Here is a 57,671-nt window from a genome sequence, read left to right as displayed (position 1 = left end):
ATGGTGGGTGGCACCGAGTGTGACAAGGCTGTCGACCTTGTCCGCGCCACCGTTGAACTTGAGGTACTGCCGCGCCATCAGGCCGCCCTGTGAATGGCCGACGATGTTGACCTTTTCCGCGCCGGTCGAGGTGAGCACGCGATCGACGAAGGTGGCGAGTTGACCGGCCGACTGGCTGATATCGCCGTTGCCGTTGGCGCCGGGAACGACGTTCCCGAGTCCACCGCCCTCCTGAATCGGCAACTTGCCGTAGTTCAACGCGTACACGCACAATCCCGCCGCCTTCAGTGCCGGGGACATGAAAGCCCAATTGTCATAGGCGTTTTCCCACGTGCCGTGGACGAGGACAACGGGCTCTTGACCGTCCTTGGGTGCGCAATTCCAGTCGTTCGCGCCGGGAGGTGCCACGTCCGGATTGAACAGTCCGTACGCGAACGCAGGCAAGAAAGAGTTACTGCTCGGACCGTTGCCAACAGGTGTCGACCACGTGCTGGTCCCGTTGAGGATGACGTCGCTCGCCGGTTGTTTGAGCCCGGACTCGATGACGTTGGCAAGATCCTGAGTCGTTGCCGCCGTTGAGGTACCGGCGCCACAGACTCCGATGGTGAGGGTCGCCGCAAGGGCGGCTGCGGTCATTCCGATCCGGGCGATTCGTGAGTTCGATGAAGTCTCCATGCTCGTTCCCCCAACTGGCCGTCGACAGTGCTTCGATCACATGCAAGGCTAGGACGAAATTTCGAACGCGCACCACAAAAAACCAAATTCAAGCGTTGGTCGCGGGGGGTCGGTCAGGTGAAAAGGCTCGATGGCCACCTTGCTCGACGTTTCGGCGTCCGGTTACTGCAAGCACGTGAAGTCAACGGTGACAACCTTATTGAACTCCCAGCGGCAGCACTACGTGTCCGTTATGTCGTGAAAGCCGGGAGGATCCGGGTATCTGGATCCCCAACTGGTCGGGGTTGGTGATGTCGGGTGGCAACGGTCGTCTGCTATTGCGGATCTCATGATATATGTTGGGGTGCAGTAGGTTTCGATCGCGTAGACGACAAAGACGTGGAGGAACTGGGCAGATGGGAGTATTTCTCCCACGGCCGCTGCGTCGGCTCGTTCGCACCCGTTTGGAGCTAAACGACTCGGAGCCCTGTACTGCCGTGGTTTACTGCAATTACGGACCCTGGATCACCGCTTCACCCAGGTGCCCACCTCAGAAGTATCGACGATCACTGCCCAGGTGTGATCGACCGGCAACGCTAAGAGGTTGTGATTGGCATGAATTACTGGATGAGTGTCGTCTTCCGTGCGATCCCGTTGGCCATGGCGGGGGTGTGTATTGGCTACGGCATCTTTATCTGGATGGACGGGGACGCGCCGGGGAACTTCGTCGCCGGCCGCGTGGTCACTTTCCTCGCTGCGATCTGCATCTGCCTCTTTTGTACCGCCGGGACGATCATCAGGCAGCTGATCGGCCGTTTCACCATCGTCGACAAGATCTTCTATCCGACGCTCGGATTCCTTGTGGCGATCGGGACGTCCGTCTACGGCATCATCCTCTTTGCCGGGGCGGAAGGGCAGGGCAAGGAGTATATCGCCGGACACGTCGTCTTCGGCCTCGGGCTGATCAGTGGATGTGTCGCGACTGTCGCGACCGCATCCACCAAATTCTCGCTCATCCCGCAGAATTCGAGTCAACCGGAGAATGACAAGCACCCGCCCGCCGCTGCGTTTGGAGGGGGGTCGGTGCTGGTGTTGTCGGTGATCCCGGTGGCGTTGGCCATCACCGCGTGGGTGTTTGCGATCATCGCCCTGTCGCAGACCGTCACCCCGGGCCGATTCACGGTCGGTCACGTCGTCTCCGGCCTGGCGATGATCTGCACGAGCCTGATCGGCTTGGTACTCAGCATCGTTCGGCAGGTACAGAACACCTATCAGCCAAAGGAACGGATCGTCTGGCCGTGGCTGGTGATCGCCATGGGGTCGCTGGGTGTCGTCTGGGGAATTGTTGTCCTCGGCATGAACAGCAAGGAGTACTACCTGACGCCCGGTTTCTTGCTGATCGGGCTGGGACTCGTCTGCTTCAGCATCCTCAGCAAGGTCGCCCTGTTGGCCCTGGTGTGGCGGCGGACGTTCAGCCTCGCCAACCGCGTTCCCCTCATTCCCGTCCTCACCGCCCTGTGCTGCTTGTTCCTCGCCTCCTTCGTCTTCCAAGGAGCGGTGGGCAACTCGAACCTGTTCATCGCCCCTCGTGTGCTTACCGGGTTGGGTGCGATCTGCTTTTCGCTCTACTCCATCGTGAGCATCCTGGAGAGCGGCACCTCGTCCGACGACGAGTAGCCCCGAACTGCTCAGAGATCGCCCTACCTGTGCCCCAGTGGGATTCGAACCCCCATCCCATGGAGGTAGAGATCCTTGCCCCTCGGCGCAAGATCAACCGTCATCGGTGAACACATTCCGGACACACTGTCTGCGTATGCCGATCATGGGAGAAACAGTCGAACGAGAACGAAGACAATGATCGAGCTCATGGCTTGCCGATGTCGCAAGTGACTCTCAGCGGCAGAGAGATCCAGAAGCTCGCGATGGACACGGCATTTTCGTTGGCGGGAGTCACCGACGGATACCCGTTCACCGAAACCCTGCGTGTCTTCAAGGTGGGTGGGCGCGTATTTCTTGTTGTCACCGAAGACCCGAGCGAGCAGATCGTCACCGTCAAGGTCGAGCCGCTGCGTGCTAGCGCTTTGATCCGCGAGCACGAGAGCATTCGGCAGGGCCGCTATTTCGACAAACGCCACTGGATCTCGGTCGGACCAGGCCCCTCGTTGACAGCACCTGTGATCGAAGACCTTGTCGAAGACTCCTACGACTTGGTTGTCGATCGCCTCCCCGCCCATCAGCGAGACCGGTTGCGCGGAAATGGCAACGGCAGACAATGAGGCACTGTCAAGTTGTTTGGGATGCAGCAGTTTCGGTTTCAGCAGTGAATCCATGGTCCGGAGTTCAGCTGCCGGGGTTAGCTCGGCGATCTGATTCCACACCTGAAATCGGGTGCACCCTCATGTCCCACGGCGTGCCCCTCGGGGCTTTGCGGTGGACAACCTTGACCCCTAATGTGCTGGTCAGTGGTGCCCCCAGTGGGATTCGAACCCACACTTGACGGATTTTAAGTCCGTTGCCTCTGCCAGTTGGGCTATAGGGGCGTGCTGTGAAGCCTGATCAGAATCTCATGGACGGCCGGGGCCCATGTGACAAGGGCTCCCCGTTGGGGCGAGTTCGGTAGGAGTGGCGCAAGTTGAGAAGGTCGATGCCGAGACCTAGGGACTTTGTACCCAGGTGGCAAAATGCGAGCTATGTCTGAACTTTCCGCGCGCCGCAGCCGCGGGCGACCACCGGGACCCGGTGTTGACCTCGACTCCCGTCGTGAAGAACTGCTCGACGCTGCCGAGTTGGAGATTGCTGGGCAAGGCTCGGACTTCGGACTGGCCGGTGTGGCAAAGCGGGCGGGATTGACCCGATCAGCGGTGTATGCGGCATTTGCCGATCGGGATGACCTGTTGACTGCGCTCACTCGCCGTCACGCAGGTCGGATCACCGCCGACATGGCCGCGGTGCTCAACGAGGTCAAGGAACCGCGGGTGCAGACCCGGGCGACGGTCGACGTGCTCGCGCGTTGGATGGAAGACAACCCGGAGTTGTCTGCCGTACTTGCCCCGAGGATGCAGGCCGGCGTAGGGGATTCGCAGGTCGCCGGATTCCTGGAGCATGTCCTCGACATCGGATTCACCCAGATCGACGGGAACCGCCGAGCGGCCGCCCCGTGGGCACGCGCCGTCATCGGCGCCATCTGGACGGCAGTGCAGTGGTGGAGTGAAACGCGCACGATGGATCGCACCGAACTCGTCGATCACGTGACGGACCTGATCTGGGAGGGCTTCTCGGGCATCGGCGGCGCGGCGGTATCGCTGCCTGACGTACATGCCCCGAAACGTGACCAAGCGGGTTCTTGACGACCTCCACATACAAAGATCACGATGTTCTTTATGAGGGCATCAGAGATCACCGGTGCGGCCAACTGGGATTCTGTCCGGTCTCGCCACCCCGAACTGGTTGACCAACTCGACCACGGCCTGCGTGAAGGAGATCCACTCGCGCAGGCGGTCATCGGTGAGATGCACGAGCTGACCGACTACGGCTGGGCGGAGATCCAGGCCATCCTCGACGATCCCGTCGTCCGGCGGGCGGATGCCCCACCGCACTTGCGTGCTTTGCTCGATACGGCTTCGGAACTGCCGCCGTGGTTCGACCCGGCGCTCGCGCACGCCGGTGCGCGCGCCTGGTGGAAGTTCGGAACCCTGCAGTCGAGCACGCTCTACCAGTCCCTGATTTACGGCTATCAGGCTCCCGGCTTTGTCCGCCCATTGGTCGCCACCGGGCAGCTGGCCGAGAACACCTACGACCGGGTGCTCAGCACCGGTCGGTGGGTCGCGCTGGCGACTGCGCCCGGGCAGATGGTGCCGGGCAACGAAGGCTGGTCGAAGACATTGCGCATCCGTCTGATTCACGCGATGGTGCGGGACCGCATCGCATCATCGGGGGAGTGGGATGAGATCAGTTGGGGCGTGCCGATCAATCAGACGTACACCGCGTTGACGATCGGTGCGGGCTTTCTCGCGCTGCCGATGACGATCGCCGGCGACTTCGGTATCCAGTATTCGGCCGCCGAGCATGAGGCGATAACGCACCTGTGGCGGTGGATCGGCCACATCATCGGCGTGGACGAGGCGCTGTTGCCCACGAATTTCGCTGCAGCCCAAGACATGTTTGCGGTCGGTGCCGAGTTTGATCTCGAACCCGACGAATGGTCGAAGACCTTGACCCGGGCTTTGCTGCGCGAGGGATATCGCCTCGATCTCCCGTTTGTTCCTGGGATGGTCACTACGATGATGACCGTGATGCTGCGGCCCATGTTGTCGATGTCGTTCTCGTCCATCTCGACTCGGTGGGTGGATAAGCCAGTGGCCGGCAAGATGGGATTGCGGCGCACGCCGCTACATCATCTTGTCGAGCTGGTCCGTCCTGCCGTCCGCCTACGCGAAGTCATCCGGGTGATCGGATTCCTGGGCAATGAAGAGCAGGTGGTGAATCGCGAGATGCGCACTGTCATGCGAAGTCTGGGTATGAGCGCCGACGAGATTCGGATGATCGGATCAGCGGCCTGAGCCGTCCGCTGGAATCGCAGACCTGGCTCGACGTGATGGGTATGCAACGCGGCAGCGAGTTCTGCCAGATGGTTTGCAAGGCTAGAAACCATTGACCTCTTTAAGATAGGGCTGTTAACTTAACGACGATCACTTGAGAATCCCCGAAAGGATGTCCCGGTGTTGTCGTCACTCGCTCGCGGCGTTATTGGCGCCCCGAAACGTGTCCTGGGTGGCGCGCTGCTCATCTTGATCATCTGCGGGGTCCTCGGATCGTCCGTTGCCGGGGAACTCGCGGCCGGTGGATTTCAGGATCCGAGTTCGGAATCCGCCAAGGCGATTTCGGTACTGGAGGAGGAGTTCGGCCGCGGCGGACTGCAGATGGTGGTACGTCTACACGACTCTGACACCACGAACATCGCGGACAGTGAGGACGCGAGGGCAGCAGCCGCCGCGATCATCGCCGAGATGGAGGAAATGGACTTCGTTCAGCGCCCGATCATTTCGGCCTGGACGAACCCGGAGGCGGCCACGGCACTGATTTCAGCCGACCGGACCTCGGGACTCATCGTCAGCACGGTGTCCGGTGGCGACCGCGATGCTGCGGCCAACGGGCAGAAGATCGACGACCGATTCGCCGGCACCGCGTTCGCCGAACAGTTCCCGGGTATCGACGTACTCGTCGGTGGTCAGGCGCTGGTGTATTCGCAGGTCAACGAGCAGACCAGTCGCGACCTGTTCATTGCTGAAGCCGTGGCGATCCCGATCAGCTTCGTCCTGCTCATCTGGGTGTTCGGTGGACTCGTCGCGGCGGTATTGCCCTTGGCCATCGGCCTTTTCGCGATCATCGGAACGACCTCGGTACTCCGCGGGTTCACGCTGTTCGCCGATGTGTCGGTCTTTGCGCTCAACCTCACCACCGCGCTGGGACTGGCGCTGGCCATCGACTACACCTTGCTGATCATCAATCGGTATCGCGAAGAAGTGCATGCCGGCCGCGAACGCGATGAGGCGTTGGCGATCACGGTGAAGACGGCCGGGCGTACCGTGCTGTTCTCAGCGGTGACCGTTGCCCTGTCATTGGCCGCGATGGGCATCTTCCCGATGTACTTCCTGAGATCGTTCGCCTATGCGGGTCTGGCCGTTGTCGCTCTTGCGGCTGCAGCCGCACTCATCGTGGCACCGGCGCTGATTGCGTTGCTTGGCGACCGAATTGACTCTCTCGATGTGCGTAAACCGATCCGCCGAATGCTCCGCAGGCCCGAGCCCCGGGTTCTCGAACCCGAGGAATCGATGTGGTATCGCAGTACACAATTCGTGCTGCGCCATGCGATTCCGGTGGGGCTGGCGGTGGTCGCGCTGCTGTTGGTCCTGGGTGCACCGTTCCTCGGTATCAAGTTCGGATACCCCGACGATCGGGTGCTGCCGAGCTCGGCATCGTCCCGGATGCTGGGCGATGAACTCCGAAACGACTACTCGCAGAATGCATCTGCAGCGGTGAACATCGTCATCCCGGATGCAGCCCAGATGGGTGATGAAGAAGTGGCCGACTACGGCCAAGAGCTCTCCCGGGTTACTGATGTCACCGCGGTGCTCACCCCGGTCGGCACGTTTGTCGACGGGCAACGTGCGGGTCCAGGGAACACGGATATGGCGGCCGGAGATGATGCTTTTGTCACCGTCTCGTCGACGGTCGATCCGTTCTCGACCCAGGGAGCCGATCAGCTCGACGCACTGAGAGCGGTGCCGACGCCCGAGGGGATTGACCCGCTGTTCAGCGGACTGGCCCAGTCGAACCGCGACAACGTCGACAGCATCATCGATCACCTGCCAGAAGTGTTCGCCGTCATCGTCGTCACCACGTTTGTGCTGCTGTTCATGCTGACCGGATCAGTGCTTCTCCCGCTGAAGGCGTTGGTGCTCAACGTGTTCTCGCTGACCGCCACATTCGGTGCCATGGTCTGGATCTTCCAGGAGGGCAATCTCGGCGGCCTGGGAACCACCACCACCGGAACCCTGATCGCCAACATGCCGGTGTTGATGTTCTGCATCGCCTTCGGGTTGTCGATGGACTACGAGGTTTTCCTGCTGTCGCGGATACGGGAGGAATGGCTCAAGTCGGGCAAAACGCGGGCCGACAGCGATCGTGCAGTTGCGCTCGGAATCGCCCGCACCGGCCGCGTGGTGACGGCCGCGGCATTGCTGATGGCCGTGGTCTTTGCCGGCATCGCGTTCTCGCAGGTCTCGTTCATGCGGATGTTCGGTGTTGGGCTGGCCTTGGCGGTGCTGATGGATGCCACGTTGATCCGGATGTTCTTGGTTCCTGCCTTCATGAAGGTCGCCGGTCGGGCAAACTGGTGGGCGCCTGCACCCCTACGCAAATTCCATGACCGATTCGGTCTGAGTGAGGAAGGTGGCCATGACAACCGAGCGACTTCGGAGGCAGAGGTCTCCGCGCGGCTCGGGGGAACAGTTGCGAGCGGAGATTCTCGCAGCGGCAACTGACCTGCTGTTGGAGACCGGGGATGAATCGGCGGTATCCATCAGGGCGGTGTCCAATCGGGTGGGGGTCTCACCGCCGTCGATCTACATCCACTTCGCAGATAAAGACGCGTTGATCAGCGAGGTGGTGGCGCAATACTTCACCAGGCTCGACGAGGTCATGCGCCTGGCCGGTGCCCACTACGAGGACAGCTGGCAGGCCGCACACGCGCAGGGGCTGGCGTACGTGCGCTTTGCGGTGGAGAACGCCGAGCTCTACCGCGTCGCAACGATGAAGCAGTGTCCCGAGGGAACCGATACGGACACCGTGCTGGGCGACTCGGCATTTGTGCACTTCTCCGAGACCGTCGAGCGGTTGATGGACGAAGGGATCATCGACAAAGGTGATCCGACACCGGTGGTGCTCGAATTCTGGACCGCCGCACACGGTGTCGCCGCGTTGATGATCGCCAAGCCGTATCTGTTCGTCGACGACAACTTCGACCTGGCCGAGCGGGTACTGACCGCGGTGTCCCTCGGGCGCGTCACCAAGGACCTGATCGGTGACGACGTCGGACCGGAGGCAATCCGAAAATTCGTTGCCGAACAACGCGCGATGAGGACCAACAGATGACAACCACATACTGCTGCTGGACGTCAGCGTGGCGGCCGTGATCACGGCCGGCCGGGCACCGAGTGTCTGCGCGCCGTGACCGTGCGCGCCTTCCAGATGCTCCGACCGTGGTTTCTCGGTTATGCGCTGGTCGGCGTCGTCGTGAGCGGTATCGTCCCCATCCTGCTTCCGCTCAGTGCCGACCCCCACGGGCCTTTTGTGGTCGGACTCGTCGTCGCCTCGTTCTATCTGGGAATGCTGACCGCCCCGATCTCGGGGTCCGTCGCCGACCGGACGAACACCGAGCGCGTGGTTTTCCTCGCGAGCTTCCCGCTGATGGCGATCAGCGCCATCACATTCGGTCTCGTCGACAACGTCGCGGTGTGGTCGGTGTGCATGCTGGTCGCCGGAGGTGCCGCCGGCGCTGCGCAGACCATGGCAAGCGTGTTCATCGTCGAAGGCCGTCCGAGATCGGAGTGGAACGATCGAATCGGTTGGATGCGTCTGGCTTTCGGCTCGGGTCAAGTTCTCGGACTCGGAGTCGCCACTTGGTTCACCCATCGCATCGACACCGGCTGGATCGTGACCGGAGCGGTCGTCTTGGCCGGAACCGCGCTCGGGGCCCTGCGCCTGCCGCATATTGCGCCGCACCCACCCGATACCGCCGATACCGCCGATGCCGACGGTGCCCGGGCGAAAGGAAAAGTAGCCGAAGTCGCAGCGATTCTCAGAAGCCGATTCGGGATCTTCCTCGGGTGCTGGCTCTTCGCCATGATCGGCCTGATGACGTTCTACAACGTCGTCCCGTTGGTGCTGCGCGATGCCTTCGGGATCGAACCGTCCACGACGTCAGCGGTGTTCATGGCCGGCTCGGCGATCGGGGCGGTTCTCTATCCGGTGTCTGGAAAGCTCGCCGATTGGTGGGGGCCGGGGATGGTCTTGGCCATCGGAATCGCGGTCACCCTCATCGTATTCGTCGTCATGTCGGTCGCGGCTCTGACCAAGCCTTCGTTCGGTGCCATCGTCGGCGGCGTGGGCCTGGTGATCATCGCCAGCGCGTACCCACTTCAGTACATCGGGGCGACCATCCTCGCCGCGGACCTGACGATCGAGAGCGAGGGATCGGCAATGGGTCTGTTCAACGCCGGTGTCGCTGCCGGCGCGATCGTCGGCGCACTGATTCCATCGCTCTTGGCAAACGCACTCGGATATGACTCCCTGTTGGTGTTCTCGACGGGAGCATTGGTGGTGGCGGTTGCCTTCGGACTTCTCCTCTACCGGCGCTCCGAACCGAAAGACAGGTCGCGCCGGACCCGCGTTGCCGAATGACGATCAATCCCGGGTGAACGTGTTCTAGTTTCGCTAGTGTCGCGGCATGGGAGTTCTGGACGGCAAAGTGGCATTGATCACCGGTGGCGGCAAGGGCGTGGGGCTGGGTATCGCGTCAGCTCTTAGTAAGGAAGGTGCCGACATCTTCATCTGCGGGCGGCATCGGCGGCCGTTGGCCGAGGCGACCGAAAAGCTCGCAGGCAATGGTGTGCGCGCGGAGTACCTGGTCGGGAATGTCAGCGAAGCGGCCGACTGCGCCGCGATCGTCGAAGCCTGTGCCGATCGGCTCGGCGGTGTCGACATCCTGGTCAACAACGCCAACGACGCGATGCCGATCCCATTGCTCGATGTGACAGATGAGGACTTCACCCGCTTCTTTCAGACCGGCCCGCTGGCCGTGCTGCGACTGATGAAGGCATGCCATCCGCTGATGACAGCGCGGGGCGGAGGATCGGTGATCAATCTCGTGACCTCGGCGGCCGTGCGCTGGGATATGGCGACGTACGGTCCGTATGCCGCGGTGAAGGAAGCGACGCGGTCGCTGACCCGTGCGGCCGGGTGTGAATGGGGCAAGGACAACATCCGCGTGAATGCGATTGCGCCGCATGCGATGACACCGTCGCTGCAGTGGTGGACGGAAACGTATCCCGAAGAGGCCGACGCGTTTGTGAAGAGCATTCCGCTTGGACGGATCGGCGACGCCGAGGCCGACATCGGCCGGATCGCGGTGTTCCTCGCCAGTCAAGATGCGCGTTACCTCAGCGGGGTCACGATCCCGGCCGATGGTGGACACAGTCGTTGGGGCTGAACGCCTGACATTTACCGGTCGGTCAGACACGCACCCCATTTGAGAAGACAGCTGCCTGCGCGCAAGTTCAAGAGAAGGTAAAGTCGGAACTCGAACGTCACTTTGCTCGTTGAGTGGACATCAGCTTTGCAATGAGAAGGGACCATAACGGTGCGTGAAAGCAGCAATCCGGTGATGCGCGGAGTCGTGCGCAGCAACCAAGGCCCAGGCGGATATGCCGGCTTTGGCGCTGGTGCGCCCGGCGCCGGCCAGGCCGCAACTTGGAATCAGCAAGGGGGAGCGCCATCGGCCGACCCGTATGCGCGGCCGGGACAGCAGGTCGGTGCCCGGAACCTGACCATCGACGATGTGGTGACCAAGACGGCCGCCACGTTGGGCGTGCTGATCCTGTCGGCCGCCCTCTCGTATTTCTTCACCAGCCAGAACGAAGCCCTCGCGACACCGCTGATGCTGGTCGGCGCGCTGGGTGGCCTGGCGCTGGTGCTCGTCGCGACCTTTGGGCGCAAGCAGGACAACCCGGCCATCGTGCTCGCCTATGCGGTGCTCGAAGGCCTGTTCGTCGGCACGATCTCGTACGTCTTCGCCAATTGGGTCGTCGCTGACGATGTCAGCGCGGGCGCACTGATCGGACAAGCCGTACTCGGAACATTCGGTGTGTTCGCCGGCATGCTCATCGTCTACAAGACGGGTGCCATCCGCGTCACCCCGCGTTTCACCCGCATGATCTTCGCCGGCCTCGTCGGTGTGCTGGTGCTGATCCTGGGCAACCTGATCATCGGATTCTTCAACGGTGGTTCGGGCCTGGGCCTGCGTGACGGCGGACCGATCGCCATCATCTTCTCGCTCGTCTGCATCGCGCTCGCAGCGTTCAGCTTCCTGATCGACTTCGACGCCGCCGATCAGCTGATCCGTTCGGGTGCTCCGTCGAAGGCCGCCTGGGGCATCGCACTGGGTCTGACCGTCACCCTGGTCTGGCTGTACGTCGAGATCCTGCGACTGCTGAGTTACTTCAACTCGGATTAGATTTTCGAACAAGTCTGTTCCAACAAGCGAAGCCCGCGACCGAATCCGGTCGCGGGCTTTGCTTTGCCTTCAGAGGTGGTCGGAGCGGCTCAGCTGAGGCGCTCGAGCACCATCGCCATGCCTTGTCCGCCGCCGACACACATGGTCTCGACGCCGAAGCTCTTGTCGTAGGTCTTGAGGTTGTTGATCAGCGTGGTGGTGATCCGGGCACCGGTCATGCCGAATGGGTGGCCCAGTGCGATCGCGCCGCCGGAGACGTTGAGCTTGTCGTGATCGATGCCGAGTTCCTTGGCTGATCCCAGGACCTGCACCGCGAAGGCTTCATTGATCTCGAACAGGTCGATGTCGCCGATGCCCATACCGGCGAAGCGCAGTGCCTTGCGGACCGCTTCGATCGGGCCCAGGCCCATGATCTCGGGGGACAGGCCGGTGGCCGCGGTCGCGACGATCCGGGCCAACGGCGTCAGTCCGAGAGCCTTGGCCTTGGTGTCGCTCATGATGACCAGTGCGGCGGCGCCGTCGTTGAGGGGGCAGGCGTTGCCTGCGGTGACAGTGCCGTCAGGACGGAAGACCGGCTTGAGCTGGCTGATCTTCTCGTAAGTCGTACCCGCACGAGGGCCGTCGTCGGTGGTGACGAGTGTGCCGTCGGCCAGGGTGATCGGGTCGATCTCGCGGGCGAAGAACCCGGAGTTGATGGCTTCTTCGGCGCGGTTCTGGCTGCGCACACCCCAATGGTCTTGATCCTCGCGAGAAATGCCGGTGAACGAGGCGACATTTTCAGCGGTCTCGCCCATGGGGATGTAGATGTCGGGGAGAAGGCCCTGGGAGCGAGGATCGCTCCAAGCCGGCCCACCGCCCTGCGCTGCCTTGGCGGTGCGCTCCATCGCCACGGCGAACTCGGGGTTCTTGGTGTCAGGCCAGCCATCGGCGTTGCCCGTGCCGAAGCTCGAGACGCTCTCGACGCCGCCGGAGATGAAGACATCGCCTTCGCCTGCACGGATCGCGTGCAGGGCCATGCGGGTGGTCTGCAAGGACGAGGAGCAGTAGCGGTTGACGGTGACGCCGGGGACCTGGTCCAGTCCGGCCAGGACGGCCACGACGCGGGCCATGTTGAAGCCGGCTTTGCCTGCGGGTTGTCCGGATCCCAGGTGCAGGTCGTCGATGTCGGCGCGGTCGAGTTCGGGGACCTTGTTCAGGACGGTTTCGACCATCTGGCGGGCCAGTTCGTCGGGGCGGACGTCTTTGAGTGAACCTTTGACGGCCCGGCCGATCGGTGAACGGGCGGTGGCGACGATAACTGCTTCTGGCATGAGAACTCCCTATGATGCATGTGTTTCGCAGGTCAGTGTGATGCTGATCAAGTGCTGACGTTACGCGTGGTCAACCCGACCATCGCTGGGCGGTCCGGTGCATCACAGCGCGGGCGCGGGTCGACCATTTGTTGTCTTCCGCGACGGCCGACACAGCGGGTGGATCGGGCAACGGGCCGGTGCCCCATTCGCCCAATCGGGCCAGGACCTCAGGCAACAGGATATTGGCGGCAAGTTCGTAGCCGGCCGCAGACGGGTGATAGTTGTCGGCCGAGAGCATTCGTTCCGGTGCCGCCAGGAACTCACGGACCAACAGGTCTGCCAACGGCACTGCGGTGCCACCGGCGGAGCGGGTCTCCGCCGCCTGAGCTGCCGCCAGTCGCAGACCCCACTGCCGGATGACCATCCGCAGCGGCTGCGGGATGGCGGCGACAACGCCGAGGTCCGGGCAAGTACCGACCACCACACGAGCCCCGGAATCCTCCAACCGTCGGACGGCAGCGCCCAGTCGCTTGGCCGACGCGCGGATCCCGCTGGAACTCGTCACGTCGTTGGCGCCGATGAAGATGATCGCGACGTCGGGTGGGGGACCGGCGATCAGCATCGCGTCCACCTGACCGGTCAGGCTTCGAGACGTCGCACCGACGATCGCCTTGGTACTCAAGCGGATTCGGTGGCCGGTCTCGTTCGCCAGTTTCCGGGTGAGCTGCACGCCGGGTGTTTCGTCGGCGGTCTCGGCGCCCAGACCGGCAGCGGTGGAGTCACCGAACACCATCAGATGCAGATCGAAGTCGTCGCCGCGGCGATACCGGACCGGCCCGAGGTCGTCCGGCCCGTAGATCCCGTCGCCGTCGGGCGGGTTGTCGGTGCGATGGGGGATGACGGTGCGGGCGTGCGCGGCCTGTCCGTTGAGGAAGGTGATTGCCCACCATCCGGCACCTGCTGTACCTGCGGTGGCGACGGTGGCAGCAGCGAGATCACGGGCCACTCGGCGCCTGGATGCGGACACAGCTCCAACATAATCGAAGCGGTCTGGGACGATAGAGACATGCGCATCGCAAGTCACGTCACCGACCTCATCGGCAACACCCCGCTAGTCCAGCTCAACTCGGTTGTCCCGGCAGGGTCGGGCCTGGTGGCGGCGAAGGTGGAATACCTCAATCCCGGCGGTAGCTCCAAGGACCGCATCGCCATCAAGATGATCGATGCGGCCGAGGCATCCGGCGAACTCAAGCCCGGCGGCACGATCGTCGAACCGACATCGGGTAACACCGGCATCGGTCTGGCACTGGTCGCCCAGCAGCGCGGTTACAAGTGTGTTTTTGTGGTCCCCGACAAGGTCGGCGAGGACAAGCGGAACGTCCTGAAGGCCTACGGCGCCGAGGTTGTGGTGTGCCCCACGGCAGTGGCACCGGAGCATCCCGACAGCTATTACAACGTCTCTGATCGGTTGACCCGCGAGATCGAGGGCGCCTGGAAGCCCAACCAGTACGCGAACCCGGCCGGCCCCGAGTCCCACTACGAGACCACCGGACCCGAGATCTGGAACGACACCGACGGCAAGATCACCCACTTCGTCGCGGGTGTCGGCACCGGCGGCACCATCACCGGCACCGGCCGCTACCTCAAGGAGGTCTCAGGCGGCAAGGTGAAGGTCGTGGGCGCCGATCCAGAGGGTTCGGTGTACTCCGGCGGCACCGGGCGCCCTTACCTGGTCGAAGGTGTGGGCGAAGACTTCTGGCCCAGCGCGTACGACCCGTCCATCCCGGACGAGATCATCGCGGTCTCGGATGCCGATTCGTTCGAGATGACCCGCCGCCTGGCCCGTGAAGAGGGCCTGCTCGTCGGTGGTTCCTGCGGTATGGCGGTTGTGGCAGCACTGCGGGTGGCCGAACGTGAGGGTCCGGATGCGCTGGTGGTGGTGTTGCTGCCCGACGGTGGCCGCGGCTACATGGGCAAGATCTTCAACGACAAGTGGATGAGCAGCTACGGATTCCTGCGCACCCCGCTCGACGGCAAGGGCCAGTCCGAGCCGCTGGTCGGCGACGTACTGCGCGGCAAGTCGGGCGCGCTGCCCGATCTGGTGCACACCCATCCGCAGGAAACCCTGCGCGATGCGATCGAGATCCTGCGTGAGTACGAGGTGTCGCAGATGCCCGTGGTCGGCGCCGAGCCGCCCATCATGGCCGGTGAGGTCGCCGGTGCCGTGAGCGAACGTGAACTGCTCAGCGCGGTGTTCGAGGGCCGGGCCAGCCTGGCCGACCCGGTCAGTGCGCACATGGGAAAGCCCTTCCCGTTGATCGGCTCCGGCGAGCCGGTGTCGACGGCGACCAAGGCACTCGGCGACACCGACGCGCTGATGGTGGTCGAGGACGGCAAACCGATCGGCGTCATCACCCGCCACGATCTGCTGGCATTTGTCAGCGCGGTCGGTGCACCGGCCATCGGCTGACCGTCAGGGCGATCGGGGCGACGATTTTCGGGGCACTAGGCTGGTTGCCATGAGTGAGCAGCGCAGTAAGTCCGACTCGCACAAGTGGCAGGGATTTGCCACCAAGGCGATTCATGCCGGATACGAACCGGATCCGCTGACCGGTGCGGTCAACGTGCCGATCTACGCGAGTTCCACCTTCGCCCAGGACGGCGTCGGCGGAATGCGCGGCGGATTCGAGTACGCCCGTACCGGAAACCCGACCCGTCAGGCGCTCGAGGCCAACCTCGCGGCCCTCGAAGACGGAAGTTTCGGTCGGGCTTTCGCATCCGGCATGGCTGCTACCGATGCGCTGCTGCGGGCCACCCTGCGGCCGGGCGACCACCTGGTGATCCCCAACGACGCCTACGGCGGCACGTTCCGGTTGATCGACAAGGTCTTCTCGCAGTGGGGGATCGAGTACTCGGTGGCACCTGTCACCGACGTCGACGCGGTGCGGGCGGCCATTCGCCCCAACACGAAGCTGGTCTGGATCGAGACCCCGACCAACCCGTTGCTCAACATCGGCGACATCGAGGCACTTGCCGGTGTTGCGCACGAGGCCGGCACAAAGCTTGTGGTGGACAACACCTTTGCCTCGCCGTACCTGCAGCGCCCACTGACCCTCGGTGCCGATGTGGTGCTGCATTCGACCACCAAGTACCTCGGTGGTCACTCGGATGTCGTCGGTGGCGCACTGATCACCGACAATGAGCAGCTCGACACCGATCTGGCGTTCCTGCAGAACGGTGCCGGTGCGGTGCCCGGACCGTTCGACGCCTACCTGACCATGCGCGGCATCAAGACGCTCGCCGTCCGGATGGACCGGCACAGCGACAACGCCGAGCGGATCGTCGACTTCCTGCTCTCGCACCCGAAGATCGACTCGGTGCTCTACCCGGGACTGGCGAACCACCCGGGCCACGCCGCAGCGGCAAAGCAGATGAGTCGCTTCGGCGGCATGATCTCTGTGCGTGTGTCCGGCGGACTCGAAGCCGCTCAACAGTTCTGCGACCGCACCGAGGTGTTCACCCTGGCCGAGTCGCTCGGCGGTATCGAATCGCTGATCGAACATCCCGCCGCGATGACCCACGCGTCGACCGCAGGGTCGCTGCTGGAGGTCCCCGATGACCTGGTCCGGCTGTCCGTCGGCATCGAAGACATCGGCGACCTGCTCGGGGATATCGAAAACGCCCTGGGCTGATACCGATCACCCTTCGAATTCGCGCCGCTTACCTGCGTTCGCACCGGTTGCAACCGGCGCACACGCAGGTAAGCGGCGCGAATTTTGCGTTGTGGGTGGCAAGGTGACCCTGTGAGCATTGATCAGGCGTCCATCGATCGAGCGGTGCAGCTGCTGGCACCACCGGTGATGCGTCGGACGCCGGTGGTGGCGTCGCGGGCGTTGTCGGAGCGCTGTGGCCACGACGTGTGGCTCAAGTGCGAAAACCTGCAGCGCACAGGGTCTTTCAAACCGCGGGGAGCCTATCTGCGCATCGCCGGTCTGAGTGCCGAGGAGCGAGCGCGCGGTGTGGTCGCGGCCAGTGCGGGCAACCACGCGCAGGGTGTGGCCTGGTCGGCCGGGACGCTGGGCATCGCGTCGCGGGTATACATGCCCACCAGTGCGTCTCTGCCCAAGATCGCCGCGACCCGTTCCTACGGCGCCGAGGTGATCCTCGAAGGCGAGACCGTCGACGAGAGTCTGGAGGCGGCGGCCCGCTACGCCGCAGAGACCGGCGCCATCATGATCCACCCGTTCGACCATCCCGACATCGTGGCCGGGCAGGCGACGGTGGGGGTCGAGATCCTCGAGCAGTTGCCCGACGTGGGGACCGTGTTGGTGCCCCTCGGCGGCGGCGGACTGCTCGCCGGTGTTGCCGCCGCGATCAAACTGCATCGGCCAGATGTGCGCGTGATCGGTGTCCAAGCGACGTCCGCGGCGGCCTGGCCCGATTCGCTTGCCGCAGGCAAACCGGTCAAGGCTCAGTCGATGAACACCATGGCCGACGGCATCTCGGTGGCCATGCCGGGTGCGGTGCCATTCGCGCATGTGAAGGACCTGGTGGACGAGGTTGTCACGGTCAGCGAGGAATCGATCTCCCAGGCCTTGCTACTGGTGCTGGAGCGGGCCAAGTTGGTTGTCGAACCGGCCGGTGCGACGGCGGTCGCGGCTTTGATGAGCCTGCCCGGTCTCGAACTCGACGGACAGGTCTGCGTGGTGCTGTCCGGCGGCAACATCGACCCGTTGCTGTTGACCCAGGTGACCACCCATGGCCTACACGCTGCAGGACGGTATCTGACGATCACCGTGACAGTGTCGGACCGCCCGGGCGGTCTGGTGGCGTTGCTCGAATTGTTGCGCGACCTGAACGTCAGTGTGGTCGACGTGATCCACTCGCGGGTCAGCGGTGAACTCAGCCTCGGGGAGGTCTCGGTGACGGTCAGTCTGGAGACGAAGGGGCCCGATCACCAGACGAAGGTGCGGGCCGCGCTCGCCGAAGCCGGCTATTTGGTGGCTTGATCTAACACTCTCTGTCCGATTCTTCCCCTCGTCGCACTAGGCTTCCGGGTATGGGAATCGACTACAGCAAGCGCCCGAAACCGACGCAACCCGCACCGGCGTCGCCACCTCCGGCCGCGCCGTCGGTTCCACCGCCCGCCGCCCCCGGGGTCCAGCTGAGCAAGATCACCTTGACCAAGGCGCAGCCGACCGTGAACCTCGCGAAGTCAGGCGCTTCCGGCGGCACCATCCGCGTGAACCTGAACTGGGCGCAGTCGGCACCCACCGGCGGGTTCTTCAAACGAAAGAGCTCCGTCGACCTCGACCTTCGCTGTTTGTACGAGCTGGCCGACGGGACCCGCGGCGGCATCGGGGCGCTCGACCGCAACTTCGGCACGCTGGAGAAGCCGCCGTACATCAAACTCGACCAGGATGACCGCTCCGGCAGTTCTGCAGGCGGCGAGAACATGTTTGTGAACCTGGCCGACCCGTCGGTCTTCCGGCGCATCCTGATCTTCGCCGACATCTACGAGGGCAGCCCGAACTGGGCGGCGGTCGACGGTGTCGTCACGGTCGAATCGCAGTTCGGTCCGCCGATCGAGGTGCGCATGGACTCGGCCAAGAACTCTCTGCGGACGGCATCCATCGTTCTCATAGAGGTCGGCAGCAGTGGTGTGAGTGTGACTCGTGCGGTCGAGTATTTCTCCGGCGGCGACAAGATGGACAAGCACTTTCGGTGGGGTCTCAACTGGGGGCGCGGCAGCAAATAACACCAGGTCGAAGCCTGATCTCCTCGTTGCGCCGCCGGTATCTGGCGTGACAACGCTCATTGATTTAACAACGTGCGTTGACAAGTTCGCGTCGGCCTTCTAGCGTCATGTGAACATGTTGCAGCGAGGAGTCGCAGATGATTGAAGCGTTGAAGTATGTCCCGGAGCACGCCAAAGCCGCCACCGGCGACAACTACGAGCAGGTTCTCGACGATCTGTCGAGCGCCTCGGTGCACCGCAACTTCGACCCGTACATCGACATCGACTGGGACGCGCCGCACATGGCGGTCGTCGACGACGATCCCCGGTGGGTCCTGTCCAAGGACGTCGACCCGATCGGTCGGCATCCCTGGTACCAGAATCTCCCGCTCGACAAGCAGATCAAGATCGGCATGTGGCGGCAGGCCAACGTCGCCAAGGTCGGTCTGCAGTTCGAGTCGATCCTCATCCGCGGACTGATGCAGTACAGCTTCAAACTCCCGAATGGCGCACGCGAATTCCGGTACACCACCCATGAGTCGAAGGAAGAGTGCAATCACACCCTGATGTTTCAGGAGTTCGTGAACCGCACGGGTGTCGATGTACCCGGCGCAAAGCTCGGCTATCGGATGATCTCGCCGCTGGTGCCGCTCGCGTCGACGATCTTCCCGAGCCTGTTCTTCTTCGGTGTGCTCGGCGGCGAAGAGCCGATCGACCACATCCAGAAAGACTTCCTGCGCAACCGCGATGAGATGCACCCGACCATGATGGCCGTGATGCAGCTGCATGTGGCCGAAGAGGCGCGGCACATCTCCTTTGCCCATCACCTGCTGCGCGAGACCGTCCCGAAGAAGAGTCCCTTCCAGCGGTTCCTGCTGTCGCTGATGTTCCCGATCATCATGCGTGTCCTCTGTGGCGCGATCGTGGTGCCGCCCAAGTCTTTCCAGAAGGACTTCGATGTTCCCGATGAGGTCATGAAGGAACTGTTCTGGAAGTCGGATACCTCGAAGGAGTTCCTGCACAACGTATTCGGCGACGTCCGCATGTTGGGGCAGCAGTGTGGTCTGATGAATCCGTTCTCGCGGTTCCTGTGGAAGATCCTCGGCATCGGCGGACGTCCTTCGCGGTTCCGCAGCGAACCCGCCTACGCGGCAGCATAAGTCCGTGCCGCACGTTGTCACCCAGGCGTGTTGTGCCGACGCCTCCTGCGTCTACGCCTGTCCGGTCAATTGCATCCATCCGACACCGGATGAGCCCGACTTCCTGACCTCGGAGATGCTCTACATCGACCCGGCGACCTGTGTCGATTGTGGTGCCTGCGTCAGTGCCTGCCCGGTCGGCGCGATCGTCCCCGGCCATCGCATCGAACCCCAGGACGAGCGTTACCTCGAGATCAACGCCGCACACTACGAAGCCGTGTCACCGTTGCCGGTTCGATTCCCGGTCGACGAAAAGCTGCGGCTGCCGTTGGCGCCCATCAGCAAGCCCAAGCCGATCGAGGTGCCGGGCGGCGGTGACATCCGCGTGGCGATCGTGGGGTCCGGGCCGTCGGCGATGTACGCGGCCGACGAGCTGCTGCGTTATCCGGGCGTACACGTCACCATGTACGAACGCCTCGACAAGCCTTTCGGTCTGGCCCGCTATGGCGTTGCGCCCGATCATCTTTCGACCCGCGAGGTGATGGCGCTGTTCGACGAGATGGCGCGTAGCGATCGTCTCGACATCATGCTCAACTGTGAAGTCGGCCGCGACGTCGCGCTCGACGATCTGCGCCGCGATTTCCATGGCGTGATCTACGCGGGTGGTGCGAAAACCGACCGACGACTGGACATTCCTGGCGTCGATCTGGAGAACGTGTCCAGCGCAACCGAATTCGTCGGTTGGTACAACGGGCACCCGGACTTCACCGATCGTGTTTTCGATCTCTCGCATCGGCGGGTGGTCGTCATCGGCAACGGCAACGTCGCGCTCGATGTCGCGCGTATTCTGACCACTGATCCGGAAGCCCTTGCATCAACCTCGATTTCGTCGACGGCATTGTCCGCGTTGCGGAACTCGAAGGTCGAAGAAGTGCTTGTCGTCGCGCGCCGCGGCGCGGCCGACGCCGCATTCACGTTGCCAGAATTGGTCGGGCTGGCCGACCGCGGAGTCAACGTGACGGTCGATCCGGAACTGCTGACGTCCTACGGTTCACCCGATGATCACGCCGTCGCAGCCAAACTCGACGTCCTGGCCGAATTGTCGCAGCGCACACCACGATCGGGACCTGTGATCAGGCTTGGTTTCCTACGGTCGCCGCAGGAGATCGTCGTAGACGCGGACGGTTCGGCCGCGGGCGTCAGGTTCGGGATCAATCGGCTTGATCCATTGAGGGGTGGGATCGAGTCGACGGGGGAGTGCGAGACGGTCGAGGCCGGGCTGGTGCTGACCTCTATCGGCTACAAGGGCGTCGAGGTGCCCGGGTTGCCCTTCGACAGCGAACGCGGTGTCATCCCCAACGATCAGGGCCGAGTGGTGGAGAACGGGACGCCGATGACCGGCGTCTACGTCACCGGATGGATCAAACGTGGCCCGTCGGGCTTCATCGGCACCAACAAGTCTGATTCGGCGCAGACGGTCGCGCAGCTTCGCGCCGATCTCGAGGCCGGACTGTTGTCGGTGCCGGTCACGCCGAAGCGTCGGCGACTGTTGTCACGCTGATACGCACACAAAAATGAGCCCTCGACGGCGAGCGTGAAGCTCGCCGTGAGGGCTCATTTTGGTTGCTCAGTTGTGGTACGGCTCCGCGCTGAGAAGCGTCACCGAAACAGTGGCGCCGCTGGGCACGGTGTACTTGCGGGTGTCGCCGACCTTGGCGTCGATGAGCGAGCCACCCAGTGGGGACTTCGGTGAGTACACCTCGAGCTTGTCCTCAGACGATCCCTGTTCGCGCGTGGCGATCAGGAAGGTCTCGGTGTCGGACTCATCGCCGTTGTAGTACACCTTCACGACAGAACCCGGCAGAGCCACACCGGACTGCGTGGGTGTCTCGCCGACCTTGGCGGTGTTGAGTAGCTCCTGGAGCTGCCGGATGCGGGCTTCTTGCTGGCCCTGCTCGTCACGGGCAGCGTGGTAGCCACCGTTCTCTTTGAGGTCTCCCTCTTCGCGACGCTCGTTGATCTCGGCGGCAATCACCGGACGGTTCGCGATCAGCGCGTCGAGCTCCTCTTTGAGCCGATCATGGGACTCCTGGGTAAGCCAGGTCACCTCGGTGTCGGTCATGCTCGATCACTCCCTCTCGTTAAATGCAGCAACACGGCCCCTCTCGGAACCGTGTATCAGCCAAGAGTAGCAGGTCACATGTACGGATCTCGAACTCCTAGGAAATTATGCCCCCTTGGGCGAGGTTGGATCGGTAGGTTGGTTCGCGGTTTTTGAGCCAGCGGATGGCCGCGTACGTCAGCGGCATGATTGCCATCTCGACGAGGGTCTTCCAAATGAAGCCGATGAGTGCGTAATTCAAGAAATCGGACCAGGTCGAGATGCCCAGTGCGCTGGCCGCGATCGCACAAAAAACCAGCGTGTCGAAGAACTCGCCCACCACAGTGGAGCCGAGGAGCCGGGCCCACAGGTGTTTCTCGCCGGACCGCTCTTTCATCTTCACCAGGACCCAGGAGTTGAGGAACTCGCCGACGACATAACCGGCCAGACCGGCCGCCAGGAACTGGGGGATCACGCCGGCGACGGTCTCGAAGGACTCCTGGCCGTCGTAGAAATCGGCGGCAGGCAGCTTGATGGTCAGCCAGAAGCAGAAGGATGCGATCAGCAGGACGAAGAATCCGGCCAGGATGGTGCGTCGCATCGCGCGGAAGCCGTAGACCTCGCTGATCACGTCGCCGAGGACGTAGGCGAGGGGAAAGAGGTAGAAGGCACCGTCGGTCACCAGGCCGTTCATGGACAGCGGGCCGAGGTCGAAGTGGAGATCGGGGAACAGCACCACAGCCTTGGTGCCGGTGATGTTGCTGATCATCATCACGCCGACGAAGAGGGCGACGAGCATCGGGTAATACGGACTTGCAATGGTGGCAAACGCCGGACTCGTTCCCTTGGCGGTGAGCGAGTCCGGCTGCCCAGACCTATCAGTGGATGTCATGGGTGCCGATTATGGGCGATCAGCATCCATTCGGTTGCAATGCCCCGGGGAGTTCGCCGATCCTCTCCACTCCGGAACCGGTCCAGCGGTAGCTGACGGCGACCTGTCCCTGGGGGTCGGCGTTGGGCTCGTCGCCGACTATGTAGCGGTAAGTGACGTACACCTCGCTGTCGTCGGCGCCGGTGACGGTTTGGTAGGAGAGGTTGCAGGCGGAGCCGACGGAAACGCCGTCGTGGAAGAAGGCCAGCTGGTAGGGCGACGATACGGTGCCACCCTCGGTGGCCAGGGCCACGTATGTGAATCCCGAGCAGCTGAAGTCGGACTCCGCGCTCACCCAGCGGCCACCGGGTACCGGCGGGTCGATCTGGCCGATCGCCGAGTCGATGATTGCGGCGGGATCGCACGAGGAGTTGTCGTCCGGATCGGGGTTGCCGCCCGGATCGTTCGTGTCGGCAGGCGGCGCGGTGATGGTTGCGCTCTGACCGGCCGGCTGCGTCGTTCTGGGCGCCTGCGTGACGGTCGATGCCGGTGACGCCGACGACGCCGAGCTGCCGTCGACGGCCTTGTTGTCAGAGTTCGAGTTGTCAGAGTCCGAGCACCCGGAGATGCCGGCAATCAATACCGCCGCCGCACACACGGCCATCCATGTGCGGGCCGCCGACCTGGTTGCCGAAAAATGGTTGTCCACAGTCTTTTTCATCGATTGATCCTTTGGTTGCCGACCCACTTGCTCCGTCGTAACGGGCGGCGAGAAAGTTAGTCACAGAAAGGCATCGAAATTCCGACGTCGAGAGTGTGTGCAGGTGAACCGGTCCGAGGGGCCATCGGTGATGTCGGTCGACTGAACGACCCGTGGCGGGTGGTTCAGGTCACGGTGCGACCAGATACTCCGGAACCGTCTTGCTGCATCCGTAGACCTCGCCGACCACCGGGGCGGCCGAGGTGTTGACGATCTCGGACATCGCGTAGGGGGATTCGTTCGACGCCGGGATGTAGACCTCGCGGCGGCCGGTCTCACTGCCGTCCAAGGATCGGGCACGCAGGATGCAGGTGGCCGGAACGCCGGGATCCTTGCGGGTAACTGTGAACTTCACCTCAACACTTGTGTCGTTCAGGATCTCGTAGCCGGTGGCTTCTCCGGAGATGTCGGGGTCGGAAAAGTTGTTGTAGCCGACCCACGCGACGAGCACGCCCAGGGCGATGACCAGCGTGGTCAGGCCTATCGACCACACGCGGCGAGAGCGTGGTGAGCGGTCGGTGGGGTAGCGCCCCGGCGGTAGTGTGCGAGGGCTTGTCATGTGTTCATACCTACCATGGAGGCAGAACCGGGTCCCGGTGCGCCATGGCCGGTGCCGACGGTGGGAGTATTGAACCCGAATATCGGGCTGTTGTGAAGGTGAGGAAATCGCGTGGTTGGACTACGACTGATGGCGGTGCATGCGCACCCCGACGACGAGTCCAGTAAAGGCGCGGCCACGATGGCCAAATACGCCGCTGAAGGACACGACGTTCTGGTGGTCACCCTGACCGGCGGTGAGCGCGGCGACATCCTCAATCCGGCGATGGATCTGCCGGGCATCGTCGAGCGCCTACCGGAAGTTCGTCGAGAAGAGATGGCCAAGGCTGCGGCCGCGCTCGGTGTCCGCCAGCAGTGGTTGGGCTTTGTCGATTCGGGTCTGCCCGAGGGCGATCCGAAACCGCCGCTTCCCGAGGGTTCGTTCGCGGCCATCCCGCTGGAGATCCCGACCGAGGCACTGGTCAAGGTGATCCGCGAGTTCAAGCCGCACGTGATGATCACCTACGACGAACACGGCGGCTATCCGCATCCCGACCACATCCGCGACCATGAGGTGTCGATGGCCGCCTACGAGGCCGCTGCCGATCCCGAGCAGTTCCCCGATGCCGGAGAGCCCTGGGCGGTCTCGAAGATCTATTACACCCACGGATTCATCCGCGATCGGATGATCTTGTTCTCCGACGAGTACGAGAAGATCGGCAAAGAGAGCCCCTTCGCCGAGTGGTTGTCGAACTGGGATCCCGAGCGCGGGAACACGATGGGCCGGGTCACCACACAGGTGACCTGTGGCGACTACTTCCCGAAGCGCGATGAGGCGCTGCTGGCGCACGCCACACAGATCGATCCCAACGGAATCTTCTTCGCGGTCCCGATGGACTGGCAGCAACGACTCTGGCCGACCGAAGAATTCGAGCTGGCCAAGACCCGCGTCAAGACCGCGATCCCCGAGACCGATCTGTTCGCTGGAATAACCGCTGATGAGGAGGTTGTGCGATGAACATGACCTACGCCGCAGCGCAGTTGACCGACGTGCTCGCCGCCCCCCAGGGCCCCGAGTTCGGCAAGGCATCCCCGCTGGGACTGCTGGTCGTCGTACTGCTGCTGGTGGGAACAGTTTTCTTGATCTGGTCGATGAACCGGCACCTCAAGAAGCTGCCGAAGAAGTTCGACTGGGACCATCCTGAAGACGATCAGGCCGCCGATGACGGGACCGATGGTGACCCGAGGCAGCAACAGTCTCGCTGAGGCGACAAGTCCCTATCTGCGCCAGCACGCCGACAATCCGGTGCACTGGCAGCAGTGGGGCGCCGACGCGCTGGACTGGGCGCGCGAGCGGGACGTACCGATCCTGTTGTCGGTCGGCTACGCGGCCTGTCATTGGTGCCACGTCATGGCGCACGAGTCGTTCGAGGACCCGATCACCGCGACGGTGATGAACCGCCACTTCGTGTGCATCAAGGTCGACCGCGAAGAGCGGCCCGACATCGACGCCATCTACATGAATGCCACGGTCGCGATGACCGGCCAGGGTGGTTGGCCGATGACCTGTTTCCTGACGCCGGACGGTGAACCTTTCTACTGCGGCACCTACTTTCCGTCGGTACCGCGGCACGGTCTGCCGTCTTTTGTGCAACTCCTCGATGCGATCACCGAGACGTGGAACTCCAAACGCGATGAGGTTCACCGGGTGGGCGCCGCGGTCGCCGAGCAACTCGCGGCAAACGCTGCGGGCTTGCCGGATCCGGAACTCGCCGTCGACGACCCGCTCCTCGCGCACGCGGTGACCCAGGTCCTCGAGGACGAGGACCGCGACTACGGCGGATTCGGTGGCGCCCCGAAGTTTCCGCCGTCGGCGTTACTCGAAGGACTGATCCGCGAATCAGAGCGCACCGGCGACCCGAGAGGTCTCGAGACCGCTGGGCGGACCGCGTCGGTGATGGCCCGAGGCGGTATCTACGATCAGCTCGCCGGTGGTTTCGCCCGGTATGCGGTCGACAAGGACTGGGTGGTCCCGCATTTCGAGAAGATGCTCTACGACAACGCGCAACTCCTGAGGGTGTATGCGCACCTGGCGCGCATCACCTCAGATCCGTTGGCGCAGAAGGTCACCGAGGAAACCATCGGGTTTCTGGAACGCGACCTCAAGGTGATCGGCGGGTTCGCCTCGGCTCTCGATGCCGACACCGACGGCCGTGAGGGCCTGACATATGTGTGGACGCCACAGGAATTGGTCGACGTACTCGGGGACGACGACGGAGAGTGGGCGGCGCAGCTGTTCACCGTGACCGCGGCGGGCACCTTTGAAGAAGGTGCGTCGACACTGCAGCTGCGCGCGGACCCCGACAACATCGGCCGGTTCGAATCGGTGCGGGCGCGCTTGTCTGCCGCCCGGGCACTGCGGCCGCAACCGGGGATCGACGGCAAGGTGGTGACGGGCTGGAACGCCATGGCCATCACCGCACTTGCCGAAGCCGGAGCCGGACTAGAACGTCCGGAGTGGATCGATCTGGCCACCTGGTGCGCCGGGGAGCTGCTCGCACGTCATCTGCCTGATGGACGGCTGCGGCGGTCCTCACTCGATGGTGTGGTCGGTGCGCCACTGGCGATGCTCGACGATCACGCCGCATTGGTCACCGCGCTGTTGGCGCTCTATCAGGTGACCGGAGAACAGCATTGGCGAGATCGCGGACTCGATCTCCTCGACCGCACGATTGATCTTTTCGCCGACCCCGAGGTGTCCGGGTCGTGGTACGACGCCGGATCGGACGCCGACGCGTTGCTGACACGACCGCGGGATCCGATCGATGGGGCAACACCGGCGGGTACCTCACTGGTGGCCGAGGCGCTGCTGACCGCTGCGCCGCTGGCACCGACCGATCGCGCCCCGCGCAGTGCTGACGCCTACATGGCTCTGGCGGACGACACCCTGGCCCGCGGGTCCGTGCTGCTGGAGAAGCTGCCGCGGTCGGCGGGGCATTGGCTGGCGGTCGCATCGGCTCGCCTGGCCGGACCACTTCAGATCGCGGTGTCGCAGCCCGACATCGATTCCACCGGACTGCTCACCCAGGCGCGAGTGCGAGCGCCGGGCGGAGCCATCGTGATCGGTGGTGTCGTCGATTCTCAGCCGCTACTGGCCGGACGGCCCCCGGTGAACGGTGAATCAGCCGCCTATATCTGCCGTGGATCGGTGTGTGGGCTCCCGGTCACCACTGCCGAAGGACTCGCAGCGCAACTGGCGTGACCTCAATCGGGCAGACGGGGGTCAGGCGTGTAAGGCCGCAGCGAACTGATCCATCGCCCAATCGATTTCGTCAACCGTGATGACAATCGGTGGGGCGAATCGCAGGGTGCTGCCGTGGGTGTCCTTCGCCAGCACGCCGCGCTCGGCGAGTTTTTTGCAGAGATCCTTGCCCGTACCCAGCGCTGGATCGACATCGACGCCCGCCCACAGTCCGAGCCCCCGAACCGCGATGACACCGCCTGGGATCATCGCCCGCAGCCGGTCGTGGAGATGTGTGCCAAGCGTGGCCGCGCGATCCTGCCAGTAGCCGGTACCCAACATGTGCACCACCGTCGAACCGACCGCGGCAGCAAGCGGATTGCCGCCGAAGGTCGAACCGTGCTCGCCGGGATGAAGTACCCCGAGGATGTTGCTGTCACCGACCACGGCCGACACCGGCAATACACCTCCGCCCAGGGCCTTGCCCAGCGTGTAGAGGTCGGGCACCACGCCCCAATGGTCACAGGCGAAGGTGGTTCCGGTTCTGCCGAGACCGGACTGGATCTCATCGCAGATCATCAAAATATTTGCGGTGGTGCAGAGTTCACGAACATCGGCGAGGTAGCCGTCCGGTGGGACGATGATGCCGGCCTCACCCTGGATCGGTTCGATCAGTACCGCAACGGTGGTGTCGTCGACGGCGGCGGCCATCGCCGCGGCGTCACCGAACGGAACAATGCGGAATCCGGGTGTGAACGGACCGAAACCGGTGCGGGCGATCTCGTCGTCCGAGAAACTCACGATAGTGGTGGTCCGGCCGTGAAAATTGCCCGACGCCACCACAATCGACGCCCGACCTGCCTGCACACCCTTGACGTCGGTGCCCCACTTGCGGGCCACCTTGATGGCCGATTCCACCGCTTCGGCGCCGGTGTTCATCGGCAGCACCATCTCTTTGCCGCAGAGCGCGGCCAGATCCCGGCAGAAGGGGCCCAGGCGGTCAGAGTGAAAGGCCCTGCTGGTCAACGTGAGCCGGCTGAGTTGGTCCATGGCGGCGGCGATGATCTCCCGATTGCGATGGCCGAAGTTGATCGCCGAGTAACCGGCCAGGCAATCGAGGTATCGGCGGCCTTCGACGTCGGTGATCCAGGCGCCCTCGGCGGTGGCCGCGACAACGGGGAGCGATGAATAGTTGTGGGTGGCAAAGTCGTCGACCAGCGCGATGTGTTCGGCCGAGGAGATGATCGGATCGACGGAATGGGTGATGTCGACGGTCATGATGGGCCCCCGGCCTTTCGTAGCTCGAGTGTGCAGCATTTGACGCCGCCGCCACCTTTGAGCAATTCGGACAGATCCACCCTGATCGGGTTGAACCCGGCGACGGTGAGAAGTGCTGCCAGATGTGGTGCGGCGTCGGTCATCACAACATTGAGACCGTCGGAGAACGGGACCGGCGGTATTTCTGAAACCGAATGTCCCAGTTGGATATACGTCTCGCGGAGCGTGTTCCATTGCTGGTAGGCGCGTGCGGTGTCGACGGCCACGGTCGGGTCCATCCACGGGTTGATCTGGTAGGTGACCGCAAAGTGGGCAGGCGGGGTCATCGCGTAACGCCGCGGTGAGGAGACTCGATCGGACCTGGTGGCATGCGCGAACTCGGTGGTGGTCACTCATTGATCGTAGGAAGCCCCTGTGACGCAATCAATCTACGTGCGTTGTGTTGAGGCCAGCTATTTATTGTGCAATCTGGCACAATAGAACGATCTGTTGCGTGAGGTGAAAAGAGGGTGGCCGGTGGCTGAGCTGGACGAGATCGACGAGGCGATTCTGGGCGCTCTGACTCGTGATGCACGGCAAACCTATGCGCAGATCGGGGAGTGCGTGCGGCTCTCGGCCCCGGCTGTGAAGCGGCGGGTCGACCGTCTGGTGTCGTCGGGTGTGATCCGCGGATTCACCGTCGTCACCGATCCGGCAGCGCTCCAATGGACCACGGAGGCATACGTCCAGGTGTTCTGCCGGGGCACCATCGCCCCGGACATCCTCGCCAAATCGTGGGAGCACATCTCCGAGGTGGTCAGCGCTGCCACCGTCACCGGTCCGGCCGATGCGATCCTGCGGGTGGTCGCGCGCGATGTCCAGCATCTGGAGGTGGCGCTCGAACGGATCCGGGCCGCCGAGACCGTCGACCACTCCGAGAGCATCATCGTGCTGTCCAGGGTGATCGATCGAGGTCATCCCTGAGGGAGTCGTCGGGCCGAGCATTCCTGCAGTGGATATCTGTTTTGGGTGGCAGATGACTGCCGTGCTACCTTGGCCGACATGAACATTTGTGCTGGTGCCTATTGGCGCTTTATCGAGGCTCCGGGTGGAGCCGCCGATACTGCGCTCTACTAACGCGCGCCAACACCCGGAGCCCCGAGCAGTGACCACCATGGTCGCTGCTTTTTTCTTTGTCAGGGCACCGGTTACATGAGTGCAGGTGCTCGCCGAAATCAGGAAGGCACGCATCATGAGTAGCGAAACCACCACCCCGCAGGCCGAGCAGGCGACGTTGGTCGGACCCGAGACGTCCGACCGCCGCATCCGCGCCTTCCGTGAGATCCCGTCGCCGAATACCGTGCGCGCCGAACTGCCGTTGACCGATCGCCGCGCCGCCGTCGTGCAGCGCGATCGCGACGAGATCGCCGACATCCTCGCCGGCCGCGACGACCGCCTGCTCGTCATCGTCGGACCGTGTTCGGTTCATGACACCGTCGCCGCACTGGACTACGCACGACGCCTCGCGCTGCTTGCCGTCGAGCATGCCGACCGGCTCAAGATCGTGATGCGGGTGTACTTCGAAAAGCCTCGCACCACGGTCGGATGGAAGGGCCTGATCAACGACCCGGGTATGGACGGTTCGTTCGACGTCGAGCGCGGCCTGCGTACCGCCCGCGCGTTGCTCCTCGACATCATCGACCTCGGTCTACCCGTGGGCTGTGAGTTCCTCGAACCGACGAGCCCGCAGTACATCGCCGACGCTGTCGCGTGGGGCGCGATCGGTGCCCGGACCACCGAATCGCAGGTGCACCGCCAGCTCGCCTCGGGTCTGTCGATGCCGATCGGCTTCAAGAACGGAACCGACGGCAACATCCAGGTTGCGGTTGATGGTGTGAAAGCTGCTGCAGCCCAGCACGTCTTCTTCGGTGTTGATGATTTCGGCCGGGGCGCGATCGTCGAGACCGTCGGCAACGAGGACTGCCACGTCATCCTGCGAGGCGGCACATCGGGACCGAACTTCGCCGTTGACTCGATCAATGCCACGCTCGCTGCACTGGCCAAGGCAGGACTGCCGGAACTGGTCATGGTCGACTGCTCGCACGCCAACTCGGGCAAGGACCACATCCAGCAGGCCGTGGTCGCCACTGACATCGCAGAGATGATCGTCGGCGGACAGCACGGTATCAGCGGGGTGATGTTGGAAAGCTTCCTCGTCGCGGGTGCGCAGTCGCCGGACGCCCAGGTGCTGACCTACGGCCAGTCGGTCACCGACAAGTGCATGGACTGGGATGCCACGGTTGCTGTGGTGCAGACGCTTTCGGCAGCCAAGGCCCCGGCCGCCGCTATCTGAACAGCACCAGCCACACCGCGACGTAGTGGACCAGCGCCGCAATGACGGTGCAGGCGTGGAAGAACTCGTGGTGACCGAATGTGTTCGGCCACGGATTGGGCCACTGCGTCGCGTAGAGCACACCACCGACGGTGTAGAAGAATCCGCCGACGGCAAGCAGTACGAGCACGGCGACCCCCACCGAGTCGATGAGTGTCGGGGCGACCGCGACGATCGTCCAGCCCAGGATGATGTAGAGCATCACGCCGAGCCAGCGCGGTGAGGTGGGCCAGACCATTTTGAGGGTGACCCCGGCCAGTGCGCCGGCCCACACGATGATCAGCACCACCGTCTGAGTGGGGGGCTCCAGCCCGATCACGCAGAACGGTGTGTAGCTGCCCGCGATGAAGATGAAGATCATCGAATGATCGGCCCGCTTCATCCACATCTTGGCGGCGTCGGTGGTCCAGTGCACCCGGTGGTAAGTGGCGCTGACCCCGAACACGCCGCAGACCGTCAGTGCGTAGATACCGCAGGCCAGGGCGGCCATCGGGCCGACCATCGCCCACGCGACGGCGACGAGCACGATCCCGGTGACGATGGCGATGAAGCCGGCGTATAGGTGAATCCAACCCCGCATGCGGGGCTGGAATTCGGCGAGTCGTGCGAGTTCGGAGGAGACCACAATCCACGGTAGCTTAGGTAAGCATCGACCGACCTCCACGCCGCGTAAGGTGTACCCAGTGAAGCTGATTCCCGACGCCATGCGTGGACCCATGTACCGGGTCTACGAGCGTCGGCTCACCCACTACCTCGATCCAGAACGTATACCTCGTCACATCGCGATCATCTGTGACGGCAATCGTCGATGGGCCCGCGAGGCCGGGTTCGAGAACGTCAATCATGGGCATCGGGTCGGTGCGCAGAAGATCGCCGAGGTCCTCACCTGGTGCAGTGAGCTCGACATCTCCACGGTCACCATCTATCTGCTCTCGACCGAGAACCTGAGCCGCGACACCGAAGAACTCGGCGCGCTGATGCAGATCGTCCCGGACATCGTAGAAGAGATCTCCGCGCCCGGACAGCCGTGGCGCGTGAAAGTGGTTGGCGCGCTTGATCAACTGCCGGTCGAGGTGTCGAGTCGGCTGAAGGCCGCCGAACAGCAGACCGCAAGCCGGGTCGGCCCGACCGTGAACGTGGCGGTGGGCTATGGGGGTCGCCAGGAGATCGTGGACTCGGTGCGTTCGCTGCTCACCGACCGGATCGCGGCCGGCGATACCCCTGGAGAGTTGGTTGACGCGGTCACCGTGGACGCCATCGACCAGAATCTCTACACCCGCGGCCAGCCCGATCCCGACCTGGTGATCAGAACATCTGGCGAACAACGCCTTTCGGGCTTTCTACTCTGGCAGAGCGCGTACTCCGAGATCTGGTTCACCGACGCCTACTGGCCGGCATTTCGTCGCGTCGACTTCCTGCGTGCGCTCCGTGACTACGGTGCCCGTAGCCGCCGATTCGGTAAGTGAGCGCCAGGGTTCCGACAGAACCCCGTTGTCCTCAGATCTTGCGTAGACGCACCCGATTGATCGCGTGATTGGCGTCTTTGCGAAGCACCAACGTCGCCCGGGGACGGGTCGGCAGGATGTTCTCCACCAGATTCGGCCGGTTGATGCCGTTCCAGATGTCGCGGGCCGCCAGCGTCGCCTGATCATCGGTCAGTGACGAGTAATGGTGGAAGTGCGAGTTCGGATCGGCGAAGGCCGTGGTCCGCATGGCCAGGAACCGGGTGATGTACCAGTCCTCGATGTCCTCGATCCGGGCGTCGACATAGATTGAGAAATCGAACAGGTCCGACACCATCAGCCGGGCTCCGGTCTGGAGCACATTAAGTCCCTCGACGATGAGGATATCAGGTTGCCGCACATGGTGTTTGGTCCCGCGGACGATGTCGTAGGACACGTGCGAATACACCGGAGCCGACACATCGCGGGCGCCCGACTTCACCTCGGTCACGAATCGCAGCAACGCGCGGCGGTCATAGGACTCGGGGAAACCCTTGCGGTGCATGATTCCGCGACGTTCCAACTCCGCGGTGGGGTAGAGGAATCCGTCGGTGGTGATCAGGTCGACGGTGGGGTGAGATTCCCAGCGGGCGAGCAGCGCCTGCAACACGCGGGCGGTGGTCGACTTGCCAACCGCCACGCTGCCTGCGACACCGATGATGAACGGCACCTGTCGCTCAGGCTTGCGCTCGCCGAGGAAGGTGGCCGTCGCGGCGAACAGGCGCTGCCGGGCAGCGACCTGGAGGTGGATCAGACGGGAGAGCGGTAGATAGACATCCGCGACTTCGGTGAGGTCGATCTGTTCGCCGAGACCGCGCAATTCGCGCAGTTCACTCTCGGTCAGCACCATCGGCATCGATTGGCGCAGATCCCGCCACTGGCGGCGATCGAGTTCGATATACGGACTCGGCTCGGTTATCCGTGACATGTCAACTTTCGATCCGTGGGACCCGCGGCATGGAGATCATCCTTGCGAACGCATCCGAGGGCAACAACTCCGGGGTCACTTCGGTAGCGTTTGACCCCATGTACAACGAAGCGATCACGTCGCGGTATCTGCGGCTGGGCCTGGCATTTGACCGTCTCGAAGAGGGTTTCGTCGACGCGTTCACCGGTGATCCGGCGTTGCGACGCGAGGTCGAGAACGCCCCGGTGCCCGATCCGAGAGACCTTGCCCATCAGGCGGCTTCGTTGCGCGACGAACTCCCCGGCGCCGGATTGGGTGAGATCCGCACCGAGTTCATCGATTCGGCGCTGCGGGCGCTCGAATGTTCGGCGCGAAAGTTCGCAGGCGATGACATCGGGTTCGTCGAGGAAGTCCGCAACTATTTCGACGTCGACATCACGATGGGTGATCCGGACACCTATCGCCGCGCCCACTCCGAGCTCGATGAGTTGCTGCTGGGCACCGGTGATCTCGCACAGCGCTACGCCGCGCACAAACGTGCCGAGGAGATCCCGCAGGACCGGGTGGCCGAGGTGGTGTCGGCGTTCAGCGGTGCACTGCGGGAACGGGTGCGGGGCACCTACGCGCTGCCCGAGTCGGAGATCGTCGACTTCGAGGTGGTCGGCGACAAGCCGTGGTCCGGGTTCAACTACTACCTGGGCGACTACCGGTCCAAGGTGGCCATCAACGGTGATCTCACCCAGCACATGTCGTCGCTGCCGCACCTCATCGCGCATGAGGCCTATCCGGGACACCACACCGAACACTGCCGAAAAGAGCAATTGCTGGTTGGTTCAGGTCAGGTCGAGCAGTCGATTTTCCTGGTGAACACCCCGCAATGCCTGATGGCGGAAGGTCTCGCCGACCATGCGCTGAACGCCGCGATCGGGCCCGAGTGGGGGCTCTGGGCGCAGGACATCTACGCGGACCTCGGATTGCGATTCGACGGTGAGCGCGCCAATGCCATCGGTAGGGCCACCACTGGTTTGCTCGGCGTGCGCCAGGACGCGGCGCTGCTGCTGCACGACCGCGGCGCCGACCAGGACACCGTCGCGACCTATCTGCAGACCTGGCTGCTCGCCACCGATGAGCGGGCCCGGCAGATGCTGCGGTTCCTGTCATCACCGTTGTGGCGGGCCTACATCAGCACCTATGTCGAGGGCTTCCGCCTGCTGCAGGAGTGGTTGGACGCGGCGCCTGCGGCGGATCGGCTGGTGCGCTTCGGCCGGCTGCTCGATGAGCCGCTGACACCGGGGCGCCTGCGGGCGGAGTTGGCTGCCGGGGTGTAGCCGGGTTGGCCGCGGAAAAGCAGCACCGCGGCGACGAATAATAGGGCATGTAATCGGTGTTCGCCCGGTCTCTTACACTGAACCTGCGGATTCGCCCGCGCAGCAGCGTCTGAAGGAGACAAATGACCGACGTCAACACCGCATCCCTGGCTGAGCTAGACCCGGATATGGCGGCCGCGATGAACGGCGAGCTGACCCGTCAGCGCGACACGCTGGAGATGATCGCGTCGGAGAACTTCGTTCCGCGCGCGGTGCTGCAGGCCCAGGGCAGTGTGCTGACCAACAAATACGCCGAGGGCTACCCCGGACGCCGCTACTACGGTGGCTGCGAATACGTCGACGTCGTCGAGGACATCGCCCGCAACCGGGCGAAAGAGCTGTTCGGCGCGGAATTCGCCAACGTGCAGCCCCATTCCGGTGCGCAGGCCAACGCTGCGGTCCTGGCCGCGCTGATGGAGCCCGGCGAGACCATGCTCGGCCTCGACCTGGCCCACGGTGGCCACCTCACGCACGGCATGCGCCTGAACTTCTCCGGAAAGCTCTATGAGAACGCCTTCTACGGCGTGAGCAAAGAAGACTTCCGCATCGACATGGACGAGGTGCGCAAGGTCGCCCTCGACACCAAGCCGAAGGTCATCGTCGCCGGCTGGTCGGCTTATCCGCGGATCCTGGATTTCGCGGCCTTCCGGTCCATCGCCGACGAGGTCGGCGCGCACCTGTGGGTCGATATGGCCCACTTCGCCGGACTCGTCGCCGCCGGGCTGCATCCGTCGCCGGTCCCGTACGCCGATGTCGTGTCGTCGACGGTCCACAAGACCCTCGGTGGTCCGCGTTCGGGCATCATCCTGGCCAAGAAGGAGTGGGCCAAGAAGCTCAACTCCGCAGTGTTCCCCGGCCAGCAGGGTGGCCCGCTGATGCACGTCATCGCTGCCAAGGGCGTGGCCCTCAAGATCGCAGGCACCGAGGAGTTCAAGGAGCGCCAGCAGCGCACCCTCGACGGTTCTCGCATCCTTGCCGAGCGCCTGAACGGTGAGGACGTCGCCAAGGCCGGAGTGTCGGTCCTGACCGGCGGCACCGACGTGCACCTGGTGTTGGTCGACCTGCGCAACAGCAACCTCGACGGCCAGCAGGGCGAAGATCTGCTTCATCAGGTCGGTATCACCGTCAACCGCAACGCGGTGCCGTTCGACCCGCGTCCGCCGATGGTGACCTCCGGCCTCCGGATCGGTACACCCGCGCTGGCCACCCGCGGCTTCGGTGAAGAGCAGTTCCGTGAGGTTGCCGACATCATCGGCACCGCACTGGCTGCCGGCCAGGGCGCGGATGTCTCTGCGCTGCGGGCCCGCGTCTCGCAGCTCGCCCTCGACTTCCCGCTGTACGAGGGACTCGAGGATTGGGGCCTGCTCAGCACCCAGCGCTGAACCCCGAGCACACCAGACGAACCCATCTCTTTCGGTCGAACCACAGTTGGTTTCGACCGAAAGAGGTGGGTTCGGTATTCGGGCGATTGGTTTCGCATATCGCGGGTCGACCTCTAGGCTGTCTGGGTGAATGATTTGACCCAGGACGAACTGCTCTACGCCTTGGAAAAGGCGATTCCGGAAATCATGGAAGAGCACAACGCCGCGGCAGTGGCATGGAACCCGCACGATTTCGTGCCGTGGGCCGAGGGCAAGAACTTCGCGTTCTTGGGTGGCGAGGACTTCGATCCGAACCAGCCGTCCCCGCTGCCTGCCGATGTGGTCAAAGCGTTGCTGGCGTTGCTGCTCACCAAGGACAACATGCCGTCCTACCACCGTCTGATGGCGCAGAAGGCGTCCATCTTCGGTGCGTGGCAGCAGGTCATCGGAACCTGGACCGCCGAAGACAATCGTCATGCGATCGCGCTGCGGGACTACCTCGTGGTGTCGCGGCTGATGGATCCGGAAGCTGCCGAGACACTGCGGCTGCACCACATGACCAAGGGCAAGTTGCAGACGCCCGAGTCGGTGACCGAGTACGAGATCCTCGACGTGTTGGCGCTGCTCGCGGTGCACGAACTGCAGTGTGTGTCGTTCGGCGAGAAGCTCCTCGAGGCGTCCGACAGTGATGTCCTGAAGGGGATCGTCGAGAAGATCGTGCACGACGACCGTGTGCAGGCGAAGACGTTCACCAACTTCCTCAACGCGGGCGTCGATGCCAATGTGACCGAACTGATCAAGTCGGTTGACCGTGCGCTGACCGAGCTGGAACCGATCGGTGCCGACATCAACGACTTCGGTGACCTCGAGGTAATTGCACCGTTCAACGCCGATGTCGTGAAGTTCGTCGCCACCGCTCTGGTGGACGACCTCAAGCTGCACTCTCTCGACGGTCTCGACGAGACCAGCGAGGCGGCACGTCAGCGTGTCCTGGCCGCCGCCGGCCGGTAAGTACGCGGTTTCACCTGGCTTCACCCAACCCCGCTCCACACGCAGTCACGGCTGCGGAGGAGTGGGGTTTTTGGGTTCTCGGGCAGTGGTGCGCGGGGTCGCCGAGGCGCAGAATCTCGACTGATCCGCCAGCGGAACAGTTAACCGATTATTCACGGACACGAGCCGATTCCACCGAGCCGACACGCCGTGTTGGGCGTACTTTGACGTTTGACGGGCCGCGGGGAAGCGGTTCGTCCGGGAGGTTCGATCGTTGACTTGCTTACGTGAGTACGAGGGGACCGGCCCCGGTCCTCGTGACAGCAGCACCTAGCTGCTGAAACCAGAACCGGACCGGCCGCAACACACGTCTGAGTGGTGCCACCCAGACCGAGGAGCCCTTCGTGACCGCACGCGACGCCCGTACGTATGTCATCGATACTTCCGTGCTGTTGTCCGACCCTTGGGCGGCAACACGTTTCGCTGAGAACCACGTGATTCTTCCGCTGGTTGTCATCAGTGAATTGGAAGGCAAACGCCACCACCACGAACTGGGCTGGTTCGCTCGCGAAGCATTGCGCATGCTCGACGATCTGCGACTGGAGTTCGGGCGCCTCGATCAACCGATCCCCATCGGAACCGTCGGTGGCACCATGCAGGTCGAACTCAACCACACCGATCCGGCTGTCCTGCCCGCCGGGTTCCGCACAGACAGCAACGATTCCCGAATCCTGGCCTGCGCCTTGAACCTCCGAGCCGAAGGTAAAGACGTTGTCCTGGTGTCCAAGGACACTCCGCTGCGTGTGAAGGCGGGTGCGGTGGGCCTGGCCGCCGATGAATACCACGCTCAGGACGTGGTGGCCTCTGGCTGGAACGGGATGACCGAGGTCGACGTCGACTCGACAGTGATCGACACGTTGTTCGCCGACGGTGTGGTCGACCTCGACACTGCGCGGGATCTGCCGTGCCACACCGGGATCCGCTTGCTGGGCAACAACTCCAGTGCGCTGGGCCGGGTGAACCCGCAGAAGCAGGTACAGCTGGTGCGCGGAGATCGCGAGGTGTTCGGGTTGCGGGGGCGCAGCGCCGAACAACGGGTGGCACTGGATCTTCTCCTCGACGACAGTGTCGGCATCGTCTCGATGGGCGGCAAGGCGGGTACCGGTAAGTCGGCGTTGGCCTTGTGTGCCGGCCTCGAAGCGGTGCTCGAACGGCGTACCCAACGCAAGGTTGTCGTATTCCGGCCCCTCTATGCCGTTGGCGGACAAAACCTCGGCTATCTGCCCGGCAGTGAGTCGGAGAAGATGGGGCCCTGGGCGCAGGCGGTGTTCGACACTCTCGAGGGTCTGGCGTCCACCGAGGTGATCGAAGAGGTTCTCAGCCGCGGCATGCTCGAAGTGCTTCCGCTGACCCATATTCGGGGTCGTTCGCTCCATGATTCGTTTGTGATCGTCGACGAGGCGCAGTCGCTGGAGCGCAATGTGTTGCTGACTGTGCTGTCCCGCCTCGGCTCGGGTTCACGAGTGGTGCTCACCCACGACGTCGCACAGCGCGACAATCTCCGGGTCGGCAGGCATGACGGTGTAGCTGCGGTGATCGAAAAGCTCAAGGGGCACCCGCTTTTCGCGCATGTGACTTTGACCCGCAGCGAGCGGTCGCCGATTGCGGCGCTGGTCACCGAAATGCTGGAGGAATTCGCGCCGGGAGCGTAGCGAGCGGGCGAGGTTGGGCACTGTGCGCCGGGAGCGTAGCGAACGGGCGAAAATGGTTGGAGTGTAGGGCCTTACAGGCCGGCGTGGCTCAGCAATCGTTTCGTTTGATGTTGGTATCCGGGTCGCTCACTGTGTCGAGGAGTTTGCCGTACCGGTTGGCGGGGTAGTCGGGCAATGCGTCGCACAGTGCCGATTTGCCTTGTCCGACAACAACATAGGCGGCATAGATGAGCTTGCCGTTGTCATCGTTGGCGCGCAGGGAGGGGCACGACTGATCGGTGCGCAGATACTGCGCGCCGGGATGGTTGTCGAGAGCTCGCGTGATCTCGTCTTGGTAGGTCCTTGGGTTGGTGGCGTTGGCGACCACAATGATCGCTGTGCCGTCGCAGGCGGGTGTGCTGATCGGCACCGAGAGTCCGAGATCGGCGGAGTTGGTGGTCGGGATCACCGACTCGGCGGTCGCCGAGACATCGGTCGGCGGGGTCTGCTGTGTCGGCGGGACCTGCGCGGTGGCCGTGACGGTCTCGGTTGTGGTGTTCGCGGTGACTGCGGCGGTGCCTGCCGCATCGGTGTTGTCGTCGGGCCAGAACACAGCTGTGGCAATCGCTGCCAGGACGAGCACGACGACTGCCGCGATGCCGCCGACGATCCAGGGTGTCCGGGAACGGGGACCACTGGGCGGCGGTGGATGGTGCGGTGGTTGCGGGGCAGGCGGCGCGGCCGTGTACTGCTGCGTGGGTGGGGGAGTGGGAGCGCTGGAGGCCTGCCGTTCGGGTTCCTGTGGTGGTCCGGTCCGGGTGCGCGGTGCGACCGAGGGCAACCCGAGGAGCGTAGGCGCCTGGTGTGCGGCGTGTGGGTCGGGTGCGGACGTCTCGGCGGGCGGCGCGTCCGGCAGGTTCAGTGCGGCCGCCAGTTCGTGGGCGAACTGTCCGCAGGTCGGATAGCGGTCTGCGGGCGCAGGGGCCAGGGCCCGGTCGATGACCGGCGCGACACCGGCCGGGAGGTCGCGGCCGGATCCGGGAGGAGCGCCGGTGAGCAACGCGACCGCGGTACATCCGAGGGCGTAGACATCGGCGCGTGCATCCACCGGTAGGCCACGGAGTTGTTCGGGCGCGGAGTAGGCGACCGTGCCGACCGACACCCCCGTGGTGGTCAGGTCGCCGACATCTGCGAGTGGACGGGCGATGCCGAAGTCCGTGAGCATGACCCGGTGCGGTGTTGCGTCGGTGAGCATGATGTTGCCGGGTTTGACGTCGCGGTGCAGCAGTCCCTGGCCGTGGGCGTAGTCGAGTGCCGCGGACACCTCGGTGATGATCTGCAGGCAGAGCGTCGGGCGGACACCGGTCGGGTAGATGGCCAGGAGTTCGGCGCCGTCGGTGCCCGGAACGTAGTCCTGGCTGATCCAGAGTTGGCCCATGTATTCGCCACGGTCGTGTACTGCCACGATGTTCGGGTGCCAGAGCTTTGCCGACAGATCGGCCTCGCGCACGAACCTGCGCCGGTAGTTCTCGTCGGACGCGGCGCTGGACCCGGGCAGTGAGGCGGGCAGGATCTTGAGGGCATCCGACCGTGGCAGGCGGGGATGCTTGGCCAGATACACCTCACCCATGCCACCGGCGCCCAGTAGACGCTCGATTGTGTATCCGGCAAAAATGGTGCCCACGGCAAGCGGCATGAAAACCCTCGAACTCTCTTCATCGGTGCCGGCCCCGGGAGCGGAGTGCGCGTCGGGTCGGCAGTGACCAGATTAGTGCAGTCCCGTGATCGCACCGATACGTGCTTTGGCTTACGAGTTGGCATAATCAGCAGGTGCTGAAGTTGTCAAAGAGGTTGATGGGGCCAGTGGTGTCACTGGCCGCCGCGTGTGTTGTTGTCTCTGCAATGGTGGTGCCCGTGTCGGCACAGGCCGAGGAGGTGCTCACCCCGGAGTCGTTCCCGCTGTCGACCCAGATGATCAAGGTGACCTCGGAATCCATCTACGACACCGTCGCCACGCTCACCGCCTGGGAACGTGACGAAGCCGGTACGTGGATCCAGGTCGTCGAACCGACCAGGGCCGATCTCGGCGCCGAAGGCATCGGCATCCCTCGTGACAGTGTGTGGCGGACGCCGATGGGTATTTTCGCCCTGGACCAGGCCTTCGGTAACCAACCCAGTCCCGGCACCAAGATGCCGTACTTCCAGGCGGATGAGCAGGATTGGTGGGACGCCCTTCCCGGGTCACCCACCTACAACACGCACGTTCGACAGGTCGAGAGTCCCGGCGGTGACAGCGAGAACATCCTCGCCACCGGCGAGGTCTACGACTACGTCGTCAACATCGCCCACAATCCGCAGCGGGTTGACGGGTTCGCGTCAGGGATCTTCCTGCACGTCACCAATGAAGAACCCACATGGGGCTGCGTTGCGATCGATCGCGATGTGATGAGGCAGATCGTCCAGTGGCTGGATCCGGCCCGTCAGCCGATCATCGACATCGGCCTGGCCTGACCCACCCCGATGATGTGGGGTTTTGGCGAACGTTTCCGCAGGTCGGCACCGCCAAAACAGCACATCATCGGGTTCTGCGTTTGAGTTCGAAGGTGACTGCGTGGCGCTCGTCGAAGTCTTCGCGGGCGGCGGTGACCATTTCGGTCTGGGCGCGCGCCTGGTTGATCACCGGTGTGACCGGATCAAGGGTCGCCAGGTAGGCGTCATGTGCGGCCAGTGACCTCACCGCGGTCTCGATCGCCTCGCTGTCGACCTCTTCGGCGTGGGTGGCATCCGGGCTCGCCTCGAACAGCCAACGCGGTTTGGCGTCGAGACTGTCGTAGGTCTGCACGACAGCGGCAGCGAATTCCCGATGGTCGCGTTGGTTGGGCATCCCCGGCCCCCACTGCGGGCCGCCGTATATCGAGACGATTATCTCGGGCCTCACGCGGGTGATCACTTCGGCGATCCGAAGGCGCAGATCGGGATCGTTGGTGATTGCGGAGTCGGGGAAGTCCCAGAACTCGATCGCCTGGACACCGACGATTTGGGCCGATTGTCGTTGCTCGGCCTCGCGGACCGGGCCGGCCTGCTGCGGTGGCATGCCCTCGATTCCGGCCTCGCCACGTGAAGCGAGGGCGTAGACAACGCTCTTGCCCGCACTGGTCCACTTGGCGACCGCCGCCGCGACCCCGTACTCGGGATCGTCCGGATGCGGCACCAGTACCAACGCGGTGAGCCAGTCGGTGGGAAACGGAATCAGCACAACCGACCGTAACCGAAGATGTGCCCTTTTGGCGAGTAAAAGCCCAGGTCAGGCTCGCCAAAAGGGCACACTATCGGGGTGGGGGGTCAGCGTTCGCGATCCAGGTTGGCCATCTTGAGGACGTCGAGACGTTTGTCGAGCTCGGCCTCGGAGAGTTTGTCACCGATCAGGCCGCGGTCGATCACGGTCTGCCGGATCGTCTTCTTCTCCTTGAGTGCCGCCTTGGCAACCGCGGCTGCCTCTTCGTAACCGATTGCGCTGTTGAGCGGGGTCACGATCGACGGGGACGATTCGGCCAGTTCCTTGAGACGATCCTCGTTGGCGACCAGTCCGGCGATGCAGCGATCGGCAAACAGCCGCGAGACGTTGGCCAGCAGCTTGAGCGACTCCAGGACGTTGCGAGCCATCATCGGGATGTAGACGTTCAGCTCGAACGCGCCGTTACCACCGCCCCAGGTGACGGCGGCGTCGTTGCCGATGACCTGTGCGGCGACCTGGGTTACTGCCTCGGGCAGCACCGGATTGACCTTGCCGGGCATGATCGAGCTGCCGGGTTGCAGATCGGGGAGCCGGAGTTCGCCGAGACCGGTCAGCGGGCCCGAACCCATCCACCGGACATCGTTGGCGATCTTGGTCAGGGAGACCGCCACCGTCTTCAAGGCGCCCGACAGTTCGACGAGTCCGTCGCGTGCGGCCTGCGCCTCGAAGTTGTCCTTGGCCAGGGCGAGTTCGTCCACGCCGGTGAGTTTGACCAGCTCGGCGACGACCTTGGTCCCGAATCCGGCAGGCGCGTTGAGGCCGGTGCCCACTGCGGTACCGCCGATGGGCAATTCACCGAGGCGAGGCAGGGTCGCGGTGACCCTCTCGACACCGGCCTCGATCTGGCGGGCATAGCCACCGAACTCCTGGCCGAGGGTGACCGGCACCGCGTCCATCAGATGGGTGCGGCCGGACTTGACCACGGTGCGCCACTGGGTTGCCTTCTCAGCCAACGACTTCTGCAAGTGCTGCAGGGCCGGGATGAGGTCGGTGACCGCAGCCTCGGTGGCAGCGACGTGTGTCGCAGTGGGGAAGGTGTCATTCGACGACTGCGACATGTTGACGTGGTCGTTCGGATGGACATCGACTCCGGCCGCCTTGGCGATCGAGGCGATGACCTCGTTGGCGTTCATGTTCGAGCTCGTGCCCGAGCCGGTCTGGAACACGTCGATCGGGAACTGGTCGTCGTGCTCACCATCGGCGATTTCCTTGGCGGCGGTCACAATCGCGTCGGCCTTCTCCGCGTCGAGGAGACCGAGGTCTTTGTTGACCTGTGCGCAGGCGGCCTTGAGCAGGCCCATCGCACGGATCTGTGTCCGTTCCAACGGACGGTGGCTGATCGGGAAGTTCTCCACCGCGCGCTGGGTCTGCGCACGCCAGAGAGCTTCGGCCGGAACCCGGACCTCACCCATGGTGTCGTGCTCGATGCGATAGGCCTGCTCACTCAATGTTCAGCGCTCCTTGGATCGGATCCTGACGCCACCCAGTGGAACGGTGATCGCGCCGCCCGGATCGGTGAAAAAGTCGTTGCCCTTGTCGTCGACGACGATGAAGGCCGGAAAGTTCTCTACCTCGATCTTCCATACAGCTTCCATGCCGAGTTCAGGGTATTCGATGACCTCTTGGCTCTTGATGCAGTCGAGTGCCAGACGTGCGGCCGGACCACCGATGGAACCGAGGTAGAAACCACCATGGCGCTCACATGCGTTCGTGACCTGTTTGGAACGATTTCCCTTGGCCAGCATGACCATTGACCCACCGGCAGCCTGGAACTGCTCCACGTAGCTGTCCATGCGGCCGGCCGTGGTCGGTCCGAATGAGCCCGACGCCATGCCCTCAGGGGTTTTGGCCGGACCGGCGTAATAGACCGGATGGTTGCGCAGGTAGTCGGGCATCGGATCGCCGGCGTCCAGGCGTTCCTTGATCTTGGCGTGGGCGATGTCGCGGGCCACGACCAGCGGACCGGTCAGCGACAGGCGGGTCTTCACCGGGTACTGCGACAGCTGCGCGAGGATCTCGGCCATCGGGCGGTTGAGGTCGACCTCGACCACCTCGCCGCTGGAGATGTCTTCGGCCACACCGGCCGCGGGCATGTACTTCGCCGGGTCGGTCTCGAGTTGCTCGAGGAACACCCCGTCGGCGGTGATCTTGCCGAGCGCCTGCCGGTCGGCCGAGCATGAGACCGCGATCGCGACCGGACACGACGCACCGTGCCGGGGGAGACGGACCACGCGGACGTCGTGGCAGAAGTACTTGCCACCGAACTGTGCGCCGATCCCGAAGGACTGGGTCAGCTTGAAGACCTCTTCCTCGAGTTCGAGGTCCCGGAACCCGTGCGCCGACATCGACCCCGACGTCGGGAGGTTGTCCAGGTAGTGGGCCGAGGCGTATTTCGCGGTCTTGAGCGCGAACTCGCCCGAGGTACCGCCGATGACGACGGCCAAGTGGTACGGCGGGCAGGCCGCGGTGCCCAGCGAGCGGATCTTCTCGTCGAGGAACTTGAGCATTCCCTCGGGGTTCAGGATGGCCTTGGTTTCCTGGAACAGGAACGACTTGTTCGCGCTGCCACCGCCTTTGGCCATGAACAGGAACTTGTATTCGGGACCCTTGGGGCCTTGCTCGGTCGCGTAGATCTCGACCTGGGCAGGCAGATTCGAGCCGGTGTTCTTCTCTTCGTACGTGGTCAACGGTGCCAGCTGCGAATATCGCAGGTTGAGCTGGGTGTAGGCGTCGTACACACCGCGCGAGATGGACGCGGCGTCGTCGGCGCCGGTCAGCACACCTTCGCTCTTCTTGCCCATCACGATCGCGGTGCCGGTGTCCTGGCACATCGGGAGCACGCCGCCTGCGGAGATGTTGACGTTTTTCAGCAGGTCCAGTGCGACGAAGCGGTCGTTACCCGAGGACTCGGGGTCGTCGATGATCTTGCGTAGCTGCGCAAGATGAGCCGGACGCAGGTAGTGGCTGATGTCATGCATTGCCTCTGCGGTCAGTTTCCGGATGGCTTCCGGGTCGACCTTGAGGAAGGTCTGACCGTCGACCTCGAGCGTCGACACCCCCTCCGTCGTGATCCGTCGGTACGGGGTGTCGTCGCCGTCGATCGGGAGCAGATCGGAGTAGAGAAACTCTGGGGCGGAAGCTGGTTTACTCACGCTCAGCATCGTATAGCTGCGGCCTACCGCGCCTCGTCAGAGGTTGTGCGGATTGAGGATCCGAAGTTGTTCGAACAAAAAAATCCGGCGACCACACCGCGGGTGTGGTCGCCGGACAGACACGATTGGAGCGGAAGGCGTCAGGCCCTGGAGGTGTTGGTGGAGATCTCGCCGACCTTGGCGCGGGTGTGGCGGCCTTCGATGGTGCGGATGGTGCCCGACTTCGAACGCATCACCAGCGAGCGGGTGGTGGCACCGTTGGCGCGGTAGCTCACGCCACGGAGCATGTCGCCGTTGGTGACGCCGGTGGCACAGAAGAACATGTTCTCGCCGCTGACGAGGTCTTCTGTCTTGAGTACCCGGTCGAGGTCGTGCCCGGCATCGAGTGCCTTCTGACGCTCGGCGGCGTTGCGCGGCCACAGCTTGCCCTGGATCTCGCCGCCCATGCACTTCATCGCAACCGCGGTGATGATGCCCTCGGGGGTGCCGCCGATGCCCATGAGCATGTCGACAGAACTCTCGGCCTGCGCGGCCGAGATGGCACCGGCAACGTCGCCGTCGGAGATCAGCCGCACCTTGGCGCCTGCCGCGCGGATCTCACCAATCAGTCCTTCGTGGCGTTCACGATCGAGCACGACGACGGTGAGGTCGGCGATCTCGATGCCCTTGGCCTTGGCCACGGCCTGCACGTTGAACTCCACCGATGCGGTGATGTCGATGACACCGGCAGCTTCCGGGCCGACAGCGATCTTCTCCATGTAGAAGACGGCCGACGGGTCGTACATGGTGCCGCGCTCGGACACCGCGAGCACGGCGATCGAGTTGGGCCTGCCCTCGGCCATCAGGGTGGTGCCGTCGATGGGATCGACTGCGACGTCGACCTCGGGGCCTTCACCGTTGCCGACCTCTTCGCCGTTGTAGAGCATCGGTGCTTCGTCTTTTTCGCCCTCGCCGATGACAACCACACCGCGCATCGAGACGGTGGACAGCAGCTGACGCATCGCGTCGACCGCAGCCTTGTCGCCACCGTTCTTGTCGCCCTTGCCAACCCAGCGTCCGGCCGCCAGTGCGGCGGCCTCGGTCACGCGCACGAGTTCCATCGCCAGGTTTCGGTCGGGAGCCTCAAAATTGGGGGTAGCGGCTGACATGGTGATGGCCTCCTGAATCGCGGCGATTGGTGTTGAAGGCCATCCTTTCATGCCCGTTACTGCAGGTGGTGCACCGGTGCCTGCCCGTAGACGGTGACATTCATCCCAGCCTCACGTGCCTTGAGTTGCAGCGCGAGGTATCGCGAATAGTGACGGGACTGGTGGAGATTGCCGCCGTGGAACCAGAGGTTCTCCTGCGCGGTGGGTTTCCACATATTGCGGAGCTCGCCCTCCCATGGGCCGGGATCCTTGATGGTGTCCGAGCCGAGCCCCCAGCATTTGCCCACCTTGTCGGCGACCTCCTGAGAGATCAGCTGCGCAGCCCAGCCGTTCATCGAACCGAAGCCGGTGGCCAGCACGATGAGGTCGGCCTCGAGTTCGGTGCCGTCCGACAGGACAACCGATCGGGGCTTGATCTCGGTGATGTGCGCGGGAGCCTTCAACTTCACCTTGCCGTCGGCGATGAGCTCGGACGCGCCGACGTCGATGTAGTAGCCGGATCCGCGGCGCAGGTACTTGAGGAACAGCCCGGAGCCGTCGTCGCCGAAGTCCAACATGAATCCGGCGGCCTCGAGGCGGTCGTAGAACTCCTTGTCCTGTTCGCGGATGGTGTCCCAGGTGGGGAGTTGGAAATCGGCGAGCAGGCCGTAGGGGATCGACCCGAAGATCAGGTCGGCCTTTTCGTGATCGATGCCATTGGCCAGGGCCTCTTCGGAATACAGCGGGCCGAGCACTTCACGCATCAACGATTCGGATCGCACGATATGTGTGGTCGAACGCTGGATCATCGTGACGTCGGCACCGTTCTCCCAGAGGTCGGCGCAGATGTCGTGCGCGGAATTGTTGGCGCCGAGCACAACCGCCTTCTTACCCGCGTACTTGCCACCTCCGGAGTGCTGCGACGAATGGACCAGGTCACCTTCGAAGGTGTCCGCGCCGGGTATCTCGGGGATGTTCGGGACGCCCGACATCCCGGTGGCCATCACCAGTTGGGTGGGGTGCAGGGTCAACATTTTTCCTTCGCGCTCGACCTCAACCGTCCACGTGCCGGCGGCTTCGTCGAATGAGGCGCTGTGGCACAGGGTGTTCGACCAGTAGTTGAGCTCCATGATCTTGACGTAGCTCTCGAGCCAGTCACCCATCTTGTCCTTGGGGGTGAACACCGGCCAGTCGTCGGGGAACGGCAGGTACGGCATGTGGTCGTACCAGACCGGATCGTGGAGCGACAGTGAGTAGTAGCGTCCCCGCCACTGGTCGCCGGGCTTCGGGTGCTTGTCGATGACCAGTGCCGACACACCCAAGCGGCGCATCCGTGCGGCCAGCCCGATTCCGCCCTGGCCACCGCCGATGATCAGCGCGTAGGGCGAGGTGGTGATGCCCAAGGTGTCCTGCGCCTCGGTGCGGCGGTCGAGCCAGTTCTTGCGGCCGGGGACAACCCCGTGCTCGGCGCCCTTGATGCGTCGGTTGCCCTTGTTCTCGGGGAACTCGAGCAGTTCCTGCGCGGAGGTGAGGAAGGTCCAGCACTTGCCGTCGCGCAGGCGCATCAGACCTTTGCCACGCAACACCGGCGTCGTGAAGGTGTACCAGGCCTCGGTGATGCCGTCAGCCTCGCTCGCTTCACCATCGAGCTGGAAAGAACCCGGCGCCGAATGCGGCAGGGTCGCGCGCAACATTGCCGCCAGATCGTCTTTGCCCTCGGCGGTGGTCAGGTTCCAGCTCAGGGCCACCAGGTCACGCCAGTAGCAGTCATCGACAAAGAGGTCGGTGACGGCGCTGACGTCGCCGGTCTGCTGGGCCTCGCCGATCGCCCGTTCGAGATCGGTGAGAAATGCCTGCGCCGTCTGAGTGGGGGAGACAGTGGTCGTCATGTACAACTCCTTAGCGTGAGGTGGATCACACCTGACTGTAGGAGTGGTGGGCGACTTTCGGGAGGGTTGCAGGGGGTTGCAGTGAGCTGCGGATGTGGTCCGCGCGGCTGATTCAGGCGATGGTCGCGGTGACCGTCAGCCGGTACGGCCGCGGAAGCAGCAGGGACCCGAGGGTGCGGCGGATCCGCGACACCTCGGCCCGGACGGTCACCGTGTGGTCGCCGTCGCCATAGAGCGCCGTGGACAACTCGCGGGCGCTCAATCCGGCCGGGTTCTGCACCAAGATGCGCAGCACGTCGAACTGCCTCTTTGTCAATGGATGTGTTGCCGGCTCGGAACCGTCGAAAGTGATTTGTGCACAGGGTGGTTCGGCGGAGAGAACCAGCACGACGGCACGATTGTGCGATCGCTGCAGCTGCCAGAGGTCGCCCACCGGCCGGGCCTCGAAGTGGCCCAGACTGGGAACCCAGACTGTGCCGGCATCAAGCCCGCCGGGGATGAAGAGGCGGTCGCTGACCGCGATCCCGCGCGTGGCGATGACCCAGCCGTTGCGGTCGACAACCAGGGACTCGGTTCCTGTCGGCCCGAGTAATCCGGCCGCGGCGTCACTGCGCGTCCGCAGATCGTCGCGATGCAGCATCCGCAGTTCGGCGTTGACGGCGTCGAGGGTGGAACAGACCAGCGACAGGGTGTGCGGGTGCGCGGTACGGAGCCCGCCGGACAGTGTGATGGCGCCGAGAACGGAGTCGTCCCGGGGGTCGATGATCGGCGCGCCCGTGCACACCCAACCGTGGTGGCTCGGATGGGAGTGCTCGGAGCCGAAGATTTGGACCGGCGCGCGATCGGCCATCGCCGTGCCCAAGGCGTTGGTGCCCACCGATTTCTCGGTCCAGGAGGCGCCCTCGACAAAGCCGAGGCTCTCCGACCGGCGCCGGACTTCCGGTGGTCCGGCCACCCACAGGACAACGCCGTCCCGGTCGCAGAGAACCAATTCGGTGGCGGTGTCGGTGCAACTGACCAGCAAGCGTTCGCGCAGTGAGGTTGCCGCGTGGTTGAGCAGGGGGTCGGAGTTGCGGCGGTTGGCGACCTCGTCCGTCGGCCGGTAGTGCGGACCGCGGAACTCGGCGGGCTGACGCTGCCACGACCGGGCCACCTGCTCGCGCACACCACTGGGTACCGAACCCGTGGCAGACCACTGCTCGAACAGGGAGTCGAGATGCCGAAGGTGGGCACGCGGATCCTGACCTATACGCAGCGCGCTCGACGGACGCGATGTTCGTATCGCGGGTTGTGGCACACAGACCTCCGGCTTGCAGAACCTGGTACGGCGAGGATCCTGCGTCGCCGATGAGTCTACGTGAGCCGCGTCACAGGGCGGAGCTGCCCACGCCAGCAGACGCAGTCACCCCCGTCAACCATGGTCGACGGGGGTGGTGTGGAGTCTCGACGATCAGCCAGCCGCGCAAGGACAGCTATTCGGCTGCGCCGAGGGCAATCACTACTCGGCTGCGCCGACGGTCGGCCTCACTGCCTTCGCATTCGCATCCTCGATCGGGATCTCGCGGATGGCGGTGCCCTCGATATCGACATTCGGAAGGATCTTCTCGAGCCATGCCGGCATCCACCAGGCCTTGTCGCCCATGATCGTGATGAGTGCCGGAACGATCAGCATCCGCACCACAAACGCGTCGAAGAACACGGCGGCGGCCAGAGAGAAGCCCATCATCTTTGCGGTGGTGTCGGGTGCGAGCATGAACGCCGCGAACACCGAGATCATGATCACCGCGGCCGACGACACCACGCGCGCGCCGTGCTTGTAGCCGATGATCACCGCCTCCTTGGCAGGCAGCCCGTGCACGTATTCCTCGCGCATTCGTGTCACGAGGAACACCTGATAGTCCATGGCCAGACCGAAGACCACGCCGATCATGAAGATCGGCAGGAACGAGATGATCGGTTGGGTGTGGGTGATGATGCCGAAATGGCCGAGCTGGAAGATCGCCACCGTGGCGCCGAACGTGGCACACACCGAGAACAGGAATCCGATGGTGGCGGTCAGTGGGACCAGGATCGACCGGAACACGATCATCAGGATGATGAACGCCAAACCGACAACCAGGAGCAGATACGGGATCAACGCTGAGTCCAACTTGGCCGAGATGTCCGACATGATCGCCGTCTGGCCGCCGACGTTGAGCGTGACCCCTTCGGCGTCAGTGGTTTTCGAATAGCCGCGAATCTGTTCCATCAGTTCGTGCGTCTGCGGGCCACTGGGCGACTGTTGTGGGGTCACGAAGATCAGCGCTGATGTCGCGCCGGTCTGGGCGTTGGCCGCGTCCGGACCGTTGCCGCGCCAGGTGAGCTGGTCGGGCGTGGCGACATTGGACAACGTTTTGATGTACGCGACCGTCTGCTCGGCGGCAGGGCTGACGGCGCCGCCCTTGGTGTCATTCAGCACCACCAGGAGGGGGCCGTTGATGCCCTCACCGAAGCCTTGTTGCAGCAACGTGGTCGCCGCGACCTCAGAGTCGGTGGTGGTCGACAGACCCAGTTCCAGCTTGGTCATCGGCAATGCCACCACAACCAGTGCCAGCAGCGAGATGACCGCGATCGGCCACGGGTACTTGGTCACGAACTTGGCAAAACGGAGCCCGTTGGTCTCCTGCGATTCGGGCTCGTCGCCATGGCGCAGTTTCGGAATGGGCGGCGAGAACGCAAAGCGGCCGAAGGCGCCGAGCAACCCGGGAATCAGTGTGATGGCACCGAGGACCGCGACGATCACGGCCAACGCCGCAGCCAGACCCATCTGCGAGATGAACGGGATTCCGACCACCGAGAGCGCCGCCACCGCGATCACAACTGTCAGGCCGGCGAACACAACCGCAGATCCGGCCGTCCCGACCGCTCGGCCCACCGCCGCCTCACGTGAACCACCAAGATTGAGTTCACTGCGATATCTGGAGACGATGAACAGCGCGTAGTCGATGGACACCGCGATTCCGAGCATCGTGATGATGGCGGTTGCGCTCTGGTTGATGCTGAGGAACTCGGCACCCAGCGTGACCAACATGATGGTGATGATCACGCTGACGATGCCGGTGATGAGGGGGATGAACGCGGCAACCACCGCGCCGAAAGCCACGATCATCACAAAGAAGGCGATGACAAAACCGAGCATCTCGGCTGCGCCGCCCGCTTCCTGGACCTGCATCAGAGACCCGGTGCCCTGGACGTCGAGGCCGCCGACGCGGAATTCGGAGAGGATGTCCTCGAACTGCTTCATGTTGTCGGCAGTCAGGTCTTGCGGGTTGATGGTCTGGGCAACCTGGATCAGACCGATGGTGTTGTTGTCGCCCAGCACGGACGCCGCCAGCGCCGGTTCCAGTTCCGCGACGGTCAGCGGGTTCGCCACCTCATCGGGAGTGGTGATGTCTGGCAGCGTCTTGAGCTTGGCGACCAGCTGATCGATGGTGGCTGTGTGTGGCGCCAGGCCGTCGTTCGCGGCGACGAGCACACTGGTCGACGACTCGGATTGCGCTGCGTTGATCGCGGGGAAGTTCTTTTCCATCAACGACATCGCTTTGTCCGAGTCGGTGCCTGGTAGCTCAAAATCTTTGGAGAACTTCGGATTCAATGCGCTGACCAGCGTGACCACCAACGCGGCGAGCACGATCCAGCTGACGATCACCCACCATTTGTGCCGAAAAGAGAACCGCCCGAGTCGATACAGGAACATTGCCATGCGCAGAGCTTATAGTCTGCGGGTGACATCGCTCTCAGCGGTAAGAAGAATGTAAGATCCCTAACATACGTTATCCGACAATGGTTTCCGCTTTATTTCGTGGGCAGAACCTGTGCGCCGGGGCTCGAGGCCTGCAACGGTGAAACCGCGAGAACCGCTTCTGCGAGGGTGGTGAAATCGGGTTCCTTGGCCTTGTTCGCCATCAAACCGATCCGCACGTCACCGAGGTCGGTCACCCATACCGAACGTCCGCCCTCAGGCTGGCTGTAGACCGCCCACTGCGATCCACCGATGTCGCGGGTGCCCGCGCCGAGCAGTGTTTCGTCCCCGGACAGCTGCCCAACCAGGGCGTCTTTGGTGGCGCCGGTCTGGCTCAACTGGATGTAGACGCCGTTGGACGTGATGTATCCGGCGTTGGAGACGGTGGTGTTCTCGAGGGCGACGGTGCTGCCGCTGTTGGGTTTCCAGTCCGCGGGTGTCTGCGGCAGCCGGATCGGGAACGTCGAAGTGCGGGCGTCTGCCTTCAATCCGCTGTCCACGTCGTAGGCGGGGACCTTGTCGTCACCCGCGCCGCCGGTCAGACCGACGGAACAATTCCCGGAGACCGCCGCGACGAACATGCAGAGCAACAACAAAGGGATCAAAGACCAGATCATGTCTTTGTTGTTGGTCAGAATCCGGGGTTTTGCAGCCACCACCCGAGTATTGCAGGGCGCCCGCGATGGTCATAAACGGGCGAGGGCCGCCGGCGGATGCCTGTACCTCGAATTCAGATCTCAGGCCTCGTCGTCGAGGTCGTCGTCGGTATCGTCCTCGAATTCACTGTCGTCGTCGGTCCCGAGAACCGCTTCGATGCGCTTTCGGGCGCCTTCGAGATGTTCCTCACATCGCCGGGACAAGGCCTCGCCGCGTTCCCATAGCTCCAGCGATGCGTCGAGGTCCAGGCCGCCCTGTTCCAGGGTGCGGACCACCACGATCAGCTCGTCCCGGGCCTGTTCGTAGCCCAGTTCGCTGATCGGCCGCTCATTGCTGTCGGCGTCTTTCTTCGCTTCCACTGTCTTCCTTCTTGTCCGTGCCGGGACGCCGGTGCCGGGTATCCGGCGATTGCTGGTGCGTCCGGTGTTGGGTTGGTCTGGTGAACTCGCGTCCGGTCCGGCCCGTTATTGGTTTTCAGCCCCGTCGTGGCTTTTCGACGCCCATCACCGCGGCGCGGGTGGCGCCGTCGGCGACCCGCACCCGGAGTTGGGTACCGATCGGCATGTCGTCCACCGATGTGACCACGTGGGGATCTTCGTCCGAACTGCTGGCGGCCCCGGGTACGCGTTGCACAACGGCGTATCCGCGGGCCAGCGTCTGCGCGGGGCCGAGGGTGGACAGGCGCGCAGTGAGATGTTCGATGCGCTGTTCCTCGTGGGCCACGAGCCTGGCGACGTCGCGGCGGATGTCGCGGGCTGCGCGTTCGATCTCGTCGATGCGGTCGTCGACGATGCGGTAGGGCTGGGCCAGCACCGGGCGGCCGCGCAACGAGTCGAGTCCGCGAACCTGAGTGGTAACCCAATTCCGCAGTGCCCCGGCACTTCTCGCGCGCAGATCGCGGACGATCGCGAGTTCGACCGCGACGTCGGGGACCACGCGCTTTGCGGCGTCGGTGGGCGTTGCCGCCCGTAGGTCTGCCACCAGGTCGAGAACAGGGGAGTCGGGCTCGTGCCCGATCGCACTGACCACTGCGGTCGTGACCTGGGCGACGGCGCGGCACAGGGCCTCGTCGGAGAAGGGCAGCAGATCCTCGACGCTGCCGCCGCCGCGGGCCAGGATGATGACGTCGACTTCGGGATCGGCGTCCAGTTCGGCCAGATGGCGCAGAATCGCAGGGACTGCCGTCGGACCCTGCACGGGGGCGTTGCGGATCTCGAAACGTACTGCAGGCCAACGCTTTTGTGCGACCGAGATGATGTCGCGTTCTGCGGCGCTCGCACGTCCGGTGATGAGCCCGATGGTGCCGGGCAGAAACGGCAATGGACGTTTGCGCGCGTCGTCGAACAGTCCTTCGGCGGCCAGCAGCCGGCGAAGTCGTTCGATTCGCGCGAGGAGTTCGCCGATGCCGATCGGCCGGATCTCGGTGACCCGCAATGACACCGTGCCCCGCCCGGTGTAGAACACCGGCTTGCCGAGGACCACAACGCGGGCCCCCTCGGTCAGTGGGACCGGCGCACGGGTCAGCAGATCGGGACTACAGGTGACCTGGATGGAGATGTCCGCTGCGGGATCACGCAGCGTCAAGAAAGCGGTGCGGGTACCGGGACGGCGGTTGATCTGGGTCAGCTGACCTTCGACCCAGACCTGTCCCAGTTTGTGTAGCCAGTCGGCGATCTTGGTGTTGATCGTCCGTACCGGCCACGCCGATTCGGGCGTATTGCTCACGTGGGAAGGCTACTTGCTCGCTGCGGTCACACGGTTGTCGAGCATGGTGATGAACGGTGCCCGGGCCCGCGTGGACTTCTCGTACGCGGCCAGTTCCTTGAGTTCGTCGATGCCGACGGTGCGGAGTTTTGCCCGCAGCTGTGCCAGCGTCAGCGTGTCGTAGTCGAGTGCCTCGACGATTTCGGGCGCGTCACCGTTCGCGCTCGTCGCCGGCGCCGGATCCTCGGCGTCGAGGTCGGGAGCCGAGCTGTAGAGCGCGAACCGGCCCGACCCTGACGGCGCCACCGCGGACTCCGTGTCGTCTTTGTCGGCTTCGCCCGGGGTCGGATCGCCGGATTCGGTGGTTGTGGCCGGAGTCACCGGACGAGTTGTGGTTGGCAGGACGAAGTCGTCCTCGTCTTCATCGAAGACGGCCCATTCCGGCTCCTCTTCGGCGTGACCGAGCAAGGACTCGAAGACCTCGTCGCCCTTGATTGCCATTTCGGCGATGCCCTGCTGAAGGCGCATCACCGCCTGCAATGTCTCGCTGATAGCGGTCATCGGAAGAGTGATCGCTGTGGTCGGCAATTTGCGTGTCTCTTCGAGCACAGTGACAACAACCCCGGCAGCGACCCTTGCGGCATAAGGTGGTCGGATCATGTCCATACTCTGCCTCATGCTGCAGGCCGTGACCACTAGTAGGGTCGGATTGCCCGTACGCTGAACGTCATGAGTTCGGCCGAAAACACCCCGTCAGGCAAGAAAATCCTGCTCGCTGAGCCGCGTGGCTACTGCGCGGGCGTCGATCGCGCTGTCGAGACAGTGGAAAAAGCGCTCGAGAAGCACGGCGCCCCGGTGTATGTGCGTAAGGAGATCGTCCACAACCGGCATGTGGTGGAGACACTCACAGACCGCGGCGCGGTCTTCGTCGACGAGACCGATGAGGTACCCGAGGGTGCGCTCGTGGTGTTCTCGGCGCACGGGGTCTCCCCGGCCGTCCACGACTCGGCTGCCGACCGCAACCTGCGCACCATCGATGCCACATGCCCGCTGGTCACCAAGGTCCACCAGGAAGCCAAGCGCTTCGCCCGCGACGACTACGACATCCTGCTGATCGGTCACGAAGGTCACGAAGAGGTCGAGGGCACCGCCGGTGAGGCCCCCGATCACGTGCAGCTCGTCGACGGGCCCGACAGCGTCGACCGCGTCACCGTCCGCGACGAGTCCAAGGTGATCTGGCTGTCACAGACCACGTTGTCGGTCGACGAGACCATGCAGACCGTGTCACGGCTGCGGGAGAAGTTCCCACTTCTGAACGATCCGCCGAGCGACGACATCTGTTACGCCACCCAGAACCGGCAGGTTGCAGTCAAGGCCATGGCCCCGCGCTGTGAGCTGGTGATCGTCGTCGGTTCGCAGAACTCGTCGAACTCGGTTCGCCTCGTCGAGGTGGCCCTGCAGGCCGGCGCGAGCGCGTCGTACCTGGTCGACTACGCCCGCGACATCGATCCGGCATGGCTCGAAGGTGTGCAGACCGTGGGCATCACCTCCGGTGCCTCGGTCCCCGAGATCCTGGTCACCGGCGTCATGGATCTCCTCAAAGAGCACGGCTTCGGCGATGTGGAATCGGTGACGACCGCGCAGGAGACCCTGACCTTCGCGTTGCCGCGCGAGCTCCGTCCCGCCCGCGCCAAATAGCGACATAACGCCCGAGGGCGGTGATGTTGCGGTGTTCACCGCGCAGGCATCCGTGGATGACACCGGACCGACCGCCGCCGAATGGGATGCGTACGTCGCCAAATACGGCGCGGCGATCCAGGGCCTGGAGATGACCCCGGACTCGTTCCGGGCCGACTATTCGGTACTCATCCGCGTCAGACCGCAGCGGGTCCGCGGTTGGTGATCGGTGTCGGACCGATTCGGCGGGTATTTCAGTATTCGTCGGGTTCCAGCTTGCGCAATCGCCGCGCAGGCATCGAGACCGCCCAGCCGGCGATCAGGATCACCGCGCACACGCCGATTCCGATGAGTGCTGCCGTGCGAGCCCCGGTATCGGCAGGGGGATCCTGAATCGGCGTTGAGATCGCCTGCGGGACAGCCCAATCCGTCTCGACATCCGGGATCTCGAAGGTCAGGGCGGCAACCGGGTCGATCACACCATGGCCGACGGTGTTGTCGCGACCGGTTCCCGGCGCATGAGCGGTCCGGGTGATCCGCTCCATCACTTCGGCGGCCTCGAGTTCGGGAAACCTCGCCCGGACGAGCGCGACCACGCCTGCGACATACGGTGCGGCGAAGCTGGTGCCGTCGATACTGGTGAGCCCTTTGTCGCCGTTCTGGGCGTTGACCAGTTTGTTCGAGCCGCGGACGTTGTCCAGGCTCAGAATGCCGGTGCCCGGCGCGGCGACACCCACCCAAGGGCCAGACAGGCTGAATCCGGCCGGTGACCCGGACTCCGAATCGACGGCGGCCACACTGAGCACATATGGCGCGTACCAGGCCGGACTGGCGATGGTGGTGACCGTGTCCCAGCCGTCGAGTTCGGGGTTGGCGGGGTTCGGTGGTGGATTCTGGGTCGAGCACGCCGAGCCCTGGGTGAGATTGCCTGCCGCGGCCACCACGACCACGTTGCGATCGAAGGCGTACTTCACCGCTGCGCCCAGTTGTTTGTCGTGGAGGTCGGTGCCTGCCGAACCACAGGCCACCTCGGAGATGTTGATGACCGTGGCACCGAGGTCGACGGCCCGGACAACTGCGTTGGCCAACGTCTGCACGGTGCCGAATCCGGACCCCACCGTCGGATCGGGGGATGTGTTCTGGCGCCGCTCCTTGGCCTCGAAGGCGCCACTCGACTGCCGGATCGCGATGATGGCGGCCTCGGGTGCGACCCCGGCGAACGCGTCGGTCGAGGAGGGTTGTGCGGCAATGATTCCGGCGACGAGGGTGCCATGCCCGTCGCAGTCGTCAGTACCGTCGGTGCGCGAGACATAGTCGCCGCCTGCCTGGACTCGGGGCAACCGCGGATGGCGGGTGACCCCGGTGTCGATCACTGCCACCCGCTGTCCCGAACCCCGGCTGAATCGCCAGGCCTCGGGCAGTCGCATCATCGTCTGCGCGGCCGACGGGACGGCGCTGTCCGTGCCGGGCGACAGAACGGGCTTGGCGCACAACATCTTCTGTTCGGTGGCTTCCGGAGGCGCCACCGGGGCGCCCCGTACCAGCGCACCGGGCTCGATGACCGGCGGGGATATCGCCAAAGCGGTGGGTGCCGGAAACGCTGACAGCACTGCCAGGACGCCCACCACTGCGGCAACTCGAACGGTTCGGCCGCGTGGCTTCGATGGGTGCGTATTCCGGGTGTGGACCGGATCGATCACAGGTCGCGCACCGCGGCATAGAGGTTCATGATCCAGAACATCAGTGGCACGATCATGGCGATCAACAGGTATTCGGCGATCTCGACCATCCGGCGCAT

52 protein-coding genes, 1 tRNA gene and 1 pseudogene (2 of these 54 only partly in view) are annotated in these 57,671 nt (G+C 64.0%); 28 read left to right on the top strand and 26 right to left on the bottom strand.

Going from position 1 to position 57,671, the window contains the following annotated elements:
• Positions 1-675 carry the 5' portion of an esterase/lipase family protein gene (locus tag AC1TPF_RS13565; RefSeq protein WP_482144406.1) on the bottom strand. Its footprint begins 423 nt before the window's first position, so 675 of the gene's 1,098 nt are visible here — the first part of the coding sequence; it begins with the start codon at positions 673-675; its stop codon lies off the left edge, out of view.
• Between the two features lie 606 nt (positions 676-1,281).
• Here AC1TPF_RS13565 and AC1TPF_RS13560 point away from each other — a divergent pair.
• Both AC1TPF_RS13560 and AC1TPF_RS13555 read left to right on the top strand, forming a co-directional pair.
• On the top strand, positions 1,282-2,331 hold the full coding sequence (locus tag AC1TPF_RS13560; protein WP_482144404.1) for a DUF2776 family protein: 1,050 nt from the start codon (positions 1,282-1,284) through the stop codon (positions 2,329-2,331).
• A 200-nt stretch (positions 2,332-2,531) separates the two neighbouring features.
• Entirely contained in the window at positions 2,532-2,930 is a 399-nt protein-coding gene (locus AC1TPF_RS13555; protein ID WP_482144402.1) for an MmcQ/YjbR family DNA-binding protein, read from the top strand.
• Positions 2,931-3,117: 187 nt separating this feature from the next.
• Here the strand turns inward: AC1TPF_RS13555 and AC1TPF_RS13550 are convergent.
• A tRNA-Leu gene (locus AC1TPF_RS13550) sits at positions 3,118-3,194 on the bottom strand.
• Between the two features lie 150 nt (positions 3,195-3,344).
• Here AC1TPF_RS13550 and AC1TPF_RS13545 point away from each other — a divergent pair.
• From AC1TPF_RS13545 to AC1TPF_RS13515, 7 genes are all read left to right on the top strand, one after another.
• On the top strand, positions 3,345-4,001 hold the full coding sequence (locus tag AC1TPF_RS13545; protein WP_482138206.1) for a TetR/AcrR family transcriptional regulator: 657 nt from the start codon (positions 3,345-3,347) through the stop codon (positions 3,999-4,001).
• 33 nt (positions 4,002-4,034) lie between these two features.
• Positions 4,035-5,213, top strand: a complete 1,179-nt coding sequence (locus tag AC1TPF_RS13540; RefSeq protein WP_482138208.1) for an oxygenase MpaB family protein — start codon at positions 4,035-4,037, stop codon at positions 5,211-5,213.
• Positions 5,214-5,372: 159 nt separating this feature from the next.
• Positions 5,373-7,697, top strand: a complete 2,325-nt coding sequence (locus AC1TPF_RS13535) for an MMPL family transporter (RefSeq protein WP_482138210.1) — start codon at positions 5,373-5,375, stop codon at positions 7,695-7,697.
• Positions 7,612-8,307, top strand: coding sequence for a TetR/AcrR family transcriptional regulator (locus AC1TPF_RS13530; protein WP_482144400.1), 696 nt, complete (start codon positions 7,612-7,614; stop codon positions 8,305-8,307). The genes AC1TPF_RS13535 and AC1TPF_RS13530 overlap by 86 nt, the downstream gene beginning before the upstream one ends.
• Positions 8,308-8,382: 75 nt before the next feature.
• Positions 8,383-9,615, top strand: coding sequence for an MFS transporter (locus AC1TPF_RS13525; protein ID WP_482144397.1), 1,233 nt, complete (start codon positions 8,383-8,385; stop codon positions 9,613-9,615).
• Positions 9,616-9,661: 46 nt separating this feature from the next.
• Positions 9,662-10,423 (top strand): SDR family NAD(P)-dependent oxidoreductase, encoded by a 762-nt coding sequence (locus AC1TPF_RS13520; RefSeq protein WP_482138215.1) that lies wholly within the window; start codon positions 9,662-9,664, stop codon positions 10,421-10,423.
• A 150-nt stretch (positions 10,424-10,573) separates the two neighbouring features.
• The gene (locus AC1TPF_RS13515; RefSeq protein WP_482138217.1) at positions 10,574-11,446 is read left to right on the top strand and encodes a Bax inhibitor-1/YccA family protein; all 873 of its coding nucleotides are present in this window, start codon (positions 10,574-10,576) and stop codon (positions 11,444-11,446) included.
• 89 nt (positions 11,447-11,535) lie between these two features.
• Here AC1TPF_RS13515 and AC1TPF_RS13510 read toward each other — a convergent pair whose 3' ends face one another.
• Both AC1TPF_RS13510 and AC1TPF_RS13505 read right to left on the bottom strand, forming a co-directional pair.
• Positions 11,536-12,756 carry an acetyl-CoA C-acetyltransferase gene (locus AC1TPF_RS13510; protein WP_482144395.1) on the bottom strand — a complete coding sequence of 407 codons (1,221 nt, stop codon included), beginning with the start codon at positions 12,754-12,756 and terminating at the stop codon, positions 11,536-11,538.
• 70 nt (positions 12,757-12,826) lie between these two features.
• The gene (locus AC1TPF_RS13505; protein WP_482144393.1) at positions 12,827-13,765 is read right to left on the bottom strand and encodes an SGNH/GDSL hydrolase family protein; all 939 of its coding nucleotides are present in this window, start codon (positions 13,763-13,765) and stop codon (positions 12,827-12,829) included.
• 39 nt (positions 13,766-13,804) lie between these two features.
• Between AC1TPF_RS13505 and AC1TPF_RS13500 the strand changes: the two genes are divergently transcribed.
• The 6 genes from AC1TPF_RS13500 (at position 13,805) to AC1TPF_RS13475 (ending at position 21,175) form a co-directional block, all read left to right on the top strand.
• Positions 13,805-15,208 (top strand): cystathionine beta-synthase, encoded by a 1,404-nt coding sequence (locus tag AC1TPF_RS13500; RefSeq protein ID WP_482138223.1) that lies wholly within the window; start codon positions 13,805-13,807, stop codon positions 15,206-15,208.
• Between the two features lie 49 nt (positions 15,209-15,257).
• Positions 15,258-16,430 carry a cystathionine gamma-synthase gene (locus AC1TPF_RS13495; protein ID WP_482138225.1) on the top strand — a complete coding sequence of 391 codons (1,173 nt, stop codon included), beginning with the start codon at positions 15,258-15,260 and terminating at the stop codon, positions 16,428-16,430.
• 168 nt (positions 16,431-16,598) lie between these two features.
• A complete protein-coding gene (gene ilvA, locus AC1TPF_RS13490) occupies positions 16,599-17,747 on the top strand; it encodes a threonine ammonia-lyase (RefSeq protein WP_482144709.1) in 1,149 nt (382 codons plus the stop codon).
• A gap of 50 nt (positions 17,748-17,797) precedes the next feature.
• Positions 17,798-18,496 (top strand): Tellurium resistance, encoded by a 699-nt coding sequence (locus AC1TPF_RS13485; protein WP_482138227.1) that lies wholly within the window; start codon positions 17,798-17,800, stop codon positions 18,494-18,496.
• Between the two features lie 137 nt (positions 18,497-18,633).
• Positions 18,634-19,635, top strand: a complete 1,002-nt coding sequence (locus tag AC1TPF_RS13480) for an AurF N-oxygenase family protein (protein ID WP_482144392.1) — start codon at positions 18,634-18,636, stop codon at positions 19,633-19,635.
• A gap of 4 nt (positions 19,636-19,639) precedes the next feature.
• Entirely contained in the window at positions 19,640-21,175 is a 1,536-nt protein-coding gene (locus AC1TPF_RS13475) for an FAD-dependent oxidoreductase (RefSeq protein ID WP_482144390.1), read from the top strand.
• Between the two features lie 66 nt (positions 21,176-21,241).
• On the opposite strand, the gene greA is transcribed toward AC1TPF_RS13475, so the two are convergent.
• The 4 genes from greA to AC1TPF_RS13455 form a co-directional block, all read right to left on the bottom strand.
• On the bottom strand, positions 21,242-21,736 hold the full coding sequence (greA, locus tag AC1TPF_RS13470; protein WP_482138233.1) for a transcription elongation factor GreA: 495 nt from the start codon (positions 21,734-21,736) through the stop codon (positions 21,242-21,244).
• A 97-nt stretch (positions 21,737-21,833) separates the two neighbouring features.
• Complete coding sequence (locus AC1TPF_RS13465) at positions 21,834-22,607, bottom strand: queuosine precursor transporter (protein ID WP_482138235.1); 774 nt, start codon at positions 22,605-22,607, stop codon at positions 21,834-21,836.
• Between the two features lie 19 nt (positions 22,608-22,626).
• A complete protein-coding gene (locus AC1TPF_RS13460; protein WP_482138237.1) occupies positions 22,627-23,307 on the bottom strand; it encodes an LppP/LprE family lipoprotein in 681 nt (226 codons plus the stop codon).
• Positions 23,308-23,476: 169 nt separating this feature from the next.
• The gene (locus AC1TPF_RS13455; RefSeq protein WP_482138239.1) at positions 23,477-23,905 is read right to left on the bottom strand and encodes a DUF4307 domain-containing protein; all 429 of its coding nucleotides are present in this window, start codon (positions 23,903-23,905) and stop codon (positions 23,477-23,479) included.
• Between the two features lie 129 nt (positions 23,906-24,034).
• On the opposite strand from AC1TPF_RS13455, the gene mca reads away from it, so the two are divergent.
• The 3 genes and pseudogenes from mca (at position 24,035) to AC1TPF_RS13440 (ending at position 27,145) form a co-directional block, all read left to right on the top strand.
• Entirely contained in the window at positions 24,035-24,901 is an 867-nt protein-coding gene (gene mca / locus AC1TPF_RS13450) for a mycothiol conjugate amidase Mca (RefSeq protein ID WP_482138775.1), read from the top strand.
• Positions 24,898-25,119, top strand: a pseudogene (locus tag AC1TPF_RS13445) (hypothetical protein); the annotation flags it as partial. The gene mca and the pseudogene AC1TPF_RS13445, both read left to right, overlap by 4 nt.
• Entirely contained in the window at positions 25,106-27,145 is a 2,040-nt protein-coding gene (locus AC1TPF_RS13440; protein WP_482138241.1) for a thioredoxin domain-containing protein, read from the top strand. The pseudogene AC1TPF_RS13445 and the gene AC1TPF_RS13440, both read left to right, overlap by 14 nt.
• Before the next feature lie 21 nt (positions 27,146-27,166).
• On the opposite strand, the gene rocD is transcribed toward AC1TPF_RS13440, so the two are convergent.
• Together rocD and AC1TPF_RS13430 are read right to left on the bottom strand one after the other, a co-directional pair.
• Positions 27,167-28,402 (bottom strand): ornithine--oxo-acid transaminase, encoded by a 1,236-nt coding sequence (gene rocD / locus AC1TPF_RS13435; RefSeq protein WP_482138243.1) that lies wholly within the window; start codon positions 28,400-28,402, stop codon positions 27,167-27,169.
• Positions 28,399-28,794 (bottom strand): hypothetical protein, encoded by a 396-nt coding sequence (locus AC1TPF_RS13430; protein WP_482144388.1) that lies wholly within the window; start codon positions 28,792-28,794, stop codon positions 28,399-28,401. Before AC1TPF_RS13430 ends, rocD begins: the two co-directional genes overlap by 4 nt.
• 124 nt (positions 28,795-28,918) lie before the next feature.
• On the opposite strand from AC1TPF_RS13430, the gene AC1TPF_RS13425 reads away from it, so the two are divergent.
• Both AC1TPF_RS13425 and AC1TPF_RS13420 read left to right on the top strand, forming a co-directional pair.
• A complete protein-coding gene (locus tag AC1TPF_RS13425) occupies positions 28,919-29,365 on the top strand; it encodes an Lrp/AsnC family transcriptional regulator (RefSeq protein WP_482138247.1) in 447 nt (148 codons plus the stop codon).
• 268 nt (positions 29,366-29,633) lie between these two features.
• On the top strand, positions 29,634-30,734 hold the full coding sequence (locus AC1TPF_RS13420) for a 3-deoxy-7-phosphoheptulonate synthase (RefSeq protein ID WP_482138249.1): 1,101 nt from the start codon (positions 29,634-29,636) through the stop codon (positions 30,732-30,734).
• Here AC1TPF_RS13420 and trhA read toward each other — a convergent pair.
• Positions 30,727-31,353: a PAQR family membrane homeostasis protein TrhA gene (gene trhA / locus AC1TPF_RS13415; RefSeq protein ID WP_482144708.1), complete on the bottom strand. Its 627-nt coding sequence runs from the start codon at positions 31,351-31,353 to the stop codon at positions 30,727-30,729. The two genes, AC1TPF_RS13420 and trhA, sit on opposite strands and share 8 nt — an antisense overlap.
• A gap of 103 nt (positions 31,354-31,456) precedes the next feature.
• Here trhA and AC1TPF_RS13410 point away from each other — a divergent pair, with 103 nt between their 5' ends.
• The gene (locus AC1TPF_RS13410) at positions 31,457-32,239 is read left to right on the top strand and encodes an isoprenyl transferase (protein ID WP_482144387.1); all 783 of its coding nucleotides are present in this window, start codon (positions 31,457-31,459) and stop codon (positions 32,237-32,239) included.
• A 31-nt stretch (positions 32,240-32,270) separates the two neighbouring features.
• On the opposite strand, the gene coaA is transcribed toward AC1TPF_RS13410, so the two are convergent.
• On the bottom strand, positions 32,271-33,203 hold the full coding sequence (gene coaA / locus AC1TPF_RS13405; protein ID WP_482138252.1) for a type I pantothenate kinase: 933 nt from the start codon (positions 33,201-33,203) through the stop codon (positions 32,271-32,273).
• Between the two features lie 98 nt (positions 33,204-33,301).
• Here coaA and AC1TPF_RS13400 point away from each other — a divergent pair, with 98 nt between their 5' ends.
• From AC1TPF_RS13400 to AC1TPF_RS13385, 4 genes are all read left to right on the top strand, one after another.
• Positions 33,302-34,510 (top strand): DUF885 domain-containing protein, encoded by a 1,209-nt coding sequence (locus AC1TPF_RS13400; protein ID WP_482144707.1) that lies wholly within the window; start codon positions 33,302-33,304, stop codon positions 34,508-34,510.
• Between the two features lie 122 nt (positions 34,511-34,632).
• The gene (gene glyA, locus AC1TPF_RS13395; RefSeq protein ID WP_482138254.1) at positions 34,633-35,931 is read left to right on the top strand and encodes a serine hydroxymethyltransferase; all 1,299 of its coding nucleotides are present in this window, start codon (positions 34,633-34,635) and stop codon (positions 35,929-35,931) included.
• Between the two features lie 126 nt (positions 35,932-36,057).
• Positions 36,058-36,921 carry an acyl-ACP desaturase gene (locus AC1TPF_RS13390; protein ID WP_482144386.1) on the top strand — a complete coding sequence of 288 codons (864 nt, stop codon included), beginning with the start codon at positions 36,058-36,060 and terminating at the stop codon, positions 36,919-36,921.
• Between the two features lie 383 nt (positions 36,922-37,304).
• Positions 37,305-38,612: a PhoH family protein gene (locus AC1TPF_RS13385; protein ID WP_482138258.1), complete on the top strand. Its 1,308-nt coding sequence runs from the start codon at positions 37,305-37,307 to the stop codon at positions 38,610-38,612.
• A gap of 88 nt (positions 38,613-38,700) precedes the next feature.
• Here AC1TPF_RS13385 and AC1TPF_RS13380 read toward each other — a convergent pair whose 3' ends face one another.
• Positions 38,701-40,287, bottom strand: coding sequence for a serine/threonine-protein kinase (locus AC1TPF_RS13380; protein ID WP_482144384.1), 1,587 nt, complete (start codon positions 40,285-40,287; stop codon positions 38,701-38,703).
• A 134-nt stretch (positions 40,288-40,421) separates the two neighbouring features.
• Between AC1TPF_RS13380 and AC1TPF_RS13375 the strand changes: the two genes are divergently transcribed.
• A complete protein-coding gene (locus tag AC1TPF_RS13375; protein ID WP_482138262.1) occupies positions 40,422-41,102 on the top strand; it encodes a L,D-transpeptidase family protein in 681 nt (226 codons plus the stop codon).
• A 64-nt stretch (positions 41,103-41,166) separates the two neighbouring features.
• Here the strand turns inward: AC1TPF_RS13375 and AC1TPF_RS13370 are convergent, their stop codons facing one another.
• The 11 genes from AC1TPF_RS13370 to AC1TPF_RS13320 all read right to left on the bottom strand — a co-directional run bounded on the left by AC1TPF_RS13370 (position 41,167) and on the right by AC1TPF_RS13320 (position 54,856).
• On the bottom strand, positions 41,167-41,847 hold the full coding sequence (locus AC1TPF_RS13370) for a PIG-L deacetylase family protein (RefSeq protein ID WP_482144383.1): 681 nt from the start codon (positions 41,845-41,847) through the stop codon (positions 41,167-41,169).
• Between the two features lie 86 nt (positions 41,848-41,933).
• Complete coding sequence (locus AC1TPF_RS13365; protein WP_482144381.1) at positions 41,934-43,334, bottom strand: class II fumarate hydratase; 1,401 nt, start codon at positions 43,332-43,334, stop codon at positions 41,934-41,936.
• Positions 43,335-43,337: 3 nt separating this feature from the next.
• The gene (locus AC1TPF_RS13360; protein ID WP_482144379.1) at positions 43,338-45,038 is read right to left on the bottom strand and encodes a fumarate hydratase; all 1,701 of its coding nucleotides are present in this window, start codon (positions 45,036-45,038) and stop codon (positions 43,338-43,340) included.
• 140 nt (positions 45,039-45,178) lie between these two features.
• On the bottom strand, positions 45,179-46,186 hold the full coding sequence (glpX, locus tag AC1TPF_RS13355; protein WP_482138269.1) for a class II fructose-bisphosphatase: 1,008 nt from the start codon (positions 46,184-46,186) through the stop codon (positions 45,179-45,181).
• Between the two features lie 56 nt (positions 46,187-46,242).
• Positions 46,243-48,054: an NAD(P)/FAD-dependent oxidoreductase gene (locus AC1TPF_RS13350; protein ID WP_482144377.1), complete on the bottom strand. Its 1,812-nt coding sequence runs from the start codon at positions 48,052-48,054 to the stop codon at positions 46,243-46,245.
• 112 nt (positions 48,055-48,166) lie between these two features.
• Positions 48,167-49,351 (bottom strand): helix-turn-helix domain-containing protein, encoded by a 1,185-nt coding sequence (locus tag AC1TPF_RS13345; protein ID WP_482144375.1) that lies wholly within the window; start codon positions 49,349-49,351, stop codon positions 48,167-48,169.
• Positions 49,352-49,552: 201 nt separating this feature from the next.
• Entirely contained in the window at positions 49,553-51,796 is a 2,244-nt protein-coding gene (locus tag AC1TPF_RS13340) for an MMPL family transporter (RefSeq protein WP_482144374.1), read from the bottom strand.
• Positions 51,797-51,888: 92 nt separating this feature from the next.
• Positions 51,889-52,491, bottom strand: a complete 603-nt coding sequence (locus AC1TPF_RS13335) for a DUF4245 domain-containing protein (RefSeq protein WP_482138276.1) — start codon at positions 52,489-52,491, stop codon at positions 51,889-51,891.
• 81 nt (positions 52,492-52,572) lie between these two features.
• Positions 52,573-52,851: an exodeoxyribonuclease VII small subunit gene (locus AC1TPF_RS13330; protein ID WP_482138278.1), complete on the bottom strand. Its 279-nt coding sequence runs from the start codon at positions 52,849-52,851 to the stop codon at positions 52,573-52,575.
• Positions 52,852-52,966: 115 nt separating this feature from the next.
• Positions 52,967-54,217 (bottom strand): exodeoxyribonuclease VII large subunit, encoded by a 1,251-nt coding sequence (gene xseA / locus AC1TPF_RS13325; RefSeq protein WP_482138280.1) that lies wholly within the window; start codon positions 54,215-54,217, stop codon positions 52,967-52,969.
• Positions 54,218-54,226: 9 nt separating this feature from the next.
• A complete protein-coding gene (locus AC1TPF_RS13320; RefSeq protein ID WP_482144372.1) occupies positions 54,227-54,856 on the bottom strand; it encodes a lipid droplet-associated protein in 630 nt (209 codons plus the stop codon).
• Positions 54,857-54,925: 69 nt separating this feature from the next.
• Here AC1TPF_RS13320 and AC1TPF_RS13315 point away from each other — a divergent pair, with 69 nt between their 5' ends.
• Positions 54,926-55,894 carry a 4-hydroxy-3-methylbut-2-enyl diphosphate reductase gene (locus AC1TPF_RS13315; RefSeq protein ID WP_482138283.1) on the top strand — a complete coding sequence of 323 codons (969 nt, stop codon included), beginning with the start codon at positions 54,926-54,928 and terminating at the stop codon, positions 55,892-55,894.
• Between the two features lie 31 nt (positions 55,895-55,925).
• Positions 55,926-56,099, top strand: coding sequence for a PNPOx family protein (locus tag AC1TPF_RS13310; protein WP_482144370.1), 174 nt, complete (start codon positions 55,926-55,928; stop codon positions 56,097-56,099).
• Positions 56,100-56,127: 28 nt separating this feature from the next.
• On the opposite strand, the gene mycP is transcribed toward AC1TPF_RS13310, so the two are convergent.
• Positions 56,128-57,573 carry a type VII secretion-associated serine protease mycosin gene (gene mycP, locus AC1TPF_RS13305; protein WP_482144369.1) on the bottom strand — a complete coding sequence of 482 codons (1,446 nt, stop codon included), beginning with the start codon at positions 57,571-57,573 and terminating at the stop codon, positions 56,128-56,130.
• Positions 57,570-57,671 carry the final stretch of a type VII secretion integral membrane protein EccD gene (eccD, locus tag AC1TPF_RS13300; RefSeq protein WP_482144367.1) on the bottom strand. It continues 1,386 nt past the right edge of the window, so the window shows 102 of its 1,488 coding nt (coding positions 1,387-1,488); its start codon lies off the right edge, out of view; the stop codon is at positions 57,570-57,572. Before eccD ends, mycP begins: the two co-directional genes overlap by 4 nt.

It is taken from the genome of Williamsia sp. Y853 (genome assembly GCF_056786495.1).
Note: the sequence above shows the minus strand (reverse complement) of the source record. Positions and strands in the feature narration are given on the sequence as shown.

What these genes read in the sequence shown, in the direction of transcription:
- greA (WP_482138233.1), bottom strand. Translation starts at nt 21,736, where the DNA reads ATGACCGACACCGAGGTGACCTGGCTTACCCAGGAGTCCCATGATCGG.
- AC1TPF_RS13320 (WP_482144372.1), bottom strand. Translation starts at nt 54,856, where the DNA reads ATGATCCGACCACCTTATGCCGCAAGGGTCGCTGCCGGGGTTGTTGTC.
- AC1TPF_RS13455 (WP_482138239.1), bottom strand. Translation starts at nt 23,905, where the DNA reads ATGACAAGCCCTCGCACACTACCGCCGGGGCGCTACCCCACCGACCGC.
- AC1TPF_RS13340 (WP_482144374.1), bottom strand. Translation starts at nt 51,796, where the DNA reads ATGGCAATGTTCCTGTATCGACTCGGGCGGTTCTCTTTTCGGCACAAA.
- AC1TPF_RS13400 (WP_482144707.1), top strand. Translation starts at nt 33,302, where the DNA reads ATGTACAACGAAGCGATCACGTCGCGGTATCTGCGGCTGGGCCTGGCA.
- AC1TPF_RS13545 (WP_482138206.1), top strand. Translation starts at nt 3,345, where the DNA reads ATGTCTGAACTTTCCGCGCGCCGCAGCCGCGGGCGACCACCGGGACCC.
- AC1TPF_RS13460 (WP_482138237.1), bottom strand. Translation starts at nt 23,307, where the DNA reads ATGAAAAAGACTGTGGACAACCATTTTTCGGCAACCAGGTCGGCGGCC.
- ilvA (WP_482144709.1), top strand. Translation starts at nt 16,599, where the DNA reads ATGCGTCGGACGCCGGTGGTGGCGTCGCGGGCGTTGTCGGAGCGCTGT.
- trhA (WP_482144708.1), bottom strand. Translation starts at nt 31,353, where the DNA reads ATGCGGGGTTGGATTCACCTATACGCCGGCTTCATCGCCATCGTCACC.
- AC1TPF_RS13520 (WP_482138215.1), top strand. Translation starts at nt 9,662, where the DNA reads ATGGGAGTTCTGGACGGCAAAGTGGCATTGATCACCGGTGGCGGCAAG.
- AC1TPF_RS13495 (WP_482138225.1), top strand. Translation starts at nt 15,258, where the DNA reads ATGAGTGAGCAGCGCAGTAAGTCCGACTCGCACAAGTGGCAGGGATTT.
- AC1TPF_RS13465 (WP_482138235.1), bottom strand. Translation starts at nt 22,607, where the DNA reads ATGACATCCACTGATAGGTCTGGGCAGCCGGACTCGCTCACCGCCAAG.
- AC1TPF_RS13420 (WP_482138249.1), top strand. Translation starts at nt 29,634, where the DNA reads ATGAGTAGCGAAACCACCACCCCGCAGGCCGAGCAGGCGACGTTGGTC.
- AC1TPF_RS13510 (WP_482144395.1), bottom strand. Translation starts at nt 12,756, where the DNA reads ATGCCAGAAGCAGTTATCGTCGCCACCGCCCGTTCACCGATCGGCCGG.
- AC1TPF_RS13480 (WP_482144392.1), top strand. Translation starts at nt 18,634, where the DNA reads ATGATTGAAGCGTTGAAGTATGTCCCGGAGCACGCCAAAGCCGCCACC.
- glpX (WP_482138269.1), bottom strand. Translation starts at nt 46,186, where the DNA reads ATGTCAGCCGCTACCCCCAATTTTGAGGCTCCCGACCGAAACCTGGCG.
- AC1TPF_RS13560 (WP_482144404.1), top strand. Translation starts at nt 1,282, where the DNA reads ATGAGTGTCGTCTTCCGTGCGATCCCGTTGGCCATGGCGGGGGTGTGT.
- AC1TPF_RS13500 (WP_482138223.1), top strand. Translation starts at nt 13,805, where the DNA reads ATGCGCATCGCAAGTCACGTCACCGACCTCATCGGCAACACCCCGCTA.
- AC1TPF_RS13380 (WP_482144384.1), bottom strand. Translation starts at nt 40,287, where the DNA reads ATGCCGCTTGCCGTGGGCACCATTTTTGCCGGATACACAATCGAGCGT.
- glyA (WP_482138254.1), top strand. Translation starts at nt 34,633, where the DNA reads ATGACCGACGTCAACACCGCATCCCTGGCTGAGCTAGACCCGGATATG.
- AC1TPF_RS13555 (WP_482144402.1), top strand. Translation starts at nt 2,532, where the DNA reads ATGTCGCAAGTGACTCTCAGCGGCAGAGAGATCCAGAAGCTCGCGATG.
- coaA (WP_482138252.1), bottom strand. Translation starts at nt 33,203, where the DNA reads ATGTCACGGATAACCGAGCCGAGTCCGTATATCGAACTCGATCGCCGC.
- AC1TPF_RS13540 (WP_482138208.1), top strand. Translation starts at nt 4,035, where the DNA reads ATGAGGGCATCAGAGATCACCGGTGCGGCCAACTGGGATTCTGTCCGG.
- AC1TPF_RS13530 (WP_482144400.1), top strand. Translation starts at nt 7,612, where the DNA reads ATGACAACCGAGCGACTTCGGAGGCAGAGGTCTCCGCGCGGCTCGGGG.
- AC1TPF_RS13485 (WP_482138227.1), top strand. Translation starts at nt 17,798, where the DNA reads ATGGGAATCGACTACAGCAAGCGCCCGAAACCGACGCAACCCGCACCG.
- AC1TPF_RS13315 (WP_482138283.1), top strand. Translation starts at nt 54,926, where the DNA reads ATGAGTTCGGCCGAAAACACCCCGTCAGGCAAGAAAATCCTGCTCGCT.
- rocD (WP_482138243.1), bottom strand. Translation starts at nt 28,402, where the DNA reads ATGACCGTCGACATCACCCATTCCGTCGATCCGATCATCTCCTCGGCC.
- mca (WP_482138775.1), top strand. Translation starts at nt 24,035, where the DNA reads ATGGCGGTGCATGCGCACCCCGACGACGAGTCCAGTAAAGGCGCGGCC.
- AC1TPF_RS13350 (WP_482144377.1), bottom strand. Translation starts at nt 48,054, where the DNA reads ATGACGACCACTGTCTCCCCCACTCAGACGGCGCAGGCATTTCTCACC.
- AC1TPF_RS13440 (WP_482138241.1), top strand. Translation starts at nt 25,106, where the DNA reads ATGACGGGACCGATGGTGACCCGAGGCAGCAACAGTCTCGCTGAGGCG.